Here is a 57,671-nt window from a genome sequence, read left to right as displayed (position 1 = left end):
CGATGTTCAGGACGTAGTGGAGGGCCGTGCCGTCGCTCCACTTCGCGCCCTGCACCTTGTACAGGCCCGCGCATCCGTAGAGGAAGCAGACTTGGGCGGCGATGACGAACATGCCGCAGTTGTGCAGCACGGTCGTCAGGATGATTCGGATGTCGCCGAGATGCTGCCGGAGATCGCCGGCCCGCAGGCCTGTCGTCCTGGCCGCCGACGCCTGGAGCCGGGTCCTGCGGGCATCGAGGGACCAGCGCCGGCCGCACGCGGTGAAGACGAGGTAGACAACCATCAGGACCATGAGGTTGTCCCCGCCGTCGGCCAAGTAGAGCGCCCTGGCGTGGAATGACACCACCACGACCGCGAACAGCACACCTACCGCCCGCGTCCGCCATCCCAGCAGGAACAGCGCACACGTCACCAAAGCCGCGGCGTAGCAGGCCTCGAAGTACACCTGGCTGTCGGACAGCGTGAGGAGACTGACCCACCCGCTCTGGTCGAACATCTGCCTGGCCAGCGTGGGCGTCCACGGAGCATCCGGGCCCCACATGTCGTGGCGGTGGGGAAACTCGCGGAGCAGGAAGACGAGATAGAGAAGCCCGTACCCGATGCGCAGCACCGCCGCCGCGTACAGGGACACCGGTCGCTCGGTCAGGAGGGCAACGAACGCCTGCGGCCGGTCGAGTACGCGCCGCGGCATGCGAACGGTTTGCAGCTCGGACGCCATGGGCGCCGCGGCCGGCCTCTGTTCAGTCCGTTCCATGAGAGGCCACCTTCCACCAGGGCAGCTGCCGCGTTTCCGTCCGTGACGGTGCCGTAGTGGCCGGGAGAGTTCCGCCCGCCGCGCCGGGCGCGGCAACAGGCCTGGATGCCACGCGCAGTTGGATGGCATCAAAGGTGCCGTCTCGTCGTTCGGCGACGCGTTCCGCCGCGATGTTGCGCAGATACTTTTCGATCATCAGAGCCCGCTCCGAGTGCGGCCGGTTGTCGCTGCCGTGCGTCTTCAGATACGCATTCCACGCCTGGCGCAGCATGTTCTGCGTCGTGTGGCTCGGAAAGACGTTGTGCTTGACAGCGGCATCGTCCGCGGCACTCAGGTCGATCCAGCTGCTCACCCGTGTAGAGCCGTCCGGTGCCGTCTCCCTGGTCCTGGCCGAGATCTGCCGGTTGGCGGACTGCGGGTTCGGGGCGAAGAGCCGCCAATTCTGCTCGAATACGGGCCGGACCCATGCGTCGACCTGTCGGCTGTACGTCTGCGAAATGACGTTCGGAGGTGCCACGTACAGAAAGACCAGGAGTACATGGACCAGTGTCACCGCCAGGCACAAGGCCACCGCGATTCCCGTCACGGCACTCAGCGGGCGAGGTAACCCCGGAGTCTCCTGGGAGCCGATCGGTCCCCTGTCACCGTTCTGCGCCACCGATTCGGCATCGGCCTGTTGCGCGTCCTTCACGTCTGTCGAATCAGCACCGTTCAGCACGGCCCCCACCCGGTTCTTTCCATCCTGACTGCTCACACCCGCTGCTCCTGCTTCCGTAAGCGGCACGCGACGGATTCAATGACGATCCGCCGCGCGCCACTCGTCTCACGTTCAGTGCTGGAAAGTCATCTCGGGCACGCTGGAAATCCGGTACTTGCCCGACCCTTCGCCGTGGCCGTGCTTCACCGGCTTGTGGCCGTGGCCGTGCTTCACCGGCTTGTGGCCGTGGCCGTGCTTCCCCGGCTTGTGGCCGTGGCCGTGCTTCCCCGGCTTGTCGCAGCCGCACTCGTGGCCGCCAGTGGCGTCGCCCGTCGCAGCGTCGCCCGTCGCAGCGTCGCCCGTCGCAGCGTCACCGGTCGCAGCATCACCGGTCGCCGCAGCGTCACCCGTCGCAGCATCACCGGTCGCCGCAGCATCACCGGTCGCCGCAGCATCACCCGTCGCAGCAGCGTCACCCGTCGCAGCATCACCGGTCGTCGCAGCATCACCGGTCGTCGCAGCATCACCGGTCGCCGCAGCATCACCCGTCGCAGCAGCGTCACCCGTCGCAGCATCACCGGTCGCCGCAGCATCACCCGTCGCCGCAGCATCACCCGTCGCAGCAGCGTCACCCGTCGCAGCATCACCGGTCGTCGCAGCGTCACCCGTCGCAGCATCACCGGTGGTCGTGGTCGTGGTGTCGCACTCCGGCCTGGTGATCACGTTGTTGTTCAGCGTCACGGCCGCGTTGCGAGCCAGCACCCGGCCCTGGACGGTCGCCCCACTGTTGACGGTGATCTGGGTGAGTGCCATGAGGGTGCCCACGAAGTTGGAGTCCGATCCGAGCGTGGCCGATTCGTCGGTCACCCAGAACACGTTGCACGCCTGGGCACCGTTCTGAAGGATGATGTTGCTCCCGGACGCCGTCGTCAGGCCCGCCGGAACCTTGAACACCCAGACGGCGTCGGGGTCGCCCTGGGCATCGAGGGTCCACGTGCCGGTTACCAGAAGACCGGAGTCGACGGCGTAGGTGCCCGGGATCAGCGTGGGTGACACGGGCGCCGCGGAGAGGGTGAATTCCGTGGGCTGACCGAAAGCGTTGTCGTATGCCGTACCGAGGTCGGCCTGCGCTCCTGCCGCCGCCGCTGCTGTGTAGATCGACCCGTCGTTGACCGTTCCCGGCGGGAATCCGGTGACGGCTGTTCCCGGAGACACACCTACGTCTCCGGTGACCACAGAAGGACCTGTGTTGGTAACCGTCGAACCGGCCAGTACGGCGTAGCTTTCCGCGGTGCCCAGATCGACGAAGGTCGCCGCGTCTGCTCGCGTGGGTGTGATGGCCACAAAGGCGGCGGCAATCAGCAGAGTGAGGGCCCCTGCAATCCAGGCCATCAATGTGCGCCGTTGTGGGAGATCGGACATGTTGAGTGTCATCGATTTTTCAACTCCTGTGGGGGGATCCGGCGTTTGACTTCGATCAGAATCGCCTCTTCCGTCTGCGGCATATTACGCAGGCATCTGATACCGGTGATGGCCCACTCGCGCGGTTTCGCCGAAATAGATCAACATGCACCATGCACCGCACTATGCATGTTGGGCCGAATGACCGTCCCCCATTCGAGCGGAAAGCCACCGCAGAGCTGGCACTTCGCCCGCTGCAGCACGCTCTCTTCAGCGTGGCCACTGACCGGGTGACGGTCGAAGGGTGTGCGACGCACGAAGCCCCCGTGCCTTGAGGAAAGTATTCGGCGTTTCAACACACCGCAGCGGGAGTCTTATGGGAGGCAGTCCTCCCGCTCCTCAACCGCCTTCGCGCTCTGGTCAAGCGGGTCGCCATGCTGATTGCGATCCGCGAGGTGGACCACCGCTGCGAACCAGCCCGCGCCAGCGTGGATGCCTTGGCGTACGTGCGCGAACACGGCACCCTTGCGCAGCCCGCTTCCGGTTTCGGCATCGCCCGCAAACGCATCCGGCCCTACCGGCCGCAGACGAACGGCAAGTTCTCAAGACAGCTAGCCGGCCGGAGTCATGCCGGTTGCTCAGGCCCAAGCTGGGCTACGGCTGCTCAACAACGCGACGGAGCCGGACCCGGGTGGGACGGGCCTCATGCAGAAGGGGTGCCCCTCTCTGAGGGGCACCCCTTCTGGACAACACGGCTCCCACCTGCGGAGACGCTGGGATTCGTACTTACGGTGACGCTCTCACGCCACTACGGTTTTCAAGACCGTTCGCTTATTAATGCGCTCGGACAAACCACCCCGCGTCAACGGTCCGCGAAGACCGCTTCGACGCGGGACGATCCCGTACTCCAGCCGCAGATCGTGATCTTCATCGACGAGCGGATTGCTGTCGTTGGCATCGACGAGCGGATTGCTGTCGTTGGCAGGCGAGTGCACGAGTGCTGACGGCACCGCCTGACTGTCACTCCGTGCAGGTAGCATCACCCGACCCGTGCATGACGTCCGCGTTCGGGGCCGGGCGTCCCCGCCCGGCAAGGAGGCCACATGAGCGAGGCGTACTCGCCCATCCCGGAACTGAACTTGCTCAAGAAGTTCGAGGACCGGATCGGTCCGGTCTCCTACTCGGAAGGTTTCGAGCTGCGCGAGTACGGCTCGGACGCCGGCCTCCACACCTGGTCGGAGCACCCGGAGTTCCTGAGCCGCTTCATCCCCTTCGCGCGGGCCAACCGCACCGGCTCCGACTACGCCCTGTGGCGGTGCGACGATCTGACCGATCTTGCCCTTCTGCCCGTTGTCTTCGTCGGCGATGAAGGGGACCTCTATGTGATCGCGCGGAGCCTGACGGAGTTGCTTCAGCTTCTCGCTATCGACAGTGAGCCCTTCTCTGATTGCGGGTTCCTTGACCCCGAAAGCGTCGAGGAGCACAGCGAGGGCCGGCAGGAGTTTCTGACCTGGTTGGACCAGAACTTCGGTTTGGGACCACCTGAGGACCTGCATGCGCTTTGGGCTGAGCGGCAAGAGGTTGACGATCGGTTCAAGACATGGGCGAGCCAGTTCGTCGAGTCGGGTGATTAATGACGACCCACCGCATTGTGTGAACTCCATGGCTGTGCGCCTTGCCGCCGGTAGGGGCTGGCCTGGGCGCGAGCCCGGTGGCGACGTCGCCGGCCGGACCAGCCGAGCCAGTGGACCGTGTCGTGGATGGACTGGACGACGAGGGTGATGAACGGGTGCTGGATTTCATTGCAGGTGAGCGGTACGAGGGTGCCTGGTGCAGGGTTGCAGCAGCGGCCGTGCGGGATTGCCTCCCCGGCCCACTCGGCGACCGTCCAGCAGTTCTTGCGCGGCAGGTCCGACAGCCCGGGCACCACCCGCCCCGCCCGACGCCGGGGTTCGACCCCAGCGAAGTGGCCCGCGATCCGGCCCATCAAGCCCTTGAACGCATCCCGCCAACGGGTGGGATCCACGCTGTGCCCCGCGGCCACCGTCTCTTCGTCAGTCCACACACATCACGATGATCAACGGTGGCCGCACCCATGCCCGCACCAGACCTCACCAGCAAGATCAGGATCTACCGCTGGAGTACGAGCCGGTCAGCTGTCGCCCTTGCGCTCGCCCAGGGTGACTTCCACCGTCGAGGTCTTGCCGCCGCGCTTGTAGGTCAGTGTGACCTTGTCACCCGGCTGGTGGGTCCAGATTTCGCCGATCAGGGTCGGGCCGCTGTCGACGACGGTGTCGTTGAACTTCGTGATGACGTCGCCCGCCCGGAGGCCGGCCCGCGCCGCGGGGCCGCCCTTCGTGACCGCTTCCGTGCCGCCCGCGCCCTGCTCCGAGATGACCGCGCCGCCGGTCTTCTCGTCCATCGTCACCGTGGCTCCGATGACCGGGTAGACGGGCTGACCGGTCTTGATCAGCTGCTGGGCGACGTTCTTCGCCTGGTTGATCGGGATCGCGAAGCCGAGGCCGATGGAGCCCGCCTGGCTCTGGCCTGTGCTTCCGGTCGACTGGATCGCCGAGTTGATGCCGATGACCGCACCACCGGCACTCAGCAGCGGGCCGCCCGAGTTCCCCGGGTTGATCGAGGCATCGGTCTGCAGCGCGCTCATGTAGGAGTTGCTGCCACCGGAGCCGTCACCGGAGGCGACCGGGCGGTTCTTCGCACTGATGATGCCCGTGGTGACCGTGTTGGACAGGCCGAACGGGGCGCCGATCGCGATCGTGGAATCGCCCACCGCGACCTGGTCCGAGTTACCGAGCGGCAGGGGGGTGAGTCCCTGCGGCGGGTTCTTGAGCTTCAGGACGGCCACGTCGTAGCCCTGGGCCCGGCCGACCACCTCGGCGTCGTACTTCTTGCCGTTGGAGAACGTCGCCGTGAGCTGGCCGCTGTCCGCGGCGGAGGCCACCACGTGGTTGTTCGTGAGGATGTGGCCTTCCTTGTCGTACACGAAGCCGGTGCCGGTGCCGCCCTCGCCGTCACCGCCCTGCGCGTCGATCGTGACCACGCTGGGGAGCGCCTTGGCCGCGACGCCCGCGACCGTGCCCGGGTCGCGCTTGAGGTCCTGGGGCGTGCCCGACGCGGCGACCGTGGTCGAAACGGAGGAGTCGGAGCCGTTGCTGTCCGCGGCCCAGAAGCCGAGGGCTCCGCCGACGCCGCCCGCGACGAGTGCCGCCACGGCCACCGCGGCCACCAGACCGCCCGCGCGGCGCTTGCGCGGCGCGTCGGATGTCTGCGGCTGGCCGGGCGGGCCCCACACCGGGCCGCCGCCCTGCGCCCCGTGCCCATGGGCGTACGCCGGGACCGCCGGCGGGGGCGGGGGCCAGCCGGCGTCGGCCGCTGACTGCGGCGCGGGCGGGGGCGCGTACTGCGGCGCACCCGCCGGGACCGGGGCCATGGGCGTGGTCGCGTGGTCCTGGGCCGGGGCGGCCGGCTGCTGCTGCTGTGGGGCCGTCGCGTCGTGGTGCGGCGGGGCGGCGGGCGCGCTCCCGGGGAGCCCCTGCGGAGCGTCGGCCGGCACGGGAGGTGCGGACGGCACGGACGGGGCGGCCTCGGCCGCGGTTCCCTCGTTGCCCTCGTTCTCTGTGCTCACAGCTCTTTACTCCTCGGTTCCACATCATCATTCGGCAAGAGATCCGCTGTGTACGTGTCTGGAGTCAGCTTTTCCCACGGCACGTCAGGCCACTGTAAGCAGGACCTGTGCATCCGCGCACCGGCCCTTACACCGGACAAAACGGTCTCACGTCACAAGGTGCGCGCACCCGCCGCCTCCCGGTGACACCATGACGCGGTGACCCAAGCACGGCAGCAGCGCCCCAGCCAGCATCCCATCCAGGTCATCGCACACCGGGGCGCGTCCGACGACGCCCCCGAGCACACCCTGGCCGCGTACCGGAAGGCGATCGAGGACGGCGCCGACGCCCTGGAGTGCGATGTACGGCTCACGGCCGACGGCCATCTCGTATGCGTACACGACCGCCGGGTGAACCGCACCTCCAACGGCCGCGGCGCGGTCTCCGCCCTGGAGCTCAGCGAACTCGCGGCCCTCGACTTCGGTTCGTGGAAGGACCACGAGGAGGCGGAGTCCCCGGACTGGGACCCGGTGCCGGGCGAGCTCACCTCCGTACTCACTCTGGAACGGCTCCTCGAGCTCCTCGTCGAGACGAGGGCCACCGGCCGTCCGCTGCAGCTGGCCATCGAGACCAAGCATCCGACGCGCTGGGCGGGGCAGGTCGAGGAGCGGCTGCTGCACCTGCTGAAGCGCTTCGAGCTCGACGCACCGCCGTCCGACGCCCCCTCGCCGGTCCGCATCATGAGCTTCTCGGCCCGCTCGCTGCACCGCATCCAGGACGCCGCGCCCGACCTGCCCACCGTCTACCTGATGCAGTTCGTCTCCCCGCGGCTGCGGGACGGACGGCTGCCGGCCGGTGCCCGGATCGCGGGGCCGGGGATGCGGATCGTACGCAGCCACCCGGGGTACATCGACCGGCTGCACCGCGCCGGTCATCGCGCGCATGTCTGGACGGTCAACGAGCCCGAGGACGTCGAGCTCTGCATCCGGCTCGGGGTCGAGGCCATCATCACGAACCGGCCGAAACAGGTCCTGGCACAGCTGGGGCGCGCGTAAGGGCGCGGTCCGTCCGAACCGGGCCGTCCCGGGGAGCGGCCGGCGGGCGGGCGGCGGGGAGCGCGCCCTTTTCTGCTGGTTACAGGGAGTACACCGGCGCATTCACCCCGTGCCCAATCGTTACGAGTGCGTCACTCGTGGGCCATTGGCCGGTTTCCGGTCCAGTCCAGAGGGGCATCCACTCCCTGGCGTGGGGCAAAGGAGGTCTCGGGGGTGGCGTTGGTGGTGGCACAAGAAGTGCCCACGTCGTCGAGCATGGCCGTACCCCATGGTCCTGCGGGCGTGGGTCAGGCACGGCACCGGATGCGTGAGCAGCTGCGCAGTCACGGGGTGCCGGATTCGGTCGTCGACGATGCTGTGTTGATCCTTTCCGAACTGCTCAGCAACGCCTGCCGGCACGGCAGGCCGCTGGGCCGGCACACCGACGTGGGAGACGGCGACGTGCGCGCCGCCTGGCACGTCGACAGAACGGGCGGGCTGACCGTCGAGGTGACGGACGGAGGCGGCCCGACCCGGCCGGTTCCGGCCACTCCGTCGGTGACCGCTCGCGGCGGCCGGGGGCTCAACATCATCAGCGCCCTTGCCGAGGAGTGGGGGGTACGTGACGACTCGTCCGGCGAAGTCACCGTCTGGGTGCTGCTCCACGAGGGGCACGGCGTCCCCGGCGAAGCGCCCGGCACGCGGGGCAACGGGCGGGCGCCGGGAGTGACGAGGCTGCCGGGCGGCAGTGCGGGAGTGACGGCTGCGACGGGCCTCGACGGGCTGGATTTCGCCGACGCCTTCGACGACGCGGGCTGAACCGGGGCGGCGCGGCCGGCCGCGCCGGGCCGGGCGACAGCGCACCACGGAGCCCCGTTGGCCGACGCCGTGTCCGTCGTGAGCGGGCCGCCGTTACGGTCGGCCGTGCCTGCGGACCGCGCACGGGGGGCTAGGCTCGCGGCCCAGACCGCACTGTCGCAATCGGGAGAAAGCCCACCATGGCGAAGAAGCGCCCTCAGACCAAGGCCGGGAAGCAGCAGCTCACGGACGGCGAGATTCCGGTGGTCGGGGCTCGCGAGCCCTGCCCGTGCGGTTCGGGCCGCCGTTACAAGGCCTGTCACGGCCGCGCCGCCGCCCAGGCCGTGGCCGAACTCGTCCAGCGCCCCTTCGAGGGGCTGGCGGGCGAATGCGACTGGGTCGCGCTGCGCGAGCTGGTCCCCGCCGCCACGGCCGAACTGACGCTGAAGGGCGGACTGCCCGAGGGCGTGCCGTCCGTGACGCTCGCGACCGTTCTCCCGATGGCATGGCCCGCGCTGCGCCGCGACGACGGTTCGGTCCTGCTCGCCCTGCAGAACGACACCTCGTCGGGCGACCTCAGCCGCGACCTCGCCGACACGCTCCAGCGCGCGCTGGAGGCCGAGCCCGGCTCTCCCGTCGCCGCCCGGCGCGTACCGGCCGAGGGACCGCGTCTCCAGGACCTCCTGGACGCCGACGCCCCGTTCACGCCCGTCGTGCACCCGGGCTTCGAGTTCTGGGTGCCGGACGCGGAGAACGCCACCGCCGAGGTGACCGCGTCCCTGGAACGCGCCAACGACGCGGCACTCCCGACCGTCCTGCTGTCGGGCGTGGACGCCGCCTACTGGTGCGAGACCCCGGAGAAGAACCACCTGCGCTGGGTCATGCCGCACCCCGAGGAGCGGCTCCTCGACGCACTCGCCCGGCTGCACGCCGCCGGCACCTCGTCGCTCGGCGAGGGGACCCGGCTGGTCGGTTCCTTCCGCGCGCACGGCCTGATGGTCCCGGTCTGGGACCTGCCGACCTCCATGAGTGCCGAGGAGTGCGAGAAGCCCGCCGTCGCGTTCGCGGAGCGGCTCGCGACCGCGCTCGCGTCGGACGCGCCGCTCACCGCCGAGGAGCGCCGGGCACGTGGCGGGCTCACCAACCGCCAAGTGACCCTCAGCTGACAGTGACCATCATCCCGCCCGTACGGTGACGCCTGTCACAATCCACCGTACTGACAGGTAAATCGCTGTCCGAATACGCGAGATCGAATTTGCGAACGGCAGATCTCTTGTTACCGTTCTAGAAGCCCGGTCGCTGGTGCATCCCCCGTCGCCAGCGATCGGGCATCCTCATGCCCGGGCACGGCGCGCGACGGCGCACCAGCGGGCGCACGAGCCGCGCACAGGCCCTGCACAGCCGCCGGTCGCGCACCGCCGCTCTCCGCTCGCCCCGTCCCGCCCTTGCCGTCCTTCCAGCTTGCCCGGCGACGACTTCGGCGTGAGCCGACGTCAACCCTCCGTCGTGGAAGGCCCGTTGGGCCGGGTGTCGACAACCGCACCGCACGGTCGTCGGACCGCTGGATATCGGACAGATGCCATCGGCCCGGCTCCTTTTCCGATTGCGTGGCGGAAGATCCCCCGAAGAGATCTTCGACGGCCGTTCGAACGGCTTCGGAAAGGGCATCAGAATGCCGGCCCGGGCGGCCTTTGCATCGGCAGACTTTGCATGACCCAAACCGCCTTCACGAAATGACCGGAAAATCCCTCGCCGACCACCTCACCCAGAAGTGATACGCCGGGGATCCGACAGCGCTCGGTAATGAGGACGGGCCGCGAAGGTCAGAATGCGGGTCGAGAACGGAAGCGGCACCGCACGCGCCACGGCAGCACGGAAAGACCGGGCGGCAGCACGGAGACAGCGCGCCCGGCCTCGGCCCGCCGGTCAGTACGCGAGCCGGCTCCCGCCGTCCGGCGCACTGGAGCTCGCCGCGACCAGCGCGTCCAGAACCACCCCCACGTCCGGCAGCCACGGCGACGCCACAGCCCGGACCGGCGCCCCGCCACCGGGGCCGGGCCGGGAGACCTTGTCCGGCGCCCGCTCCCAGCGCACCTGCCCCGTACCGATCTCGGAGGGCGGAAGGACGAGATAGCCGCCCTCGCCGTGGAAACGCAGCGAGGAGGGCACCCAGTCCTGGGCGTGGAGCAGTTCGCCGAGCCGTTCCAGGGTGTACGGGGCGACCAGCAGCGACCACCGGGTCGGCGTCGCCACCACGGGGCCCAGCCGCAGGCCCGTCCGGTCGAGCTCGGCCAGGGCGCGAGCACCGGCCACCGCCGGCAGGCTCAGTGCGCACGGCGCGAGCCCGCCCGTGGCCAGCAGGACCGGCGCGGCGGGCCGGTTCGTCCACCACCAGCGCACCATGCGGGCGTCGGTGGTCGCGGCGAGCAGCCCGGGATCGGAGGGGTGCGCGCCGGGCACCGCGCACTCGGGGTCGGGACAGGCGCAGGCGCGGCCGCGCTCACCACGGCCGCCGGCCGCCTGGAGCCCCACCCCCGGGAGCACGGGCCACTGCCAGGCGGTGGCACAGGTCAGGGCCGCGTCGAGCCGGGCGGTTCCTCCCCTGCGCCCGAACCGGAGCCTGCGTCGCCTTCCGAGGATCTCGCGCATGAGCGCTCGTTCCTTTCCGTTGAACGCCGAGGGTCCACATCACACCACGCGCGCGTCACAACACGTGTGCGGATCGTCACTGTGTGTACAAGCCCGCCGAGCCTGCGGTACGGGTTGTTCTTCGGTACCGAGCCTGAGCTGTGCTGAGCCGAATCGAGCCGGTTCCAGTCGAAAGCGTGTCGAGGTGCAGGGCGCGTCACGCGCCTGCCGTCCGTCGTACTGCCTCGCCACTCGGGGAGGGGGCGTGGCCGTCACAGGTGAGGACGTCCGGGGCCGCCGCCAGGTTCCGGAGGCGGTCCGAACCGCCTCTGGCCATCTACTGATGTACGTACCCAGCGCGCCCGGAATGACGCTCCCCCTGGGATGTGCCCCGGGGAGCAACGCCCGGTCGAGCAGACCCAGTCGACCGTGAATGACTGCCGCAGGGTGCATTTTTTGGCCAAGTTGCTCGCCCCTCGGACACCATAAATCCGGTGGGGACAATGCTGGACATCGCCTTACTTGTGCGTGTACATGTGGATGCACTGGTAGCGGCGCAGAATGACATGGGGGTTTGCGATGCTATTCGACGAAACAAACCAGTCGGAAAGCCGGCAACCATGAGCGCCCCACACCTGCCGAAAGTGGCTGGAATCGATCCACAAGTTCCGGTTTCGGCGCACACTGCCGGGCCCCTCACCGAGGTACCCGCCGCTCCCGGCGCCTTCCTCCAGGACCGTCTGGCGGGCTGGGTATCCGACCTCACCACGCTGCACGAGCTCACCGAACGGCTGGCGAGAACCAACACCCTCGACGACGCCCTGCACGAACTGCTCGACGCCGGAGCCGCGCTCGTCGGCGCCCGTCGCGGACTGATCGCCTTCGAACCCTCCGACCTCCGTGGTCCCGTCAGCACCGTCGGCCTCGGGCTGGCCCACGGGGAGCTCGGCCAGATCGAGACGGTCCCGCGCAGCGCCACCTCCTACGGCCGCATCCTGGAAGGTCTGCCGAACCCCGACGGCGCGTCGGCCACCCCCGATCTGCTCGGCGACACCGGACTGGACCCCCGCAGGCGTGAGGTCGCCGCCCGCCTCGGCTACGCGGCCAGCTACGCACTGCCGATCACCACCGAGCGGACCGGACGTCTCGGCGCCGCGGTCTGGCTCTACGACGAACCCGCCGAGCCGCTGGAACGCCAACGCCATCTCGTCGGGCTGTACGCCGGGTACGCCGCCGAGCACCTGGCCCGGCTGCTGGAACTGGAGCGGGCGAGGACCGACGTCGCCACCATCGCCGAGGAGCTCCTGCCCAGCCGGCTGCCCCGCGTCCCCGGTGTGCAGTTGGCCGTACGCCATCACGCCGCACCGCAGAGCGGCAGCGACTGGTACGACGCGCTGGCGCTGCCGGAGGGCGCGCTCGGTCTCGCCGTGGGTTCGGCAGGCGGCTCCGGACCCAGCGCCCTGGCCGCCATGGGACGACTGCGCGCGGGCCTGCGGGCGTACGCGGTGATGGAGGGCGAGGACCCGGTCGCCGTGCTCTCCGATCTCGAACTCCTGATGCGGCTGACCGAACCGGCCCGTTCCGCGACCGCCCTCTTCGCCTACTGCGAGCCCGCCCGCCGCAAGATCCTGCTGGCCGGCGCCGGGCACACCCCGCCGCTGCTCGTCGGCGACCGTCGCACCGAGTTCATCGAGACCACCCTCTCCGCCCCGCTGGGCATGCTGGCCTGCTGGGAGGCGCCGAGCGTGGAGATCGCACCGGCGCCCGGCGAGACGGTCCTGCTGTACACCGACGGTCTGCTGCGCCGCGCCGGCGACTCGATGGACCGGGCGTTCGCACGGCTCCACTCGGCGGCGGCGAGCGTCCCGAAGGCCCTGCGCCACGACGCCGGATCGGTCGCCGACCATGTGGTGCGCACCGTGCTGCCCGAAGGAATCGACCGGGGCGACCCCACGGAGGACGTGGTCCTGCTCGCCGCACGCTTCGACTGATCCGCCCCGCACCCGCCGGCAGCGGCGGGCCACCCTGTGTAAGAGGCCTTCCGGCCCTGGGCCCCCTTCCGTACGCCCGTACGATGGAGGGGGTCCAGTGTCGTATCAAGGAGAGACAAGCCGTGTCTGAGGAGCCCACCCCGGAGAACCCGGAGACCGAAGAGGCAGAGCCGGTCAAGCAGCGGAAGAACGGCCTGTACCCGGGCGTCTCCGACGAGCTCGCCGCGAACATGAAGTCCGGCTGGGCCGACACCGAGCTGCATGGCCTGGAGCCGATCCCCCAGGCCGCGCACACCGCCGATCGCCGCGCCGCGCTGTCGGCGCGCTTCCCGGGCGAGCGGCTGGTCATCCCGGCCGGCCGGCTGAAGACCCGGTCGAACGACACCGAGTACGGCTTCCGCGCGTCCACCGAGTACGCGTACCTCACCGGCGACCAGACCCAGGACGGCGTCCTGGTCCTGGAGCCGAAGGACGACGGCCACGAGGCGACCGTCTACCTGCTGCCGCGCTCCAACCGGGAGAACGGCGAGTTCTGGCTCGACGGCCAGGGCGAGCTGTGGGTCGGCCGCCGTCACTCGCTGACCGAGGCCGAGCAGTTGCTGGGCATCCCGGCGAAGGACGTCCGCGAGCTGCCCGCCGCACTGGCCGAGGCCACCGGCCCCGTCCGCAACGTCCGCGGTCACGACTCCGGCATCGAGGCCGCGCTCACCGACAAGGTGACCGCGGAGCGCGACGAGGAACTGCGCGTGTTCCTCTCCGAGGCCCGCCTGGTCAAGGACGCCTTCGAGATCGCCGAGCTGGAGAAGGCCTGCGACATCACCGCGCGGGGCTTCGAGGACGTCGTGAAGGTCCTCGACAAGGCCGAGGCGACGAGCGAGCGCTACATCGAGGGGACGTTCTTCCTCCGCGCCCGCATCGAGGGCAACGACATCGGCTACGGCTCGATCTGCGCCGCCGGGCCCCACGCCACCACCCTGCACTGGGTGCGCAACGACGGCGCGGTGCGTTCCGGTGAACTGCTCCTGCTCGACGCCGGCGTGGAGACGAACGACCTCTACACCGCCGACGTGACCCGCACCCTTCCGATCAACGGCACGTTCACGCCGCTGCAGCGGAAGATCTACGACGCGGTGTACGAGGCGCAGGAAGCCGGCATCGCCGCGGTCAAGCCCGGCGCCGACTACCGCGACTTCCACGACGCCGCCCAGCGCGTGCTCACCGAGAAGCTCGTCGAGTGGGGTCTGCTCGGCGACCTGTCCGTGGACAAGGTCCTGGAGCTGGGTCTCCAGCGCCGATGGACGCTGCACGGCACCGGCCACATGCTCGGCATGGACGTCCACGACTGCGCCGCCGCGCGGACCGAGACGTATGTCAACGGGACGCTGGAGCCGGGCGTGTGCCTCACCGTGGAGCCCGGTCTCTACTTCCAGGCCGACGACCTGACCGTTCCCGAGGAGTACCGCGGCATCGGCGTCCGGATCGAGGACGACATCCTCGTCACCGAGGACGGCAACCGAAACCTCTCGGACAAGCTGCCGCGGCAGGCCGACGAGGTCGAGGCGTGGATGGCCGGGCTCAAGGGCTGACCGTCCACCCCGTCGTCGCGTCGGAGGGCGCCCTGCTCAGGACACCATGAGCAGGGCGCCCTCCCGCCATTTCAGGACCTTGTCGAAACTCACCACCGCCCCGCCGCGCCCCGGCCGGTTGCCGAAGTGGACGTGATCGGCGAGCTGCTCGATCAGGCAGAGACCCCGCCCGTCCTCCGCGGTGAGCGACGGGTGCTCGGCGTACGGCTGCCATGTGCCGCCCGACGGGGCCGCTTCCTGGTGCTGCGCTTCGTGGTGCTGCGGTTCATGCTGCTGTGCTTCGTGGTGCTGCGGCTCGTGCTGATGCGCTTCGTGGTGCTGTGCGGCGGTGCGAAGTGCGCGCCTGGCGGGGAACCCCGGTCCGGAATCGGCGACTTCGATACGGCATTTCTCGCCGTCCAGATAGGCGGTGACCCGGTACTGCCCGCAGGCGGCAGCGGATGGTTCCTCCCAGGCATCCCAGCTCTCCGGAGTCCCACCCGGGACACCGTGCGCCCCGCCGTGCTCGACGGCGTTCGCACACGCTTCGCTCAGGGCGAGAGACAGATCGAAGGAGACGTCCGGGTCCACACCCGCGGATTCCATCGTGCCGAGTAGGAACCGACGGGCGAGCGGAACGCTCGCAGCTTCGCGCCGCAAATGGAGTGACCACCAGATGCTCATGCTCCAGCCTCCTGGCTGCGGCTCGACATACCGATACGTATTGCCGCCCGAAGCGGTTCGTAAGCACGACCGGGGTGTGAGACCGCTCATTCGGCGGATACCCGCGCTCGCCACACCTGTGCTTCCCAAGCTCACAGAACCGTCGTGCCCCGTCCGCAACCGGTCCGAACGGCCCGGCTCCCGTCCTTTCGGGCGGAAGACGACCTTCCGGACCTGCCGTACAGAGGCAGGGCGCGCAGTGGGATGATGTCTCGGCCATGACTACGTCGGTGGGACGTGCCGGAGCCGGTATGCGGCTGCTGAGGGCCGCGGTGTTCGCCGCGGTCTGCGTCGCGCTGTCCGCGGCCGGGCACACGCTGGCCGCCTGCGCGGCCGTCCCCTGGTGGACCCTGCTCGCCGGATTCCTCGGGATCCTCGCGGTGGCGGCCCCCCTCGCCGGACGCGAACGTGCGCTGCCCTCCATCGCCGCGGCCTTGGCGGGCGGACAGATCGTCCTGCACACGCTCTTCGGCGTGGGCACCCACACCGCCTCGCCCCGGGTCCCGGCCGGCGAGGACGCGCTGATCCGGTTCGCGGCCGGTCTCGTCTGCGGTGCCGGGCCCGACCGGCTGAACGCCGCCGACGCCCACCGCATCGTCACGACCGCGGGCATCGACCCGGCGTCCGTGACCGGCCAGACCCACCAGCACCTGATGGCCGCCCCCTCCGGCGGCGCAGCCGGTCTCGCCGGGCTGCTGCCCAGCCTTCCGATGGTGCTCGGCCACCTGCTGGCCGCACTGGCCGCCGGCTGGCTGCTGCGGCGGGGCGAAGTCGCCCTGTTCCGCCTCGCCCGGCTGTCGGCCCACGGCGCCCAGCAGGTGGCGGCCGGGGCCCGGCTGCGTGCGCTGCGCGCCGCGCTCGCACTCGTGGCCGCGCTGCGCGCCGGGCTTCCCGGCGGCCCGACGACCGGGCCGCGCATCTCCCGTACCGCCGTGGACGCACCTTCCCCGGTCACCGGGGATCCCTTGCAGCACATGGTGATCAGGCGCGGGCCGCCCCCCGTATTCACCCTCGCAGCCTGACGCGACGCCCTCCACGCGATGCCGCGCGCGATCCCTGCCACGCACCCCCGCGGTGCCGGTACGGGTCCTCGTACGCACGCAGTCGTGGGGATGGGGTGTCGCGATCCCGTCGCGCACCCGCGCGCCGGAGCACCCTTCCTTCGTGCATCTGTGGAGTGATCCCTGTCATGAACGTTTCCCGCATCGCCCTCGCCGGCGGCGTCGCCGCGTCCACCGTGCTGATCCTCGCCGGTACGGCCTCCGCCCACGTCAGCGTCCAGCCGCAGGGCGAGGCCGCCAAGGGCGGTTACGCCGTCATCAACTTCAAGGTCCCCAACGAGCGCGACAACGCCTCGACGACCAAGCTCGAAGTGAATTTCCCGGCCGACCACCCGCTGGCGTCCGTCATGCCGCAGCCCGTGCCGGGCTGGGACGTCGAGGTGACCAAGAGCAAGCTGGCCAAGCCGCTCGACATGCACGGCAAGAAGATCGACGAGGCCGTCTCCAAGGTCACCTGGACCGCGGACGGCGGCAAGATCGAGCCCGGCCGTTTCCAGCAGTTCCCGCTCTCGGTCGGCCAGCTCCCCGAGGACGCCGACCAGTTGGTGTTCAAGGCCGTCCAGACGTACGACAACAAGGAGGTCGTGCGCTGGATCGAGGAGCAGAAGGAAGGCGCGGAGGAGCCCGAGAGCCCCGCCCCGGTCCTCAAGCTGACCGCGGCCGCCGGCGACGCCCACGGCGCCACCGCCGCCTCCGGCTCGGACTCCGCCGACAAGGACGCCACGGCCGGCCACGCGAAGGACGGGCAGACGACGGCCGCGGCCTCCTCCTCCAGTGACACCACGGCCCGTGTGCTCGGCATCGTCGGCATCGTCATCGGCGTCGCGGGCGTCGCCTTCGGCGTCCTGGCCGGCCGTCGCCGTATCGCCTGATCACCGCCCTTCCCGTCCCACCCGCTCCACCGACCCACCAGGAAATGTGCTCCATGGTTAAGAAGTCAGTGCTGGCCGCGGCGCTCGTCGCCGCGGCCGCGCTCACGCTGTCCGCCTGCGGCGGCAGTGACAACGACAGCAAGAAGCCGATCGCCGACGTCTCGGTCGAGGCGAAGACCCAGGCAGCAACGGTGCTCGACCAGCCGTTCACCAAGCCGGATCTCGTCCTGACCGACACCCACGGCAAGAAGTACGACCTGCGCGAGAGGACCAAGGGCAAGCCGACGCTCATCTACTTCGGCTACACCAACTGCCCCGACGTCTGCCCGCTCATCATGAGCAACATCGCCATCGCCAAGAAGGCGCTGCCGAAGGCAGACCAGGAGAATCTCCAGGTCGTCTTCGTCACCACCGACCCGGAGCGGGACACCCCGGCCTCGCTGGGCACCTGGCTCAAGTCCCAGGACCCCTCCTTCATCGGTCTCACCGGCGACTTCCCGACCATCCAGGCGGGCGCCCGGCAGATCGGCATCGGCATCGACGCACCGAAGAAGGAGAAGGACGGGACGGTCGTCTCGATGCACGGCTCCCAGGTCATCGCGTTCTCCCCGAAGACCGACCAGGGTTACGTGCTGTACAGCGAGGACACCACCCCCGAGGACTACACCAAGGACCTTCCCAAGATCGTCAAGGGGGAGAAGCCGTGAACCGCCGCACCACCCTCGCCGGCGTCCTGGCCCTCTCCACGGGCCTGACGCTGGCGGGGTGCTCGTCCTCGGGCGGCGCGCCGGAGCTGAAGGTCATGGGCGGTTTCATGCCGCAGCCCGTCAACGACATGGCGGCGGCGTTCCTCGTCGTGCGGAACGACGGCGGCAGCTCCGACCGGCTCACGTCGGTCACCAGTCCGCTGTCGGACGACGTCACGATCCACGAGACGAAGAATCAGGCCATGCGCATGGTGACGTCCTTCGACGTACCCGCGGGCGGCGAGCTGGATCTGGAACGCGGTGGAAACCACATCATGTTTATGAAACTCAAGCAGCGGCCCAAGCAGGGCGAGACCGTGTCCGTGGAACTGCACTTCGAGAAGGCCGGCCCCATCGAGGTCGACCTTCCCGTGAAGGAGACCACCCACAACCCGAAGAAGCAGTGAGGGACTGACGCCATGACAGCCACCGCCCCGCCCTTCGGGCCCTCCCCGTCCGCCTCCGTCCTGCGCCGGCCGCTCGCCCTCACGGGGGTGCTCGCCGCCCTGGCCGGCGTGGTGTTCGGTCTGCTGCTGGCCGTCGCGGCCCCCGCGTCGGCCCATGCCGCGCTCACCGGGAGCGATCCGCAGGACGGGGCGGTGGTCGCCACCGCCCCCAAGGCAGTCACGCTCACCTTCTCCGAGCAGGTCGCCATGGGGGAGGGCTCCATCCGGGTCCTGGACCCTTCCGGCACACGCGCGGACACCCAGGAGGCTCCGCGCGATCTGCACGGCGGGGCCACCGTGAAGTACGGCGTCTCCTTGCACACCGGACTGCCGGACGGGACGTACACCGTTGCGTGGCAGGCCGTCTCCGCCGACAGCCACCCCGTCTCCGGGGCCTTCACCTTCTCCATCGGCGCACCCTCCGAGACCACCGTCGCCCTCCCGGACACCGAGGCGGGCGGCGGCCTGGTCGGCACGCTCTACGGCATCGCCCGCTACGCCGCGTACGCGGGCTTCATCGTGCTGGCGGGCGGCGCCGCGTTCGTGCTGGCCTGCTGGCAACGCGGGGCGGGCGCCCGCCCGTTGCAACGCCTCGTCGTCCGCGGCTGGATGACCCTCACCGCGGCCACGCTCGTGATGCTGCTGCTGCGCAGCCCCTACACCGGTTCCGGGAAACTCGGCGACGCCTTCGACCTCGACGGCCTGAAGGCGGTCCTGGACACCAAGCCCGGAGCCGCCCTCGTCTCACGGCTGCTGCTGCTCGGCGCCAGCGCGCTGTTCATCGCGGTGCTGTTCGGGGCGTACGCGAAGCGCGAGGACGCACGCGAGAAGAAGGACCTCACCTTCGGCCTCGCCCTCGGCGGCACCGTCGTCGCCGCCGGGATCGCCGGGACCTGGGCCCTCGCCGAGCACGCGTCGACCGGGACCCAGCCGGGCATCGCGATGCCGGTCGACGTGCTCCATCTGCTGGCCGTCGCGGCCTGGCTGGGCGGGCTCACGGCCCTCCTGGTCGCGCTGTACCGCACGCCCGACATCACGGCGGACGCGGTACGCCGCTTCTCCCGGATCGCGTTCATCAGCGTGGTGGTGCTCGCCGTGACGGGGATCTACCAGTCCTGGCGACAGGTCGGCTCCTGGTCGGCGCTGACCGGCACGGGGTACGGGCAGCTGCTGCTCGTGAAGGTGGGGCTCGTCGCCGTCCTCGTCGGAGTCGCCGGGGTCTCTCGCCGGTGGACCGCCCGGCTGGCCACGGGCGGGGGAGCCTCCGCGCCTGCCGCTGCCGGCACGGACGAAGCAGACGACGTGGAAGAAGGGGCCGACACGGCGGCTCCCGTGGCAGTCACCACCGAGCAAGCCGCGCGAGCCGCCCACGAAGAAGAGGCGGACACGGCAGCTCCCGCGGCGGTCACCACCCAGGATCCCGCGCGAGCCACCCAGGATCCCGCGCGAGCCGCCCAGCTCGCGCGCCAGCAGGCCGCCGTGGCAACCGCGGAGAAGAAGCGGATACGTGACGCCGACCCCGACCGGTCCGGCCTGCGCCGCTCGGTACTGGCCGAAGTCGGAGTCGCGATGGCACTCCTCGCGGTGACCACCATTCTGACCTCGACCGAGCCGGGCCGTACGGAGGAGGAGGCGCGCTCCTCCGCACCGGCCGCCGCCCCGGCGGCGAGCGGCCCCGTCAATCTCACCCTGCCCTTCGACACCGGCGGCGAGAGGGGCAAGGGCACGGTCCGCATGGACCTGGATCCCGGACACATCGGAGCCAACGTGGTGCACCTCTGGATCGACGACATCGACGGGAAGGCCATGGACGTCCCCGAGGTGAAGCTCGCCTTCACCCTGAAGTCCAAGGACATCGGGCCCCTTCCCGCCGCCCCCGTCCGGCTGACCGAGGGCCACTGGACCTCCACCGGCGTCCAGATCCCGATCGCCGGCGACTGGAACGTGGCGGTCACCGTGCGCACCTCGGACATCGACCAGACCACGGTCGACAAGAACGTCAAGATCGGCTGAGCAGGACCGTGAGCGGAAACCGGACAGACAGCACAGACATGCCGAGCAGTGCGGGCGGCAGGAACAAGCGCACCGACGGCCGTGGCGCCGCCCCGGCGACCGGCGTGATCTCCCGACGGAGGCTGCTCGGCACCGCGGGAGCCGCCGGTGCCGCCGGCCTCGCCCTCGGGGCGGCCGGCGGCGCCACCGGCTATGCCGCGACCCGGGACGAGGCCCCGACCGCACTGACCTCGGTCGGCTCGACCGAGGTGATGTTTCACGGGAAACATCAACCGGGGATCACCACTCCGCTTCAGGCCCGCGGCCATCTCATCGCCTTCGACCTGGCCCCCGGGGCCGGGCGCAAGGAGGCGGCGGCCCTGATGCGGCGCTGGTCGGCCGCGGCCGAGCGGTTGATGGCCGGTGAACCCGCCGGTGGTGCGGCGGACGGCACCGGACACGACACCGGCATCGCGCTGGACGCCGGACCGTCCTCGCTGACCGTCACCTTCGGCTTCGGCGCCACCTTCTTCGAACGGACGGGCCTGACGGGCCACCGTCCGCCCGGGCTCGACCCACTGCCGCCGTTCTCCGCCGATCACCTCGACGCCCGCCGGTCCAACGGCGACCTCTGGGTGCAGATCGGTGCCGACGACGCACTCGTCGCGTTCCACGCGCTGCGGGCGCTACAGAAGGAAGCCGCCTCGACGGCCACCGTGCGCTGGCAGATGGACGGCTTCAACCGCACCCCCGGCGCCACCGCGAAGCCGATGACCGCCCGCAACCTCATGGGCCAGATCGACGGCACCGGCAACCCGAAGCCCTCCGACCACGACTTCGACCGGCGCGTCTTCGTCGCGGCGGGCGACGGCGACGCCGCGCACGACTGGCTGGCCGGCGGCTCGTACGCCGTCGTCCGCCGGATCCGGATGCTGCTCGACGACTGGGAGAAGCTCCCGGTGGAACATCAGGAACGGGTCATCGGGCGGCGCAAGTCGGACGGCGCTCCCCTCAGCGGCGGCACCGAGACCACCGCGATGGACCTCGACAAGGCGGGCCCCGACGGCAAGCTGCTGATCCCCGACAACGCCCATGCCCGCATCTCCTCCCCCGAGCGCAACGGCGGTGCCGCAATGCTGCGGCGCCCGTTCTCGTACCACGACGGCATCTCCTCGGACGGCACACCGGATGCGGGACTGCTGTTCATCTGCTGGCAGGCGGATCCGCTGCGCGGCTTCGTCACCGTGCAGCGGAAACTCGACCGGGGCGATGCCCTGTCACCGTTCCTCCGTCACGAGGCGAGCGGACTGTTCGCGGTGCCGGGCGGTGCGGCCGAGGGGGAGTACGTGGGGCAGCGGCTCCTGGAGGCGTGAACCACGGAGGGGCGAGGCAGCGCAATGCGGGGATGCCGTGCCACCCCGGCGCATTAGGGTGACGGTATGTCCGCCACGCGCTACGCCTATCTCGGTCCCGAGGGCACCTTCACCGAGGTCGCCCTCCGTACGCTCCCGGAAGCCGCCACCCGCGAACTCGTCCCGATGGTCTCCGTACCGGCGGCACTGGACGCGGTGCGCAACGGCACGGCCGCCGCGGCGCTCGTACCGATCGAGAACTCCGTCGAGGGCGGCATCACCACCACGCTCGACCAGCTGACCAGCGGCGAACCACTGATGATCTACCGCGAAGTGCTGCTCTCCATCACCTTCGCGCTGCTCGTGCGTCCCGGCACCAAACTGTCCGACGTCAAGACGGTCACCGCGCACCCGGCCGCACAGCCGCAGGTGCGCAACTGGATGGCGGCCCATCTCCCCCAGGCGGTCTGGGAGTCGGCGGCGTCCAACGCGGACGGCGCCCGGCTCGTGCAGGAGGGGCGGTACGACGCCGCCTTCGCGGGGGAGTTCGCGGCGGCGACCTACGGGCTCGAACCGCTGGTGACCGAGATCCACGACGCGGAGAACGCGCAGACCCGTTTCGTGCTGGTGGGCCGCCCCGCCCGGCCGGCGGCGCCGACCGGTGCGGACAAGACCTCCGTGGTCATCTGGCTCGGGGACGACCACCCCGGTGCGCTGCTCGAACTGCTCCAGGAGTTCGCGGTGCGCGGGGTGAACCTGATGCTGATCCAGTCCCGGCCGACGGGGGCGGGCATCGGCAACTACTGCTTCGCCCTGGACGCCGAGGGCCACATCTCCGACCGCCGTGTCGGGGAGGCGCTGATGGGTCTGAAGCGGATCTGCCCGAACGTCCGGTTCCTCGGCTCCTATCCGCGGGCCGGTGTGACGCCGTCGGACGTACGGCCCTTGCGAGCGGGTACCTCGGACGCGGAGTTCACCGAGGCCTCCGACTGGCTGGCCCGCAATCAGGACGGCCGGGCCTGACGGCTCGCCCTCCGAATGCCGCTCGCCCTCCGAAAGCAGCTAGGCCGGCCCTGACGGCTCGCGCCCCGGCGGCCCGTGCGGTCGGGCTGAAGACGCGCGCCTCGCCATGGCTCCCCCATGTCCGCATCGCCGGTGCGATCAGCCGATAGTCGCCAGCGGGAAAGTTATCCACAGGGGCTCCTCTCGGCCTGGGGACAAGTCGACACCGCAATGCGACATGGTCGACAAATCGTCCCAGCCCCCTCAGACCGGCCCACAGGCCACCGGGTCCTCTGTTGTCAGCTCAATTCCATTGATCAACTCTTTAGGGCGAGGAATTCCCACCCGAACGAGCGCGCGAAGGAGGTTTGAACCGCGAATCCAGCAGTCGGCATGCGGCTTTCGGAATGATCTCCTCCGTGTCCACAGAACTTCCTCACAGCCTGTGGATAACTTTGCCCGTTCACCCTTTCCTGTGGACAAGTGGCGGCCAACTCCCCGTACGGACAAGGCCGATGCGTCAAGACACATAACCCTTCTGCCCCATTTAGGGGAGTAGAGAGGCTTTCCCGATCCCCTCACTCCGTGACTCCTGCGGATTCCATCCTCAGCATTACCAATACCGGCAATTCGGGCAAAGTGACACGCTCGGCCATATCGGTTCGAAGGACCGAAGCCCGCACCGGTAGCCTGGAGGGGTGATTGACCTTCGCCTGCTTCGTGAGGACCCCGACCGTGTTCGCGCCTCCCAGCGCGCCCGTGGAGAGGACGTCGCCCTCGTCGACGCCCTTCTCTCCGCCGACGAAAGGCGCAGGTCGTCCGGCGTTCGGTTCGACGAACTCCGTTCCGAGCAGAAAGCGCTCGGCAAGCTCATCCCCAAGGCCTCCCCGGAGGAACGCGCCGAGCTCCTGAAGAAGGCCGAACAGCTCAAGGCCGACGTCAAGGCAGCCGACGTGGCACAGGGAGAGGCCGACGAGGAGACCAAGAGCCTGCTCCTGCGACTGGGCAACATCGTCCACACGGACGTGCCGGTCGGCGGCGAGGAGGACTTCGTCGTCCTGGAGACGCACGGCACCATCCGTGACTTCGGCGCCGAGGGGTTCGAGCCCAAGGACCACCTGGAGCTCGGCGAGGCGCTCGGCGCGATCGACATGGAGCGCGGCGCCAAGGTGTCCGGGTCGCGCTTCTACTACCTGACGGGCGTCGGCGCGCTGCTGGAGCTCGCCCTCGTGAACGCGGCGATCGCCCAGGCCACCGAGGCCGGCTTCATCCCGATGCTCACCCCGGCGCTGGTCCGCCCGCGCGCCATGGAGGGCACCGGCTTCCTCGGCCAGGCCGCGGAGAACGTCTACCACCTGGAGAAGGACGACTACTACCTGGTCGGCACCTCCGAGGTACCGCTCGCCGCGTACCACATGGACGAGATCATCGACGCGGAGAAGCTGCCCCTGCGCTATGCGGGCTTCTCGCCGTGCTTCCGCCGCGAGGCGGGCACGTACGGCAAGGACACCCGCGGCATCTTCCGGGTCCACCAGTTCGACAAGGTCGAGATGTTCTCGTACGTCGATCCGGCGGACGCCGAGGCCGAGCACCAGCGTCTCCTGGACTGGGAGAAGCAGTGGCTCACCGCGCTCGGGCTGCCCTTCCAGGTGATCGACGTCGCCACCGGCGACCTGGGCGCCTCGGCCTCCAGGAAGTTCGACTGCGAGGCGTGGATCCCGACGCAGGGCAAGTACCGCGAGCTGACCTCCGCGTCGAACTGCGACGGCTTCCAGGCGCGCCGCCTGTCCGTCCGGATGCGGGACAACCGGGACGGCAAGAAGGTCCTCAAGCCGCTGGCCACGCTGAACGGCACACTCTGCGCCGTACCCCGGACGATCGTGGCGATCCTGGAGAACCACCAGCTCGCCGACGGTTCGGTTCGGGTGCCCGAGGTGCTGCGTCCGTACCTGGGCGGGCGTGAAGTGCTGGAGCCGGTCGCCAAGTGACCTTCCCCTACAAGCTCGTCGCGACCGACCTCGACGGCACGCTCCTGCGTGACGACGACACGGTCTCCGGGCGCACGCGTGAGGCACTGGCCGCGGTCACCGCGGCCGGTGCGGCGCACATCATCGTCACCGGACGTGCCGTTCCGTGGACCCGGCACATCCTGGACGACCTGGGCTACGACGGACTGGCGGTCTGCGGCCAGGGTGCGCAGGTCTACCACGCGGGCGAGCAGAGGCTGCTCACCTCGCTGACGCTCGACCGGCAGCTGGCCGGACTCGCGCTCTCCAAGGTCGAGGCGGAAGTGGGTCCGCTGGCGCTGGCCGCCAGCCGCGACGGGCTCGAGGGCGAGGTGCTGGTCGGCCCCGGCTACCGCGTTCAGGAGGGGCCGCTTCCGTACGTCTTCGTGCAGGACCCGGCCGAGCTGTGGTCCGCCCCGCTGAACAAGGTCTACCTGCAGCACCCCGACCTGGACGACGACACGCTGGCGAAGGCCGCGCGGGCGGCGGTCGGCAATCTGGTGGACGTGGTCATGGCGGGCCCGGGCGTGGTGGAGATCCTGCCCCTGGGGCTCAGCAAGGCCACCGGCCTCTCGCTGGCCGCGCGCCGGCTGGGCGTGAAGGCGGCGGACACGATCGCCTTCGGTGACATGCCGAACGACATCCCGATGTTCGCCTGGGCACGGCACGGCGTCGCCATGGCCAACGCGCACGAGGATCTGAAGGCCGTCGCCCAGGAGATCACCGCGTCGAACGAGAACGACGGCATTGCCGTGGTCCTGGAGCAACTGCTCCCGTGACGTGACCGGCCGTGTCGCCCCTGGGGGCTTGCCGGCCGCGTCCCCGGTGCCCGGCCACACTCGGTCAAGGGCGGCGCCGGGCACCAGGGGTTCGTCAGCGGTTCCGGTTGCGGCGGTTCAGGTCCTTCAGGTTGCGTGCGAGCTCATCCATGCGCCCGTCGAGCCGGACGATGTCCTCGGAGACGTCGCCCAGTCGCACGCTCATCGCACCGACCACTTGATGTGTCACCTCCATCCTGCGGTCGAGGCTGTCGAGGCGGTGGGACATCCGGTTCAGGACCGGCCCGAGCTCCTGCAGGGCGCTGCCGACACCGGCCAGGCAGCTTTCGACCCGGGTGACGCGGTGTTCGAGCGAGGCGTATCCCGCACGCAGGTCCTGCTCGGCGTCGAGGAGGTACGTACGGACGCAGCGGGCGATGTCGCTGTCGCGAAGAAGCATCGCGACGTTGAGGACGGTTCGGCGGGTGTAGAGACGGAGCTGAGTGGCCGCCTGTGGATAACTTTCGGCACCGGCACCACCCCATAGCGACAGCATGTCGCTATGGAAGGCCCTCAGGTCAGACCCTCGGAGCACGCGCATCCCGTTCTGCGAGAGCTCGTCCTGATGGCGGTCGGTCAACCTTCTGACGGCGCCTGTGGATACTTCGAAGTACCGCGCCACGTCCTCGGTGCGGACGTGAAGTCCGTCCGGGAGCATGACAAGGCACTTCACCTTGTCCAGGGCGTCGACGCGCCCCATCTGTTCGACACGCAACGCGCGTGATTCGAGCAAGGCGACTTCCGTGGGCATGAGCATGCCTTCCGATCGTGAGCTGGAGCGGACAGCCCTCTCCCCGGGCCTCAGGGGCGGAGGACGCTCACGGTTGCCACTCACTCAAGGACCGACCGAGGGGGTAATGCCCCGCCGCATCGGCTATCCGGATTTCACGAAAGCTACGACGCCACAGATTCCAGTTGCCTCCACGCACTACGGACAACGAACCGATAACCGTACAGTTACGCGTAAGACTGTCCGAAATACGGCAACCCCCGTTCTCGGAACGGGGGTTGTCACATGTCTCGGGCGCTCGCGTTCACTCCTCGCCGGCGAGCTTCAGCGTGCGCAGCTTCTGCCCGGCGTACCAGGTCGCCACCACCGTGACCGCCGCCAGGAGCACCGTCGCGAGCGGCAGCCCGACGTCGGAGGTGATCGCGCCGCCCCCGGCGGTCTTCTCCGCCACCGCCAGGGACCACTGCTGCACGCTGAGCGTGCGCGCACCCGGCACGAGGCTGCCGAACAGCGCCTCCCACACGAGCGCGTAGACGAGTCCGAGGACCACGGCGTGTCGGCTGACCGTTCCCAGCAGCAGGAACAGCGCGCTGTAGGCGATCGAGGCGACCAGCGCCGCGATCGTGTACGCCACCGCGATCTGCTGGCCGTTGCCGTTGAGGATCACTCCGGCGATCATGGTCGGCACCGCCGAGAACACCATCGTCACCGCGATCGCCACGATCAGCTTGGTGAAGATGATCGTCGGCCGCGTCACCGGCTTGGCCAGCAGGTAGACGATGGAGCCGTCGTCGATCTCCGGCCCGATGGCACCCGTTCCGGCGATCACACCGATCAGCGGCACCATGGTGGCGATGGCGAATCCGCCCAGCACATCCGAGGCCACCTGGTCGTCCGCCCCGGCGAACATCCGTACCGCCACCGCGATGACGATCAGGAGCGCGGGCAGGATGAAGAGGATGGCGGCCCGGCGCCGGCCGAGCAGGGCCCGGTAGGTGAGCCGGGCGACTGTGGGGTCGTACATGACGTCACAGCTCCTTTCAGGCCACTACTCAGGCCGCTACGAGATAGGAAAAGACCGATTCGAGGGACTCGTCGGACGGCGAAACGGTCAGAAGTCGAATGCCCTGTTCACGCGCCACCTTCGGCAGCAGCGTCGTGAACCGGCCGAAGTCGACGGCCTGGATGCGCAACGCGTTCTCGCCGAGGTCGACCTCGATTCCCGCCGTCGAGGGGTCGGCGATGAGCGCGGCGGCGAGGGCCCGGTCGTCGCTGGACCGTACGAGATAGCGGTGCGGGCGGTCCGTCATCAGCCGGCGGATCTTGCGGAAGTCACCGGACGCGGCGTGCCGCCCGGCGACGATCACCTCGATGTGCGAGGCGAGCTGCTCCACCTCTTCGAGGATGTGGGAGGAGAAGAGGACCGTGCGTCCCTGCGCTCCCATCTGGCGCAGCAGCTCCATCAGCTGCATCCGCTGGCGCGGGTCCATTCCGTTGAACGGCTCGTCGAGCAGCAGCACGGACGGGTCGTGGACCAGCGCGGAGGCCATCTTCACGCGCTGGCGCATGCCCTTGCTGTACGTGGAGATCTTGCGGTCCTGCGCGTACTCCATCTGCACGGTGGCCAGTGCGGTGGCCGCCTCGGCGGCGCCGAGACCGTGCAGTTCGGCGTTGGCGACGACGAACTCACGACCGGTGAGGAAGTCGTACATCCCCTCCCGCTCCGGCACGATGCCGATCTGCCGGTAGACGGACTCATTGCGCCAGATCGGCTTGCCGTCGAGCATGACCGTGCCCGTCGACGGGGCGAGGAATCCGGCCATCATGTTGATCAGCGTGGACTTGCCCGCGCCGTTGGGGCCCAGCAGACCGGTGACGCCCGGGCCCACGGTCATGCTCACGTCGTTGACTGCGACCACATTGCCGAACCAGCGGGACGTGTGGTCGATCTCGATGGTGGTCACAGGCCGACCCTCCGGTAGCGGCGCATCAGTACGGCGTACGAGCCGGCGACGAGCGCGAGGACAACGATCAGGTAGACCACACCGGCTCCGGCACCCGGGCCTTCCCCGCCGGGGAAGGCGGAGGTGGCCCCCAGGTACGCGGTCTGCACCCCGTCGATGAGCGTGATCGGGGAGAAGAGCCCCAGCCACGGCACCGCGCCGGATGACCCCGTGGACCAGGCGATGCCCTGGAGCGTGCTGACCGCGCCGTACGTGATCGTCAGCACGGCGATCACCGCGGCGACACCGAAGCCGCGCCGGGGGGTGAGTGCGGCCATCACGAGGCCGAGACCGGCGAAGAGCACGGACAGCAGGGCCACCGAGACCATCCCCTGGGCGAACCACTTGGTCTGGTCGGCGAAGTCGAACTTCCCCAGCAGCGCGCCCACGTACAGGATCACGAGCGGCGCCCCGGTGAGGATGAAGAGCGCGGAGACCATGGCCGCGAACTTCGCGAGGACGTAGTCGCCCCGCTCGATCGGCCGGGAGAAGTAGAGCGGGATGCTCTTGAACCGGAGGTCCCTGGAGACCGACTGCGGTGCCTGGGAGGCCAGGAACAGTCCGATGACGGCCTGGAGATAGACCGCGTACGAGGTGTACTCGATCGGCAGTTTCGTCGAGTTGGGGATGTTGATGGCCACCGCCACGATGATCGCCGCGACCAGGCACATCACGCCGAACAGCAGCATGGGCAGCACCTTGGACTTGGCCGAGCGGCCGAGTCCGAAAGAACCGCGCAGGGACTGCGAGTAGAGCGAGCGGCGGGCGTAGGCACGGCCGAGCCGCGGACCTTCGTAGGCGCGGTAGCCGATGTTGTGGATCCGGGAGGTCTCGCTCCCGGTCGCGGCGCCGGTCTCAGTGCTCATCGCGACCGCTCCCCTTCTGCTGTACGGCTCCGGCGGCCACGGACGCGGTCCGCGCCTCGGGCTGCGCGGCCGGCGCCTCTTCGGTACGGAAGACCTCGGCGATGTGGTGGCGGCGCTGTTCCATCCGCACGAGGCCGAGCCCGAGGCCGGCGACGCTGTCGCGGACGAGGTCGTAGGTCTCCTCGCCGGTCGCCTCGATCAGCAGGATGTGGCCCGCCCCGGGCAGCCCCTCCGCGTCCAGTCCGTCGAGTCCCACCAGCTTGATTCCCGCCCCGGTGAGGACCTTGCGCAGGGCGTCGGTCCCGTCGGGATGGGTGTCGCTGTCGGTGACCTCGACCGCGAGGGTCGTGGTGGTCTGGGTGAAGTCGCTGGTGGAACTGGAGCGCAGCAGTGAGCCGCCGTCGATGACGACGACGTGGTCGCAGGTGCGTTCCAGTTCGCCCAGGAGGTGCGAGGTGACCAGGACCGAGATGCCGAAGTCGGTGTGGATACGCCTGATCAGGCCGAGCATCTCGTCGCGGCCGACCGGGTCCAGTCCGTTGGTCGGCTCGTCCAGAAGGACCAGCTGCGGGTCGTGGACCAGAGCCTGGGCCAGCTTCACCCGCTGCTTCATGCCGGTCGAGTAGCCGCCGATGGGCCGGTAGCGCTCCTCGTACAGCCCGACGTGCCGCAGCGTGTCCGCGGTGCGTTCGCGGGCAGCGGTCGGGGGCAGACCGGACATCCGCGCCATGTGGACGACGAACTCGGTCGCGGAGACGTCCGGCGGCAGGCAGTCGTGCTCGGGCATGTAGCCGACCCGTTCCCGGATGGCGGCGCCGCTGGTCGACACGTCGAGTCCGAGCACCGCGGCCCGGCCCTCGGTCGCGGGGGACAGACCCAGCAGGATCTTGATCAACGTGGACTTGCCGGCTCCGTTGGCGCCCACCAGCCCGGTCACACCGGGGCCGATGTCCAACGAGAGCCGGTCAAGCGCGGTCACCCGGGGGAACCGCTTGCTCAGGCTTTCGGTCGCAATGACAGTCACACCATCGACCGTAGTGGCGCGGACCACAGCGGTCGTCAGACCTGAGGCCCGATTCCCGTCAGACTCCAGATGTACGGACCCGTAGGGGGACCGCATCCGGGGGGACCGCGGGCGGGAGGACCGTGTCCGGGAGGACCGCAGCCGGGAGGACCGCGGGCGGAACGGCTTGTCCGGACCGCCGGGTGGCCGGCGCGGCTTGCGCCGCGGGACACCTGAGCGGGTTCCGCCGGAGGACGGCGCCCGGCGCGATGACCGCCGCACCGGGGGAGTTGTCCACAGGCCCCGCACATCCCTTGACGTAGCCGCCGGACATTGTCACATTCATCAGTGTCACGTTACGGGCACGTACCGCACACGGCAGGGAACGGACGGTGGCATGGCCTCGCGCGTCAAGGACGAAGGGCCCCCGGAGCTCCAGGGGTTCAGGGAAGTGCAACGTCTCGCGTACGCCTGCGCGGAGGCGGTCGCGGACCGCCTGAAACCGGGGGTGACGGAGCGCGAGGCGGCGCGGATGCAGCGCGAGTGGCTGCGCGAGCGCGGGGTGCGCGACTGGTTCCATCTCCCGTTCGCCTGGTTCGGGGACCGCACGGCGTTCACCGGGTTCAAGGTGCCGCTGCAGTTCTTCCCCACCGATCGCCGCCTGGAGCCGGGGATGCCGTTCATCCTCGACATGGCCCCCGTGTACAAGGGATTCACGGCCGACATCGGATATTCGGGCTGCCTCGGGCTCAACCCGCTGCACGACCGCCTGCTGGCCGATCTGGAGGCCCACCGCGAGCTGATCCTGCGCGAGGTGCGCGAGCGTCGGCCGCTGCGTGAGATCTACGAGGACGTCGAGCGCCTCATGGTCGGACAGGGCTATGCCAACCGGCACCGCGCCTACCCGTTCGGGGTCATCGCCCACAAGGTGGACCGGGTCGCCGAACGGCGCTGGTCGCCGCAGGTGTTCGGGTTCGGAACCCAGTCGCTCAAGGGGCTGCTGAGCGACGCGGTACACGGTCACCGGGAGGGATGGTCGCCGCTCTGGAGTCCGTACCGCTTCTCCGACCACCCTCCGCAGCCGGGTCTGTGGGCGGTGGAGCCCCACCTCGGATTCCGGGGCACGGGTGCGAAGTTCGAAGAGATCCTGGTCGTCACCGACTCCCGTGATCCGGCGGAGAGCGCCTTCTGGCTCGATGACGATCTGCCGCATGTGCGGCGCTGGGCCGAGGAAAGGGTGGCGGCATGAGTCTGCGAAACCTGCCGGGGGCGCGCGAGCGCCGGGTGTCCACGGGCGGAATCGACCTGTGCGTCGTCGAACTGGGCGACGCCACGCGGCCCACGATCGTGCTCGTGCACGGCTATCCGGACAGCAAGGAGGTCTGGACCGAGGTCGCCCGGCAGCTCGCCACTCAGTGGCACGTCGTGTTGTACGACGTGCGGGGACACGGCCGGTCGACGGCTCCGGTTCCCCTGCGCGGCGGCTTCACCCTGGAGAAGCTGACCGACGACTTCCTGGCCGTCGCCGACGCGGTGAGCCCGGACCGGCCGGTGCACCTGGTCGGGCACGACTGGGGTTCGGTACAGGCGTGGGAGTTCGCCACGGTCAGCCGTACCGAGGGCCGGATCGCGTCCTTCACCTCGATGTCCGGCCCGTCGCTGGACCATTTCGGACACTGGATCAAGCAGCGGATGTCCCGGCCCACCCCGCGCCGGGTCGCTCAGCTACTGGGCCAGGGCGCCAAGTCCTGGTACGTGTACATGCTGCACACCCCCGTGCTGCCGGAGCTGGCCTGGCGGGGTCCGCTCGGGAAACGGTGGCCCCGCATCCTGGAGCGGCTGGAAAAGGTGCCTCCGGGCGACTACCCGACACCGTCGCTGCCCGACGACGCGGCGCACGGGGCCTGGCTCTACCGGGACAACGTCCGCTCCCGGCTGCTCAGGCCGCGCGCCGACGCGTTCGCGCACGTACCGGTCCAGCTGATCACCCCGACCGGCGACATCTTCCTCTCGGAACAGCTCTACGACGGACTCGACGCCTGGGTACCGCAGTTGACGCGGCGCTCGCTGCCCGCCAAACACTGGGTCCCCCGCACCAGGCCGGACCAACTGGCTGCCTGGATCAGCGAGTTCGCCATGGCTGCCGAGGCAGCCCTGCAAGGCGGTGCACCCGTGCGGGACACCGCGCCGAAGGGGGCGTACGCGGACCGGTTCGGCGGCCGCCTCGTCCTCGTGACGGGAGCGGCAGCCGGGATCGGGCGGGCTACCGCCTTCGCGTTCGCCGAGGCGGGCGCCCGTGTGGTGGCCGTGGACCGGGACGGGCAGGGGGCGGCCCGGACCGCGGAACTGGCCAGGCTGATCGGCGCGCCGGCCGCCTGGGCGGAGACGGTCGACGTGAGCGACGAACAGGCCATGGAGAAGCTCGCCGAAAAGGTGGCCGCCGAGTACGGCATCGTCGATGTCCTGGTCAACAACGCCGGTATCGGGATCTCCGGTTCGTTCCTGGAGACGACCGCCGAGGAGTGGAGACACGTCCTCGACGTGAATCTGTGGGGCGTCATCCATGGCTGCCGGCTCTTCGGCAAGCAGATGGCCGACCGGGGGCAGGGCGGTCACATCGTCAACACCGCCTCGGCGGCCGCGTACCAGCCGTCCCGCGCACTGCCCGCCTACAGCACGTCGAAGGCCGCCGTGCTGATGCTCAGCGAGTGCCTCCGTGCCGAGCTCGCCGGGAAGTCGATCGGGGTCAGCGCGATCTGCCCCGGCATCGTCAACACGAACATCACCACGACCGCGCGCTTCGCCGGGGCGGACGCCGCGGAGGAGACGCGGCTGCGAAGAAGGACGAGCAAGCTGTACGGGATGCGCAACTACCCCCCGGAGAAGGTCGCCGATGCGATCCTCCGGGCCGTCGTCCGCAACCAGGCCGTCGTTCCGGTGACACCGGAGTCGCATGCCGCCCGCTTCCTGGCCCGCCTCAGCCCGGCTGTGCTGCGCGGCATCGCCCGGCTGAAGCCGCCGCTGTGAGCGCCGCCGGGCCGCCGGCGGCCGGCCGGGCAGTCGCCGAGTACCGGATCGAGGACCTCGCGCACGCGAGCGGCGCCACCGTCCGCACCATCCGCGCCTATCAGGACCGGGGGCTTCTGCCGACCCCGGAGCGGAGGGGCCGGGTGAATGTGTACGGGGACACCCACCTCGCCCGGCTCCGCCAGATCGCGGACCTGCTGGACCGCGGCTACACCCTGGCCAGTATCAAGGAGTTGCTCGAGGCATGGGACACGGGCCGCGGCCTCGGCGGCGTCCTGGGGCTCGTCGCCGAGGTGCACGGGCCGTGGACGGATGAGCGGGCCGACCGCATCACCCGGGCGGACTTGGAGGCCAGGTTCGGCGGGCATTCGGACGACGCGGCGATCGCCGAAGCGGTGGAGCTGGGGATTCTGGAACGGATCCCTGGCCGGGACGACGAATTCGTGGTTCCGAGCCCACAGGAGCTGTCGGTGGCAGCCGAGTTGTACGCCGCGGGCGTTCCGCTGACCGCAATCTCCGGCCATCTGAGGGAGCTTCGGGAGCAGGTCGAGCAGATAGCCTCTCGTTTCCTGGAGTTCACGACGGAGCACGTCTTCGTCCGGTACCTGGGCCATCGCCCCCCGTCCGACGCGGACGCCGCCGAGGCGGCCTCGATGGTCCGCAGGCTCCGACCGCTGGCCCAGCAGACCGTCGATGCCGAACTGGCGCGTGCCATGAGGGCGTTCGCCACGCGTCATCTGGAACACCATCTCGCCGCCGAGGAGCCCTACCCCCCGCATCCGACCGGCGGCACACGGAGGCCGGTCGATCTGGCGGCCGATACGGTTCGCGCTGTGGAACGGCTGGTTGGGCGCGAGAACGCCGGGCGCTTCATCTCCGCAGCCGCCGAACGGGAGCTACAGACAAGAACCTTGGACGCACTTGCCGCATCTCGCCAGATAGCGCGTGAAGTTGAGTAAAAGCCGCAATGCGCAGCTCAGTTATCCACAAATTCGCCAATGAGCCTGTGGATAAGTCGAGTTGGCTGTGGATCAAACCCGCTGTCGAAAATTTCCGGGTGAAGCCGAAGCCAAATCCGGATGCGCCGGAGCCGAGCTCACGGGCAGGCTGTCGGGATGGACGAAAGACGCACCGTCAAGGTGTCCAAGTACCTCTCCAAACACCTCCGCCATCAACCCGAACGGATCGGTCTCACGCTGGATGCCCACGGCTGGGTGCCGGTCGACGAGCTGCTCCGGGCCCTTGCCCGCCACCACTTCCCGCTCACCCGCGCCGAACTCGACCATGTGGTCGCGTCCAACGACAAGCAACGGTTCGCCATCGAGGGGGACCGCATCCGGGCAAGCCAGGGGCACACCGTCGACGTGGACCTGGACCTGCCGCCGGCCGAGCCGCCCGCGTACCTCTATCACGGCACGGTCGGCAGCTCCCTGGACGCGATCCGCACCGAGGGACTGCGGCCGATGAACCGGACTCACGTCCACCTCTCGCCCGACCGCGAGACGGCGACCCGCGTCGGAGCCCGGCGCGGCCGGCCCGTCGTCCTGCCGGTGGACGCGGGCGCCATGCACCGGGCGGGACACGTCTTCTACGTCAGTGCCAACGGGGTATGGCTCACCGCCGCCGTACCGCCGGAATTCCTGCGCCTGCCCGGCTGACACGGCGGCCGCCCCCGCCCCGGTTGCGGGCCCTGCCCGGGGTCTGGTCGTCAGCCCGCGAGCTGGCCCAGTCCCTGCGTCACGATCTGCTCGAACAGCTTCTCGTCCGACACCGCCGCGGAGAACTCGGGGCTGCCGTCGGGCACCGGTGCGTGGATCACGAGCTCGGTGAAACCGAGCTCCGCATACCTGCCGGCGAAGTCCACGAAGGCGTCCACGGACGCGAACGGCCCGATCCGGCCACCGGTGAGATCAGGGTTGAACTCCGGCGTGAATCCGGTGAGCAGGATCTTGTCGAGTTCCGCCACGTTCCGGCCGCTCTCCTCGCAGGCCTTGCCCAGCCTCGCCACCTGACCACGGACGGCGTCGAGCGACTCCGCCGCACTGCCCGCCTCGTACAGCTTCGGATCACCCGTGGTCACCCACGCCTGCCCGTACTGAGCGGCAAGCCTGAGCCCGCGCGGTCCCGTCGCGGCGACGGCGAACGGCAGCCTCGGCAGCTGCACACAGCCCGGCAGGTTCCGCGCCTCGGTGGCCGAGTAGAACGCGCCTTCCGCTGTCAGCCCGGCCGGCTCGCGGAGCAGTCCGTCCAGCAGCGGTACGAACTCGCCGAACCGGTCGGCCCGCTCGCGCGGAGTCCACGGCTGTTCGTCCGCCGGCAGCAGCGTCGTCGCGTCGAAGCCATTGCCGCCGGCGCCGATCCCCAGCGTGAGGCGCCCGCCCGAGATGTCGTCGAGCGAGATGAGTTCCTTGGCCAGCGTGACCGGGTGCCGGAAGTTCGGCGAGGTCACCAGCGTCCCGAGCCGCAGGCGCGAGGTCACGCCGGCAGCCGCCGTCAGGGTGGGGAGGGCGCCGAACCACGGCCGGTCCCGGAAGGCGCGCCAGGCCAGGTGGTCGTAGGTGTACGCGGCGTGCAGGCCCAGCTCCTCGGCGCGCTGCCACTGCGAGCGTCCGCCCTCGTGCCAGCGGCGGACGGGCAGAATGACAGTGCTGAGGCGCAGAGGGGTGCTCATGGCTCCAGAGTTTACGGGGGCGCGCCGACCCCACCTTTTGCGACCGGACCGATCGGCCCGGTCGGCCGGGCGACTTCGAGCGGATCTCGCGAACGACTCAAGGGCCCGTGCGGCACCGGGGAACCTCCGACATATGCCAGGGGAATGTTCCCCAGCTCAGAGGCGCGCGTACTCAAATGTGCGCCCCTGCGCACGCCCGTGCGCGCTGGTACGCGAGAATGGAGCGGTGACCTCAGCTACCGAACAGCCCGTTCCTGCCGCTCCACGGCTGATCGCCACCGATCTGGACGGCACCCTCCTGCGGGACGACAAGACCGTCTCCGACCGCACGGTCGCAGCGCTCGCCGCCGCCGAGGAGGCGGGTATCGAGGTCTTCTTCGTCACCGGCCGCCCCGCCCGCTGGATGGGTGTCGTCAGCGATCACGTACACGGCCACGGTCTGGCGATCTGCGCGAACGGAGCCGCCGTCGCCGACCTGCACGCCAACGGCAGGCTGCTGAAGGTGCGGGCCCTGGAGCGGGCGGTGGCCCTGGACGTCGTGCACACCCTGCGCGCAGCCGCCCCCGGCACCTCGTTCGCCGTCGAGCTGGCCACCGGCATCCACTACGAACCCGCCTACCCGCCGTTCTTCCTGGACCCCGGCGCCACGGTGGCCGTCGCCGAGAAGCTGCTCCACGAGGAGACGCCGGGAGCCGGCGCCCCCGTGCTGAAGCTTCTGGCCCACCACGGCGAACTGGCCCCGGACGACTTCCTCACCCTGGCACGCACGGCCGCCGGTGACCGGGCGTCCTTCACCCGGTCCAGCCCCACCGCGCTCCTGGAGGTCAGCGGGCCCGGCGTCTCCAAGGCCAGCACCCTGGAACTGTGCTGCGCCGAACGCGGCATTTCCTCCGAGGAGGTCGTCGCCTTCGGCGACATGCCCAACGACGTGGAGATGCTGAGGTGGGCGGGCACGTCGTACGCGATGGGCAACGCGCACCCGGCGGCTGTCGCCGCGGCCTCCGGCCGCACGGTCACCAACAACGAGGACGGCGTCGCCGTCGTCATCGAGCGGATCATCGCCGAACGTGCCGGCCTCGGCGTGGAGCGCTGAGACCGGCTGCGACGGGAGGCGCACCGAGGCCCGGCTCGCGGGGGTCAGAGCGGAGGCCCGGCTCGCGGGGGTCAGAGCGGAGGCCCGGCTCGCGGGGGTCAGAGCGGAGGCCCGGCTCGCGGGGGTCAGAGCGGGGCCTGCCACACCACCGTCGTACCGGTGCCGCCCTCTCCGATCCCGGGCCCGAACCAACTGGCCCCGCCGAGCGATTCCGCCCGGCGGGCAAGGTTCCGCAGCCCGCTGCGCCGCCCGCCCTCCGGAATGCCCACTCCGTCGTCGGCGACCGACAGCCGCACCGCGTCCTGCCCGTCGGGCAGCGTGGCGGTCGCGTCGACGACCACATCGATGCGCGCCGCGTCGGCGTGCCGGAAGGCGTTGGACAGCGCCTCCCGCAGAGCCGCGATCAGATTCTTGCCGGTCAGCTCGCCCACCAGTGAGTCGACCGGTCCGAGGAAGCGGTGGGACGGTTTGAAACCCAGCGGAACCGCCGCCATGTTGATCTCGCGCAGCACGCGGGTACGCAGTCCGGAGGGCGCCTCGGCCGGCTCCTGCTGCAGCGCGAAGATCGCGGTACGGATCTCCTGAATGGTCACGTCCAGTTCGTCGACCGCCCTGCCGACCCCGGTCTGCACCTCCGGCACGTCCGACCCGCGCTGCGCGCTCTCCAGCATCATCCCGGTGGTGAACAACCGCTGGATGACCAGGTCGTGCAGGTCACGGGCGATGCGATCGCGGTCCTCGTAGACCGCGAGCCGCTCCCGGTCGCGCTGTGCCTCGGCCATCATGAGCGCCAGGGCTGCCTGCGAGGCGAACTGGGTGGCGAGGGTCCGCTCGTTCTCCGTGAACGGCCGGCCGCCCCTGGCGCGCGGAGTGGCGAGCGCGCCGAGGACGCGGCCCCCGCTGTGCAGCGGCAGCATCATGCTCGGGCCGAAGCGGTCCGCCAGCCTGGTGATCATGCGGAAGTCGCTGGCCGAGTCGTCGACGAAGACGGCCTCGCCGTTCAGAAGCTTCGCCACCACCGGGCTGTGCGCCGGAATGATCAGCCCGAGCGAGGTGGGCAGGTCGTCCGCGGAGACGGCGACGATCTCCAGTCCCCCGTCGGCGGCGGGCAACAGCACGATGCCCGCCGCCGATCCTGCGAGACGCCGGGCCTGTTCAGCAACGACGGAGAGCGCGTCGTCGGCGTCCCCGCCGGACAGCAGAGCGGTGGTGACGGCCACCGACCCGTCGATCCAGCGCTCGCGCTGCCTGGCCGCCTCGTACAGCCGCGCATTGCCGATGGCGATGCCGGCCTCGGTGGCCAGCACCCGGACCATGTGCAGGTCGTAGTCGTCGAACTCGCCACCGTCCGTCTTCTCGGACAGGTAGAGGTTGCCGAAGATCTCGCCCTGGACCCGGACCGGGACGCCGAGGAAGGTGCGCATGGACGGGTGGCCGGGCGGGAAGCCGGCGAAGCGCGGGTCGGACGTCAGGTCGGCCAGCCGCAGCGGGCGCGGATCGTCGATCAGGGCGCCGAGCAGCCCCCGGTGCCCCTCCGGCCGACGCCCGATGCCGCGCTCCACGGCGTCGGAGACTCCGTACGTGACGAAATCGGTGAGACCTTCGCCCTCCTCGTCCACGACACCGATGGCCGCGTAGCGGGCGTGGGCCAACTCGGCAGCGGTCTCACAGATCCGGTCGAGCGTGGAGTGGAGTTCGAGACCCGTGCCCACCGACCGCATGGCTTCCAGCAGCCGTGGAACGCGGGCGGTGAGTTCGGTGGACAGACCCCCCAGACTGCGGGTCGCCTCGGTCACGGCGTCGAGCGCGTCCGTCGGCCGTATCGCATCCTTCGCGTCCGCCGCATGCTCCGGGTGGTTCGGGTCCTGCTCAGCCATACCCAGAGCGTAATTAGTCGTTTTTAAGGGGGAAAGTCGAGATTTCCCGTCGTACGGACATCTCAGGCATGCGTGACCACCAGCTCACCTGAATCGGCTGTGGTCTCCCGTTCGCGCTCCAGCATCCGGCGCAGCGGCCCGTCCACCGCTGCGAGGGCCTGGTATGAGCCGCGCTGCACGACGGCGCCCGCCTCCAGCACCATCACCTCGTCGACCGCCTCCAGTCCTTCGAGGCGGTGAGTGATCAGTACGGTGGTCCGCCCCTGGGTGGCTTCCAGCAGATCCGCGGTCAGGGCGTCGGCCGTCGGCAGATCGAGGTGCTCGGCCGGCTCGTCCAGGACGAGCACGGGGAAGTCCGTGAGCAGCGCCCTGGCCAGTGCGAGCCGCCGGCGCTGGCCACCGGAGAGGCGGGCGCCGTGCTCGCCGACGAGCGTGTCCAGACCGTCCGGCAGCTCCTGCACCCAGTCGAGCAGCCGGGCCCTGCCGAGGGCGTCACACAGTTCCCCGTCCGTCGCGCCGGTACGGGCCAGCCGCAGGTTCTCCCGGATGGAGCTGTCGAAGATGTGGGCGTCCTGCGCACAGAGGCCGACGAACCGCCGGACCGTGTCCCCGTCCAGGGCTGACGCCGCGACCCCGCCGATCCGGTACGTCCCCGACCGCGCGTCCAGGAAGCGGAGCAGGACCTGGGCGAGTGTGGTCTTCCCGGAACCCGACGCACCGACGACCGCGATACGCCGGCCCGCTTCCAGGGTGAGGTCGACGGATTCCAGGGCGTCGCGCCCGGCTCCGGCGTAGCGCGCGGACAGGCCCCGGACCTCCAGGGGGAAGGGCGACGCGGGAGCCTCGGCGGGGACGGCGGGCTCCCGCACCGGCACCGGGGCGGCCAGCACCTCGAACACCCGCTCCGCACTCCGCTTCACCCGCTGCCGGTACTGCACGGCGAGCGGCAGACCGTTCACGGCTTCGAAGGCGGCCAGCGGGGTGAGGACGACCACGGCCAGCTCCACTCCGGCCAGCCGGCCGTCGGCCACGGCCGGAAGGGCGACGAGGGCGGCGGCGACCACGGTGAGACCGGCGACCAGCGAGCCGAGGCCGCCGCCGAGCGCGGTGGCGGTCGCCGCCCGGGCGGCGATCCGGGTCAGCGCTCCGTCCGCTTCGCTCGTCCGCGCCAGACGGGCCGGAAGGGCGCCGGCGACGGTCAGCTCGGCGGTACCGCCGAGCAGGTCGGTGATCCGGGTGGCCAGATCGGCCCGCGCGGGCGCCAGGCGGCGCTCCGCGTGCCGGGCACAGGCGCCGCTGACGAGCGGGACCCCGACCCCGGCCAGCAGCAGTCCGGCGGCCAGCGCGAGGCCCGCCTCGGGGAGGAGCCAGCCAGTGAATCCGGCGGCTCCCGTGCCGACGACGACCGCGGTCCCGACGGGCAGCAGCCACCGCAGCCAGTAGTCCTGAAGGGTGTCCACATCGGCGACGAGCCGCGAGAGCAGGTCACCCCGCCGGGTACGGCGCAGGCCCGCGGGTGCGATGCGTTCCAGGCTCCGGTAGACACCGACGCGAAGCTCCGCGAGCATCCGGAGCACGGCGTCGTGCGAGACGAGGCGCTCCGCGTAGCGGAAGACCGCCCGCCCGATGCCGAAGGCGCGGGTCGCGGTCACCGCCACCATGAGGTACAGCACGGGGGGCTGTTCGGAGGCGCGGGAGATCAGCCAGCCGGACACGGCCATGAGACCGACGGCCGAGCCCAGGGCGAGGCTTCCGAGCAGCAGAGCCAGGAGCAGCCGGCTGCGCTGTGCACCCGCGGCATCCCTCACCCGCCTGAGGACGTGCCCGGCCCGCGCCGCGGTGTCCCGCACCTCCCCGGCCTCACCCGACGACCGGGTCACCACAGCCGTCGTCCCCGCGTGCCCCGGCTCCGACAACAGCGCGGCTGTCTGCGCCCCCTCCCGATCGGTCCCCGCAACCGGGAGCCGCTCGCTCACTCCTGCCGGTGCCGGCGGCACCACCCGATCCACCCCCGCAGCCGGCACCCGCCCGCCCGGTCCTCCCGGGACCAGCGTCACGACCCGGTCCGCCACCGACAGCAGCGCCGGCCGGTGGACCACCAGCAGCACGGTCCGGCCCGCCGCCAGCCGCCGTACCGCCTCGACGATGCCCGCCTCCGTCTCCCCGTCGAGATTCGCGGTCGGTTCGTCCAGCAGCAGGACCGGCCGATCGGCGAGGAAGGCACGGGCCAGCGCGAGACGCTGGCGCTGGCCGGCGGAGAGTCCCGCGCCGTCCTCGCCGAGGAGCGTGCGGGAGCCGTCCGGCAACGCGGCCACGAAGTCGTACGCCCCGGCGTCCCGCAGCGCGGCCGTCAACGCGCTGTCGTCCGCGCCGGGCCTGGCCATCCGGACGTTCTCCGCGATCGTGCCCGCGAAGAGGTGCGGGTGCTGCGGCACCCAGGCGATCCGTTCGCGCCAGCGCTCGGGGGACAGGTCCGCCAGATCGGTCCCGCCGACCCGCACCCGGCCCTCATCGGGCTCCACGAATCCCAGCAGCACGTTGAGGAGAGTGGACTTGCCGACGCCGCTCGGGCCGGTCAGCGCGACGGTCTCCCCCTCGTCCACGACCAGCGAGGCCCCCGCGAGCGAGGGCTGGGCACGCCCGGCGTGCCGGACGGTCACTCCTTCCAGCTCCAGCCGCAACGAGCCGGGGACGTCCTGCGTACCACCCGTGCGCGGCTCGGTCTCCAGGACGGCGAAGATCTCGTCCGCGGCCGAGAGCCCCTCGGCCGCCGCGTGGTACTGCGCACCCACCTGCCGGAGCGGCAGGTAGGCCTCGGGCGCGAGAATCAGCACCACCAGACCTGTGGAGAGGTCGAGTTCGCCGTGCACCAGCCGCATGCCGATGGTGACGGCGACAAGGGCCACCGACAGCGTCGCAAGGAGTTCCAGGGCGAACGACGACAGGAACGCGATCCGCAGAGTCCTCAGGGTGGCCTGCCGGTACTGCGAGGTGATGGTGCGGATGGACTCGGCCTGCGCCTTGGCCCGGCCGAAGACCTTCAGCGTCGGCAGCCCCGCGACCACGTCGAGGAAGTGCCCCGAGAGCCGGGAGAGCAGCCGCCACTGCCGGTCCATCCGCGACTGGGTGGCCCAGCCGATGAGAATCATGAAGAGCGGGATGAGGGGGAGTGTGACGACGATGATCGCGGCCGAGATCCAGTCCTCGGTGACGACCCTGGCCAGGACGGCCACCGGCACCACCACGGCGAGCCCGAGCTGCGGAAGGTAGCGCGCGAAGTAGTCGTCGAGCGCGTCGATCCCCCGCGTGGCCAGAGCCACCAGTGAACCGGTGCGCCGGCCGCTCAGCCAGTCGGGCCCCAGCTCCGCCGCGCGGGCGAGAAGACGCTCGCGCAGTTCGGATTTGACGGCCGCCCCGGTCCGGTAGGCGGCCAGTTCGGTGAGCCAGGAGACCAGGGCCCGGCCGAGTGCCACCGCGGCGAGCAGAAGGAGCGGCGTGCGCAGCTCCGTACCAGTGAGGCCGTCCTCGAAACCGCCCACCACCACCTCGGCGACGAGCATGGCCTGGGCGATGACCAGCGCCGCTCCAGCGACTCCGAGTGCCACCACCGCTGCCAGGAACAGCCGGGTGGCACGGGCGTGGCGGAGCAGACGCGGATCGATCGGTTTCACGTGAAACACCCCATGAGGCTCGGCTCGGTCAAGGCACTCTCACTGCGCTCAGTGCGCGTCGGCGATGTGCTGCGTACCGATGCGCTTGCGGAACACCCAGTACGTCCAGCCCTGGTACAGCAGCACGACGGGAGTGGCGATCCCCGCACACCACGTCATGATCTTCAGCGTGTACGGGCTGGACGAGGCGTTGGTGACCGTGAGGCTCCATCCGTCGTTCAGGGAGGACGGCATGACGTTCGGGAAGAGTGTCAGGAACAACATGGCAACCGCGGCCGCGATGGTGACCCCGGAGAAGGCGAAGGACCAGCCCTCACGCCCCGCCGCGACGGCTCCGATTGCTGCCACCAGGGCCACCACGGCGACGAGCATCGCGATCAGGCTCCAGCCGTCCCCGTTGTCCGCCTGGGTCCAGATCAGGAACCCCAGAGCGAGAACCGCGGTGACCACGCCCAGCTTCAGCGCCAGCCGGCGCGCCCGGACCCGGATGTCCCCGACCGTCTTGAGCCCGGCGAAGACCGCTCCGTGGAAGGTGAAGAGGAAGAGCGTGACCAGTCCTCCGAGGATCGCGTACGGGTTGAACAGGTCCCAGAAGCTGCCCACGTACTCCATGTCGGCGTCGATCTTCACCCCGCGGACGATGTTCCCGAAGGCCATGCCCCAGAGCAGGGCCGGGATCAGCGAGGTCCAGAAGATCGCGTGCTCCCAGTTGGTCTGCCACTTCGCCTCGGGACGCTTCGCCCGGTACTCGAAGGCGACGCCCCGCACGATCAGGCAGAGCACGATGATCAGGAGCGGGAGGTAGAAGCCGGAGAACAGCGTGGCGTACCACTCGGGGAACGCGGCGAAGGTCGCTCCGCCGGCGCTGAGCAGCCACACCTCGTTGCCGTCCCAGACGGGCCCGATCGTGTTGATCAGAACCCGTCGTTCCTTGCGGTCCCGCGCCAGCAGCTTGGTCAGGACACCGATCCCGAAGTCGAATCCCTCCAGGAAGAAGTAGCCGGTCCAGAGAACGGCGATGAGCACGAACCAGACGTCGTGGAGTTCCATCTCTCTGCTCCCTGCGCTCTCAGTAGGAGAAGGCCATGGGCCGGTCGGCGTCGTCGTGGTCGCCGCCGATCCTGGTGGGCGGATTGAGGTCGGCTTCGGTGAGCTCCGGCGGCCCGGCCTTGACGTACTTCACGAGCAGCCTGACCTCGATGACGGCGAGCACCGCGTACAGCGTCGTGAAGAGGATCATCGAGGTGAGCACCTCGCCCTGCGAGACACCGGGGGACACCGCGTCACGGGTCTGGAGGACGCCGTAGACGACCCAGGGCTGGCGGCCCATCTCGGTGAAGATCCAGCCCCAGGAGTTGGCGATCAAGGGGAAGAGCAGGGTCCACAGCGCGACGATCCAGTAGCACCGGGTGAGCTTGGGGCTCAGCGCCTTGTTCTTGAACAGGACAAGATGCGGGACCTCGTCCTCACCCGTGCGCATCCCCGGCGGCAGCATGAACTTCTTCCGGGTCAGCCAGAGGCCGAGGATCCCGAGGCCGAAGGACGCCATGCCGAAACCGATCATCCACCGGAAGCTCCAGAAGGCGACGGGGATGTTGGGCCGGTAGTCCCCGGGCCCGAACCGTTCCTGCTCGGCCTTGTTGATGTCGTTGATACCGGGGACGTAGGAGTTGAAGTTGTCGTCGGCGAGGAAGGACAGCACGCCGGGAACCGAGATCTCGACCGAGTTGTGCCCCTTGCTGACATCTCCGTACGCGAAGATCGAGAAGGGTGCGGAGTTCTCCCCGTCCCACAGCGCCTCGGCCGCCGCCATCTTCATCGGCTGCTGCTTGAACATCACCTTGCCGAGCTGGTCCCCGCTGACGGCGGTGAGAAGGCCCGCGATCACGACGGTGATGAGCCCCAGCCGCAGCGAGGTCCGCATCACCGGGATGTGCCGCTTGCGCGCCAGGTGGAAGGCGGCGATACCGACCATGAACGCCCCGCCGACGAGGAAGGCCGCCGTGATGGTGTGGAAGAACTGGGCGAGCGCGGTGTTCTGCGTGAGCACGTGCCAGAAGTCGGTGAGCTCGGCCCGTCCGCGTTCCTTGTTGATGCGGTAGCCGACCGGGTGCTGCATCCAGGAGTTGGCCGCCAGGATGAAGTAGGCGGACAGGATGGTGCCGATCGACACCATCCATATGCAGGCCAGATGGATCTTCTTGGGCAGCTTGTCCCAGCCGAAGATCCACAGGCCGATGAACGTGGACTCGAAGAAGAACGCGATCAGCGCCTCGAACGCGAGCGGAGCGCCGAAGATGTCGCCGACGAACCGCGAGTAGTCGGACCAGTTCATTCCGAACTGGAACTCCTGGACGATGCCCGTGACGACGCCCATGGCGATGTTGATCAGGAAGAGCTTTCCCCAGAACTTGGTGGCCCTGAGGTACTTCTCCTTGTTGGTCCGCACCCAGGCGGTCTGCAGGCCGGCGGTGAGCGCGGCGAGAGAGATCGTCAGGGGAACGAAAAGGAAGTGGTAGACGGTGGTCGTTCCGAATTGCCATCGCGCCAGGGTCTCCGGCGCCAGAGCTAGCTCCACGTCGTCTTCTCCTTACGTCGCCGTCACTGAGCCGGGCTTTTGTCCTTTGAATCCGGCTGATCATGGGAGAAAGCAGGACACGCTTGTGAACGCGTTCACATTCACAAGCAAAAGTATGACGCACAGACTTTCGGGCCATCCGACCGGGGGTCCCCCTCCCCGAGGTCCCACCGGCTCCGCCGTGCCGACACCCCCGCCCCGCGCCCGCCCCACGCGAACGGCCCCGCATCTCACGGACGAGATACGGGGCCGGGCGACCGGTGGACCGGGGCAGCCGAAGAAGCCGGAGATCCGGAGATCCGATGAGGGGAGCCGCTACAGCTCCTTGCGGTACGACTCCGTCACCTTCAGGAACAGGTCGTTCGCCTCGTCCTCACCGATCGAGACCCGCACGCCCTCCCCCGCGAACGGCCTGACCACCACACCGGCCTTCTCACAGGCCGCGGCGAAGTCGACCGTACGGTCCCCGAGGCGCAGCCAGACGAAGTTCGCCTGGGACTCCGGCACCGTCCAGCCCTGCCGCACCAGCGTCTCGTACACCCGCTGCCGCTCGCAGACCAGCGATCCCACCCGGCCCAGGAGTTCGTCCTCGGCCCGCAGCGAGGCCACCGCCGCGTCCTGGGCGAGCTGACTGACGCCGAAGGGCACCGCCGTCTTGCGCAGCGCGGCCGCCACCGGCTCGTGCGCCACGGCGAAGCCGACCCGCAGCCCGGCCAGGCCGTACGCCTTGGAAAACGTCCGCAGCACCGCCACGTTGGGCCGGTCCCGGTAGATCTCGATGCCGTCGGGGACCTCGACGTCGCGGACGAACTCCTTGTACGCCTCGTCGAGCACCACGAGCACATCCCCCGGCACCCGGTCGAGGAACCGCTCCAGCTCCGCCCGGCGCACCGCGGTGCCGGTCGGGTTGTTCGGATTGCAGACGAAGATCATCCGGGTCCGGTCGGTGATCGCGTCCGCCATCGCGTCGAGATCGTGCACGTCACCGTCGGTCAGCGGCACCTTCACCGACGTCGCACCGCTGACCTGCGTGATGATCGGGTACGCCTCGAACGACCGCCAGGCGTAGATGACCTCGTCGCCCGGGCCCGAGGTGGCCTGAAGCAGCTGCTGGGCCACGCCCACCGAACCGGTACCGGTGGCCAGGTGCGAGAGGGGCACGCCGAAGCGGTCCGACAGCTCGTTCATCAGGCCGGTGCAGGCCATGTCCGGGTACCGGTTGAAGTGCGCGGCCGCCGCCAGCGCCGACTCCATCACCCCGGGCAGCGGCGGATAGGGGTTCTCGTTGGAGGACAGCTTGAACGCGACCGGTCCGTCCGCCGCGGCCGGCTTGCCCGGCACATAGGCGGGGACGCCATCCAGTTCGGCGCGCAGCTTGGGGCTCGTCTCGCTCACCGCAGGTCCTCCTCGACCGTCCGTACACATCAATACTGCTCACCTTATGAGGATTGGGCGCCCCTGCGAATGGCGGGACCGCGGATTCGCCGGGTGAGCCCCGGAATGAGGGGGGCGCTCGGCGCCATGGCGCGCGCCAGTGGCTCACTCCGTGGCGCGCGTCCCCCGAAGAGGTGAGTTGAGACCTCTTCGAGACCTCCCCCTTTCGGCAGGCCCAGCCGGCCCCATGGGTGACACATGATGGTCCGATCTGACAACTACCTTCATTCACAAGGCGATTGACCGTTGATGACCATGCAGAAACGTGCCTGTCACTGGGTGAATATGCGACCGGACCAAGTGTCCGTCCGAGCCCTACTATCGGCTCGCCATGACAGCAGCAGGGAAGCACCAGGTGAGCCGGACGGAGACCCCCCGGCGCGGCGGCCGACAGGGTCGAGCAGGTATCCGTGACGTAGCCGCCGCCGCCGGGGTCTCCATCACGACCGTCTCCGACGCGCTCAACGGCAAGGGCAGGCTCCCGGACGCCACCCGCAGCCATGTCCGCGAGGTCGCCGAGCGCCTGGGCTACCGCCCTTCCGCCGCGGCCCGCACGCTCCGTACCGGCAAGTCCGGCCTCATCGGCCTGACCGTGACGACCTACGGGGATGAACCTTTCACCTTCACCGAGTTCGCCTACTTCGCCGAAATGGCCAGAGCCGCCACCTCGGCCGCGCTGGCCCGCGGCTACGCCCTCGTCATCCTCCCCGCCACCTCACGCCACGACGTCTGGTCGAACGTCGCACTCGACGGCACCGTCGTCATCGACCCCTCCGACCAGGACCCTGTCGTCACCGAACTCGTGCGCCAGGGGCTCCCCGTCGTCTCCGACGGCCGCCCGGCCGGGACCCTCCCGGTCACCGCATGGGTGGACAACGACCACCGGGCCGCCGTCCTCGACCTCCTGGACCATCTCGCCGCCGCCGGGGCCCGGCGCATCGGCCTGCTCACCGGCACCACCACCGACACGTACACCCGGCTCTCCACCACCGCGTACCTCCACTGGTGCGAGCGCGTCGGCCAGGACCCGGTCTACGAGTCCTACCCCGCGCACGACCCGTGCGCGGGCGCGGTGGCAGCCGACCGCCTGCTGGCCCGCCCGGACCGCCCGGACGCCGTCTACGGCCTCTTCGACCCCAACGGCACGGATCTGCTGGCGGCCGCCCGCCGCTACGGCCTGCGCGTCCCGGAGGACCTGCTGCTCGTCTGCTGCAGCGAGTCCACCGTCTACGCGACGACCGAGCCGCCCATCACCACGCTCTCGCTCAAGCCGAGGCGGATCGGTACGGCGGTCGTCCAGCTGCTCATCGACGCCATCGAAGGCGTCGACCACGACGGGCCGGTGGAACAGGTCATACCGACGGAGCTCATCGTCCGGACGTCCTCGCAACGCCGTCCACCCCGCACCACGGTCAGCGCGCCGCGTTCCCCAGCGGGGGATTGATCAGGCCAATTAGGACCAATCGACCGACGAACCTGGTGTGCGCGCGGATTCACCACCCCTGGTGCGTCACAGAGGACGATCCTCATTCCTATGATGGGCGCACGACACCGCGGACCACCCCGACCAGCAGGGCCCGTCAGGTGTACGGCGGCGCGACGGTGGTGGAGGGGTCGATGACACAGGGGGCCGGTCAGGAACCCGTGGTGCGGACGGCGACGTTGCGCGACTTCCGCGTACCGCCCTATGCGCAGTCGCCTGCGCCGCCCGCCCCGCCGCACCCGGGCAACGCCTTCCCGGAGGGCGAACCGCCGGAGGGGTACACCCCGACCGCGCGCGACCTCCCCGTGATCAGCCGCGAGGACACGGTCCAGGTGCACACCGTGCCCGACCCCCGGCCCGCCCGCGAACCGGGGCTCGGCCCGCTCTACGTCGTCGGTGACGTCCACGGCTATCTGGACGAGCTCCTCGCCGCCCTCACCGAACAGGGACTGGTCGACTCCGAGGGCAACTGGTCCGCGGGCAACGCGCGCCTCTGGTTCCTCGGCGACTTCACCGACCGGGGACCCGACGGAATCGGCGTCATCGATCTCGTGATGCGGCTCTCCGCCGAGGCCGCCGCCGCCGGCGGCTACTGCAAGGCCCTGATGGGCAACCACGAACTCCTGCTCATCGGCGCCAAGCGGTTCGGTGACACGCCCGTCAACTCCGGAGCGGGAACCGCCACCTTCCAGGCCGCCTGGCTGCTCAACGGCGGCCAGAAGACGGACATGGAGCGGCTCCAGGACGTCCACCTCCAGTGGATGTCCCGCCTCGACGCCGTCGTCGAGGAGGACGGGCACCTCCTGATGCACTCGGACACGACGGCGTACCTCGACTACGGATCCACCATCGAGGACGTCAACGACACGGTGCACGCCATTCTCACGCGGAACGACGCCGATGAGTGCTGGGACCTCTTCCGCAAACTGACGAAGCGGTTCGCCTTCCGCGACGAGTCGGGCCCCCAGGCCGTTCAGGAGCTCATGGCGGCCTACGGCGGCCGGCGCGTCGTCCATGGTCACAGCCCCATTCCCTACCTTCTCGGCGAGGTCGGCTCCGAGGACGGCGAAGACAGGTCGGGGCCGCTCGTGGACGGTCCGCACGTGTACGCCGACGGCCTCGCCATCGCCATGGACGGCGGAGTGACCATGGCCGGAAAGCTACTGGTCGTCCAACTCCCGCTGCATGACTGACGCTCGTCGGGGAAGACGCATCCCGACCTGAATACGCCGCGCACTGGGCCTATTTCCGGAAACCCCCTGTCACCCCGTGCCGTGGGCGCTCTACCATCGGCGTACCAGTAGCAGGCTCTCCTCCGTTTCCGCCCGACTGCCCGGTTCGAGCGGGCACACAGGCCCTACGGAGCATCGGGGGATGCACATGAACAGCGCTCCGCACCTGCTGACCGAGGACCGGCCCGAGTACGAGCGGATCCTCGACGACGCACTGCGTCACGCCCATGAACGACCGGATCTGGCCGCTGTCGGTGAACGGCTCAATCCGGTGCAACTGCGCACCATGGCGATGGCGGCCACAGCTCTGATCACCGCGGCGGCCGCTACCGAGTACGAGCATTACGTGAAGGCCCGCGAGGAGATCCGCGCCGCGGCCGCCGGCCCGGACGAGGACGGAGCCCTCGACGCAGGGATCAGCGCCCCGCAGTCGGGCGCCGGCATAGGTGTCGTCATCACCGTCCTGGCCCCGGTGCTGGCGGGCACCGCCTCGGTGATCTTCCTGCTCATCGGCTATGTCCTGAAGGCGCTCGACCCGCCCCCGTCGTTCGCGCGCACCATGGTCGGCGCGGGCTGGTTCTTCGCAGCGGCGACGGCGGCCGCCATCCTCGTGGCCGGCGTGGGCCTCCTCGTGACGGCTCTGCGCAACGGCTCCACGTCCGTGGCGGCCGACGAGCACGGCGAGGAACTGCCGGAGGACGTGGCCCGCGCCAGAGAGGCCTGGCGCCACGCCCTGCTCGAACGGGGCATCCTGCCGTTCCTGCGGGACGCCCTCGCCGACCCGGGAGCCGCCCCGGCAGCGCGCACTCCCTACCGCTCCGCCAACCGCATCCCGAAGATCGGCTACAGCAGGCCGGACTTCTCCAGCCCGGACGACGGCCCGGCCGCGGCGCCCCGTCCGACGTTCACCAGCCCGGACTTCACCAGCCCCGACTTCGGCGGCCCCGAGCACGAGCTGGACTGACCGGGGCCGAACCGGGAGGCCGGCACCGGGCCTCCCGGGCTCGGGAGCGGCAGGGCGCGGACCTCGCGCATGCCGCTCCCCGCCGGACCTACTCCGCGATCGGCAGATAGACCCGGTTGCCCGCCGCCGCGAACTCCTTGGACTTCTCCGCCATGCCGGCCTCGATCTCCGACTGAGAGCCTCCGTGCTCACGCCGGATGTCCTGGGAGATCTTCATCGAGCAGAACTTCGGGCCGCACATCGAGCAGAAGTGCGCCGTCTTCGCCGGCTCGGCCGGCAGCGTCTCGTCGTGGAACTCCCGTGCGGTGTCCGGGTCGAGGGCCAGGTTGAACTGGTCCTCCCAGCGGAATTCGAACCGGGCGTCCGACAACGCGTCGTCCCAGTCCTGTGCTCCCGGGTGCCCCTTGGCGAGGTCCGCCGCATGGGCCGCGATCTTGTAGGTGATGACCCCGGTCTTCACGTCGTCCCGGTTGGGCAGACCGAGGTGCTCCTTGGGCGTCACGTAGCAGAGCATCGCCGTCCCCCACCAGGCGATCATCGCGGCGCCGATGCCCGAGGTGATGTGGTCGTACGCCGGTGCCACATCGGTCGTCAGCGGGCCGAGCGTGTAGAACGGCGCCTCCTCGCAGATCTCCTGCTGGAGGTCGATGTTCTCCTTGATCTTGTGCATCGGGACATGGCCCGGGCCCTCGATCATGGTCTGGACGCCGAAGCGCTTGGCGACGGTGTTCAGTTCGCCGAGCGTGCGCAGCTCCGCGAACTGGGCCTCGTCGTTGGCGTCCGCGATCGAGCCGGGGCGCAGCCCGTCGCCCAGGGAGTACGTGACGTCGTACGAGGCGAGGATCTCGCAGAGCTCCTCGAAGTTCTCGTAGAGGAACGACTCCTTGTGATGCGCGAGGCACCACGCCGCCATGATCGATCCGCCCCGGGAGACGATGCCGGTCTTGCGGCGGGCGGTCAGCGGCACGTACGGCAGGCGCACGCCGGCGTGGACCGTCATGTAGTCGACGCCCTGCTCGGCCTGCTCGATGACGGTGTCCTTGTAGATCTCCCAGGTCAGCTCCTCCGCCCTGCCGTCGACCTTTTCCAGTGCCTGGTAGAGCGGCACGGTGCCGATCGGCACGGGGGAGTTGCGAAGTACCCACTCACGGGTGGTGTGAATGTTGCGGCCGGTGGACAGATCCATGACCGTGTCGGCGCCCCACTTGGTCGCCCAGGTCATCTTGTCCACCTCCTCCTCGATGGAGGACGAGACCGCGGAGTTGCCGATGTTGGCGTTCACCTTCACCAGGAACCGCTTGCCGATGATCATCGGCTCGATCTCCGGGTGGTTGACGTTGGCCGGCAGTACCGCCCGGCCTGCGGCGATCTCCTCGCGCACCACCTCGGGCTCGACGTTCTCCCGGATCGCGACGTACTCCATCTCCGGGGTGATCTCGCCCCGGCGGGCGTACGCGAGCTGGGTGACGGGACGGCCGTCCCGGCTGCGCCGCGGCTGGCGGGGGCGGCCGGGGAAGACGGCGTCCAGATTGCGCAGCCCACCGCGCGGTGAGGTGTGCTTGAGTCCGTCGTCCTCGGGGCGTGCGGGACGTCCCGTGTACTCCTCGGTGTCCCCGCGGGCGATGATCCAGTTCTCCCGCAGCGGTGCCAGGCCGCGGCGGACGTCGGTCTCGGCCGATGGATCGGTGTACGGCCCCGACGTGTCGTACAGGGTCACGTCCTTGCCGTTGGTGAGGTGCACCTGACGGACCGGCACCCGGAGGTCAGGGCGCGAGCCCTGGATGTACCCCTTGTGCCAGCCGATGGACTTCCCGGCCTCGTCGTTCTGCTTCGAGGCAGGCGTGCGTGCGTCCGCTGTGGTCATGAGACCTACTCCCTACGCCGGCATTACCCGGTAACAGGTTCGGCGGTCGGCGCAGCCTGTCCCGTACGGACGTACGGAGATCAGCGCCCTCTCAGCCCGGTGCTCCGAGCTCCCGCGTGTGCAAAGGTGCCACCACGCTAGCGCCCTTGTCGGTGAGCTGGCCAGAGGGCCCCTGGCTTCTTGCGATGATCGGCCGGTGACGTCCCCTCATAACGACCTTCAACCGCAGGGTCATCAGCACGCGCACTCCCACAGCCACGGCCCCGCCGCTCCTGTCTCCAGCCATCTGCGCAAAGTGATCGCCGCCGTGCTGATCCCGGTCGCGGCCGCGGTCGTCGTAGGGCTCGTGGTGCTCTGGCCCGGCGGTGCGCCGGCACACGAACGAACCGGTGTCGGATTCGACCGGCAGACCCACCAGGGGAAGGTGGTGAACATCGACAAGGTGGACTGCAAGGACCTGAACGCCTCTCAGCTGCCCGTCAGCGGCGAGCCCGCGCCACCGGCGCGCGGCGGGACCACCGGCGACGGCGGGGCGGCCCTCTGCAAGAAGGCCACCGTCGAGGTCACGAGCGGCCAGGACAAGGGCCGCACCTTCATCGAGGTCGTCCAGCCGAACGCACCCCGGCAACTGCGGAAGGGTCAGGGGGTGGTCGTCGCATACGCCCCTGACGCGCCCCATGACCTCCAGTACTCCGTGACCGATATCAACCGGAGGTTCCCGCTGCTGCTGCTTGCCGGAGTGTTCGCGCTGGTGGTGGTCGCCGTGGGCAGAATGCGGGGGATCATGGCGCTGGTGGCGCTCGCCCTGTCGTTCGCGGTCCTGACCCTGTTCATCCTTCCGGCCATCCTGCAGGGTTCGAACCCGCTGATCGTGGCCGTGGTCGGGGCCGGGGCCATCATGCTGATCGCGCTCTACATCTGCCATGGCCTGACGGCCCGCACCTCGGTCGCCGTCATCGGCACCTTGATCTCACTGCTGCTGATCGGGCTGCTCGGCTCGCTCTTCATCGGCTGGGCGAGTCTGAGCGGGAACACCGACGACAACACCGGCCTCATCCACGGCCTCTATCCGCACATCGACATGAGCGGACTGCTGCTGGCCGGCGTCATCATCGGTTCCCTGGGGGTGCTCGACGACGTGACGGTCACCCAGACGTCAGCCGTCTGGGAACTGCACCAGGCGGACCCGACGATGGGTGCGAGGAAGCTATATCAGGCGGGGATCAGGATCGGGCGCGACCACATCGCCTCGGTGGTCAACACCCTGGTGCTCGCCTATGCGGGCGCCGCGCTTCCGTTGCTGCTGCTGTTCTCGATCGCCCAGAGCGGCGTGGGGACGGTGGCGAACAGCGAACTGGTGGCGGAGGAGATCGTGCGCACCCTGATCGGCTCGATCGGGCTGGTCGCCTCGGTGCCGGTGACCACCGCGCTCGCGGCCCTGGTCGTCTCCGCGGACCGCACGGGGCCGGCTGGGGATTCCGTAGCTCCGGCACTCGTGCGGAGCGGCAGGGGACGTCGTCGCCGGGCGAAGTCCTGAGTATTCGGACACGGAGAGTGATTCACTCTTTCGGCAGGTGTGCTGTTCGACCCGTATGCAGGCCAGGGACACGGGCTTCGTCAACCAGCGTTCTGTTCCTCGGCCAGAATCCGCCCCAGTGCCTCTTCCAGATTGCCCTCGAAGTCACCCAGCGTGCACTCCTGCCCGAGCGGAACGAGCTTGTCCGTCCGGTCGAGAAAGGCCACGAGAGGTGCCGTGCCGGCCCGGAAGAGTGCACGGTCGGCCCCCACCTGGAGCCGGATGTGGACGTCGGAAAGCCCTTCGGGTTCGGTCGGCCCGATGTGTACATCGCCGTCACCGCTGGGGCTGTTGAGACCGTCGAGCAGCAGCTCACGGCCGAAAGCCCAGGTGACGGGGGCGTCGCCGGGCAGATGGAAGGTCATCCGGATCGCGTACGGATCGCACACTTCGTACCGGAGCTCCACCGGGATACGGAAAGAGAGCTCCTCGGAGACGAGGAAGCTCATCATGACCTCAGCTTGAACCGACTCGCGCATCGTTCAACCCCGCAGTAGATGAATCTGGCCAGGAATGATCCCCCGTGGCCCATTGACGCCATCGTGGTGCACGCGATAGCAGATCACAAGGAGTGATTTTTCAGATACTGATAGAGAACACGAACGAACGCAAGAGGCTGGCCACTTCAGCGCGTAGTCGTTCGACTGCGGGGAGCAACCGTTCTGACTGGTCGAAAGGGACAGAAATGGCCACCGCGGCGGCGGTGAATCCTGCCGCGATCGGGATGGCCGCGCAGACCGTGCCGAGGGCGTACTCCTGTCGCTCGACGACGGGTTCCGTACGCTCCCTCGACCGCAGCCGCTCAAGGAGTTCCGGACGGTCCCGCGCGGAGTAGCGGGTCAGCGGGCGCACCGGGTGCCGGTCCAGGTGGTCCTCGCGTGCCCGCTCGTCGAGCTGGCTCAGCAGGCACTGGCCGATCGCATGGGCATGCCCGGTCTCGCCGAAGGCCGCCCACTCCTCCACCGCGGGTGCCTGCGGGGTGTCCGCGACCGCGACGAGCTCGATCTCGCCCTCACGGTAGACGGCGCAGTACACAGGGGCGCCGATGAGGTCCCTCCACCGCCCCAGGGACTGGGTCATCCGGCTGCGGCGGTTGTGCAGCGCTCCGTCGTCCGCCAGCCGCTCCGCGGCGGCGCCTAAGAGGAAGACACCGTTCTCCCGGCGCAGATATCCCTCGTGGGTCAGTGTGCGCAGCAGGTGGTAGGCGGTGGGGAGGGGAAGCCCCGCTTCCCGCGCGAGCTGCTTGGCCGGGGCCCCGTCGCGATGAGTGCCCACCGCCTCCAGCAGCCTCAGCGCCCGCTGCACCGATCCGATGAGCGTCGGAGCAGAGGTACTCGATGCCGTGGTCAACGGTCACCCCCAGGCATGGTGACGGGCAGTCAACCCGCCTGTGGGGGCCGCCCCCACAGATCTGCCGCAGGCCTGGGGTCCAGAAGGCCGGATGCCGTACAAGCCACTGTTCAGGGTGGCAACTGGCGGTGTTTTCCCAGGTAGTGGCAGCGAGCTGCCACTGTATCGGGAGCATCCGGACAGGGCGCCGTTTCGCCCTCCGCTTAGCTCAGCTGGGCTAATCGCCCGGCCGGTCGTCGTTACCAGTCGCTTCGCGAGGAAGAGGATGACATGAACTTCCGTACGACGAACACGACGCCGCCGACCAGGATCACGAAGAGCAGGACCTTGAACAGCAGTCCGATCACGAAGCCGACGACGCTGGCGATCAGACCGCCGAACACGACGATCGCGATGACGGGCACCGCGATCCATTTCACCCACCAGGGCATTCCCGCGAATATCTCCCGCACGGCCATCGTCCTACCTCGTCTCTGTGAGTTCCTGCTTCGATGCTAGAGGCGTCCGGACGGGCTGCGGGGCCCGCGATCCCTTGAACTCCCCTGATCGAACCCTGAGGGATCCCCGAGACGCGCCCCGCCCTCCACGCGACGCGGCTCAGCCCTCGGGCGGCGAGAAGACCACCATCACGCGCAGGTCCTCGGTGATGTGGTGGAACTTGTGGGCGGCGCCGGCCGGTACGTACACGACACTTCCTCTGGCCACCTGGGTCGTCTCCATGCCGACGGTGATCGAGGCGCGTCCGCTGACGACGAGGTAGACCTCGTCCTGGTTGTGCGGCTGCTGCGGGTCGAGTTCACCGGCGTCCAGGGCGTACAGACCGACCGACATGTTCCGTTCGCGGACGAACTGGAGGTAAGCGCCGTCGTTGGCGGCCCGTTCCGCCTCCAGTTCGTCCAGCCTGAATGCCTTCATGGCCCGTCCGTCCCTTGCCTCTGTCCAGCCGGTGTCCGCCACCGATCATGTCTGCCACGATCAGACACATGAAGAATTTCCTAGTCAAGACGATCGCCAACGCGGGTGCGCTGGCCGTGGCCATCTGGCTCCTCCACGACATCACGCTGACCGGCGGCAGCACCGGGCGCAAGGCACTGACCCTGATCCTGGTCGCGCTGATCTTCGGCTTGGTCAATTTCCTGGTCAAGCCGGTGGTGAAGCTGCTCACGCTGCCGCTCTTCATCCTGACGCTGGGGCTGATCACCCTGGTGGTGAACGCCCTGATGCTGTTGCTGACCTCGTGGCTGGCCGATGTGGTGAACCTGAGCTTCCACGTCGACGGCTTCTGGACCGCCGTCCTCGGTGGTCTGATCATTTCGATCGTGTCCTGGGCCCTGAACGTCGTCCTGCCCGACGAGGACTGAGCCCCGGGCACCTGAAACAGTGACGCTAAGGCCGGCGAGAGACCGGGGAGAGAAGCGAGGACACACATGAGCACCATGGGCGACGGAACACGGGCAGTCCGTGCGGGCCTCCCGGAACCGCAGCAATACGAGCCCACTCTCCCCGGCCCGGTCTTCGCCGCGCACTACCACCTGTCGGGCGAGCCGACCGGGCCCTACACCTACGGCCGCGACACCAACCCGACCTGGACCCACCTGGAGCGGGCCATCGGCGAACTCGAAGCTCCGGGCGAGGACGTCGAGACGACCGTCTTCGCCTCCGGCATGGCGGCGATCTCGGCGGTCCTGCTGTCCCAGGTACGCACCGGCGATGTCGTCGTGCTGCCCGATGACGGCTACCAGGCACTTCCCCTGGTCCGGGCCCAGCTGGATGCCTACGGCGTGAGGGTGCGCACCGCCCCGACCGGGGGCGACGCCCAGCTGGCTCTGCTCGAGGGGGCGCGGCTCCTGTGGCTCGAGACCCCGTCCAACCCCGGCCTCGATGTCTGTGACGTGCGCCGGCTCGTCGACGCGGCGCACGCGGGCGGCACCTTGGTGGCCGTCGACAACACCCTCGCCACCCCGCTCGGCCAGCGCCCGCTGGAGCTCGGCGCCGACTTCTCGGTGGCCAGCGACACCAAGGGCATGACCGGTCACGGTGACGTCCTGCTCGGCCATGTGACGTGCAGGGATCCCGAGCTGGCGGCGGGCGTGCGCCGCTGGCGCAAGGTGGTGGGAGCGATTCCCGGGCCCATGGAAGCCTGGCTCGCTCATCGCTCCCTGGCCACGCTGGAACTTCGGATCGAGCGGCAGTGCGCGAACGCCCTCGTGCTGGCCGAGGCCCTCGCCGAGCGCCCGGAGGTGAGCGGGCTGCGTTACCCCGGCCTGCCCACCGACCCCTCGTACCCCACCGCCGTGCGGCAGATGCGGCGCTTCGGTTCCGTCGTGTCGTTCGTGCTGGCGGACCGCGGGACCGCCGAGCGCTTCCTGTCGGCGCTGCGTCTCGCCGAGGACGCCACCAGCTTCGGAGGCGTACGTTCCACTGCCGAGCGCCGGGCCCGCTGGGGCGGCGACGCCGTGCCGGAAGGCTTCATCCGCTTCTCCGTCGGAGCCGAGAACGCAGCGGACCTGGTAGGCGACGTGGCACGGGCGCTGGACGAGGCCGGCACCGGGAGCTGAGTACCCGCACCGGTGGTACGGGCGGTCCGAGCCTCCCCCCTCGTGGCTCGGACCGCCCCGGTTCTCCGCCTTCTCCACGCGAAGCACCGCCACGACAAGGCTAGTTGACTCAGCGTCAGTGTCCAATCACAGTAGCGACAGCGACCTATCGACATATTTATCGTTGTCCGGGTCCGAAG

At 69.7% G+C, this 57,671-nt stretch carries 49 protein-coding genes, 1 pseudogene and 1 riboswitch (1 of these 51 running past the window's edge); of the genes and pseudogenes, 26 read left to right on the top strand and 24 right to left on the bottom strand.

Annotated elements, in window-relative coordinates:
* The 4 genes from E6R60_RS29040 to E6R60_RS29025 form a co-directional block, all read right to left on the bottom strand.
* Positions 1-691, bottom strand: partial view of an HTTM domain-containing protein gene (locus tag E6R60_RS29040; protein WP_240802713.1) — the 5' portion only. It extends 362 nt beyond the left edge of the window; the window shows 691 of its 1,053 coding nt (coding positions 1-691); it begins with the start codon at positions 689-691; its stop codon lies off the left edge, out of view.
* 49 nt (positions 692-740) lie between these two features.
* Positions 741-1,508 (bottom strand): DUF5819 family protein, encoded by a 768-nt coding sequence (locus E6R60_RS29035; RefSeq protein ID WP_240802712.1) that lies wholly within the window; start codon positions 1,506-1,508, stop codon positions 741-743.
* A 75-nt stretch (positions 1,509-1,583) separates the two neighbouring features.
* The gene (locus E6R60_RS37050; RefSeq protein WP_206309545.1) at positions 1,584-2,843 is read right to left on the bottom strand and encodes an ice-binding family protein; all 1,260 of its coding nucleotides are present in this window, start codon (positions 2,841-2,843) and stop codon (positions 1,584-1,586) included.
* A gap of 809 nt (positions 2,844-3,652) precedes the next feature.
* Entirely contained in the window at positions 3,653-3,862 is a 210-nt protein-coding gene (locus tag E6R60_RS29025) for a hypothetical protein (protein ID WP_136329662.1), read from the bottom strand.
* A gap of 93 nt (positions 3,863-3,955) precedes the next feature.
* Here E6R60_RS29025 and E6R60_RS29020 point away from each other — a divergent pair, with 93 nt between their 5' ends.
* Positions 3,956-4,486, top strand: a complete 531-nt coding sequence (locus E6R60_RS29020; RefSeq protein WP_136329661.1) for a hypothetical protein — start codon at positions 3,956-3,958, stop codon at positions 4,484-4,486.
* Here the strand turns inward: E6R60_RS29020 and E6R60_RS37575 are convergent.
* Positions 4,483-4,692 (bottom strand): annotated as a pseudogene (locus tag E6R60_RS37575) (hypothetical protein); the annotation flags it as partial. The gene E6R60_RS29020 and the pseudogene E6R60_RS37575 overlap by 4 nt on opposite strands.
* 312 nt (positions 4,693-5,004) lie before the next feature.
* On the bottom strand, positions 5,005-6,498 hold the full coding sequence (locus E6R60_RS29010) for a trypsin-like peptidase domain-containing protein (protein WP_136329660.1): 1,494 nt from the start codon (positions 6,496-6,498) through the stop codon (positions 5,005-5,007).
* A 198-nt stretch (positions 6,499-6,696) separates the two neighbouring features.
* Here E6R60_RS29010 and E6R60_RS29005 point away from each other — a divergent pair, with 198 nt between their 5' ends.
* The 3 genes from E6R60_RS29005 (at position 6,697) to E6R60_RS28995 (ending at position 9,476) form a co-directional block, all read left to right on the top strand.
* Entirely contained in the window at positions 6,697-7,533 is an 837-nt protein-coding gene (locus E6R60_RS29005; RefSeq protein WP_136329659.1) for a glycerophosphodiester phosphodiesterase, read from the top strand.
* A 126-nt stretch (positions 7,534-7,659) separates the two neighbouring features.
* Entirely contained in the window at positions 7,660-8,331 is a 672-nt protein-coding gene (locus E6R60_RS29000) for an ATP-binding protein (protein WP_136329658.1), read from the top strand.
* Between the two features lie 179 nt (positions 8,332-8,510).
* Positions 8,511-9,476, top strand: coding sequence for a DUF5926 family protein (locus E6R60_RS28995; protein WP_136329657.1), 966 nt, complete (start codon positions 8,511-8,513; stop codon positions 9,474-9,476).
* A gap of 760 nt (positions 9,477-10,236) precedes the next feature.
* On the opposite strand, the gene E6R60_RS28990 is transcribed toward E6R60_RS28995, so the two are convergent.
* Positions 10,237-10,959, bottom strand: a complete 723-nt coding sequence (locus E6R60_RS28990; protein WP_136329656.1) for a bifunctional DNA primase/polymerase — start codon at positions 10,957-10,959, stop codon at positions 10,237-10,239.
* A 599-nt stretch (positions 10,960-11,558) separates the two neighbouring features.
* On the opposite strand from E6R60_RS28990, the gene E6R60_RS28985 reads away from it, so the two are divergent.
* Positions 11,559-12,929 carry a PP2C family protein-serine/threonine phosphatase gene (locus tag E6R60_RS28985; RefSeq protein ID WP_240802711.1) on the top strand — a complete coding sequence of 457 codons (1,371 nt, stop codon included), beginning with the start codon at positions 11,559-11,561 and terminating at the stop codon, positions 12,927-12,929.
* Between the two features lie 122 nt (positions 12,930-13,051).
* Positions 13,052-14,515 carry an aminopeptidase P family protein gene (locus E6R60_RS28980; RefSeq protein WP_136329655.1) on the top strand — a complete coding sequence of 488 codons (1,464 nt, stop codon included), beginning with the start codon at positions 13,052-13,054 and terminating at the stop codon, positions 14,513-14,515.
* Positions 14,516-14,551: 36 nt separating this feature from the next.
* On the opposite strand, the gene E6R60_RS28975 is transcribed toward E6R60_RS28980, so the two are convergent.
* Positions 14,552-15,178, bottom strand: coding sequence for an ATP-binding protein (locus E6R60_RS28975; protein ID WP_136329654.1), 627 nt, complete (start codon positions 15,176-15,178; stop codon positions 14,552-14,554).
* A gap of 257 nt (positions 15,179-15,435) precedes the next feature.
* On the opposite strand from E6R60_RS28975, the gene E6R60_RS28970 reads away from it, so the two are divergent.
* The 9 genes from E6R60_RS28970 to E6R60_RS28930 all read left to right on the top strand — a co-directional run bounded on the left by E6R60_RS28970 (position 15,436) and on the right by E6R60_RS28930 (position 25,473).
* Complete coding sequence (locus E6R60_RS28970) at positions 15,436-16,239, top strand: hypothetical protein (protein WP_206309543.1); 804 nt, start codon at positions 15,436-15,438, stop codon at positions 16,237-16,239.
* 167 nt (positions 16,240-16,406) lie between these two features.
* Positions 16,407-17,150 carry a YcnI family protein gene (locus E6R60_RS28965; protein ID WP_136329653.1) on the top strand — a complete coding sequence of 248 codons (744 nt, stop codon included), beginning with the start codon at positions 16,407-16,409 and terminating at the stop codon, positions 17,148-17,150.
* A gap of 53 nt (positions 17,151-17,203) precedes the next feature.
* The gene (locus E6R60_RS28960; RefSeq protein ID WP_136329652.1) at positions 17,204-17,857 is read left to right on the top strand and encodes an SCO family protein; all 654 of its coding nucleotides are present in this window, start codon (positions 17,204-17,206) and stop codon (positions 17,855-17,857) included.
* On the top strand, positions 17,854-18,303 hold the full coding sequence (locus E6R60_RS28955) for a copper chaperone PCu(A)C (RefSeq protein ID WP_136329651.1): 450 nt from the start codon (positions 17,854-17,856) through the stop codon (positions 18,301-18,303). The genes E6R60_RS28960 and E6R60_RS28955 overlap by 4 nt, the downstream gene beginning before the upstream one ends.
* A 12-nt stretch (positions 18,304-18,315) precedes the next feature.
* Positions 18,316-20,355: a copper resistance protein CopC gene (locus E6R60_RS28950; protein ID WP_136329650.1), complete on the top strand. Its 2,040-nt coding sequence runs from the start codon at positions 18,316-18,318 to the stop codon at positions 20,353-20,355.
* A gap of 38 nt (positions 20,356-20,393) precedes the next feature.
* The gene (gene efeB, locus E6R60_RS28945) at positions 20,394-21,707 is read left to right on the top strand and encodes an iron uptake transporter deferrochelatase/peroxidase subunit (protein WP_136329649.1); all 1,314 of its coding nucleotides are present in this window, start codon (positions 20,394-20,396) and stop codon (positions 21,705-21,707) included.
* 66 nt (positions 21,708-21,773) lie between these two features.
* Positions 21,774-22,709 carry a prephenate dehydratase gene (gene pheA, locus E6R60_RS28940; RefSeq protein ID WP_136329648.1) on the top strand — a complete coding sequence of 312 codons (936 nt, stop codon included), beginning with the start codon at positions 21,774-21,776 and terminating at the stop codon, positions 22,707-22,709.
* A 677-nt stretch (positions 22,710-23,386) separates the two neighbouring features.
* Positions 23,387-24,676, top strand: a complete 1,290-nt coding sequence (serS, locus tag E6R60_RS28935) for a serine--tRNA ligase (RefSeq protein ID WP_136329647.1) — start codon at positions 23,387-23,389, stop codon at positions 24,674-24,676.
* The gene (locus E6R60_RS28930) at positions 24,673-25,473 is read left to right on the top strand and encodes an HAD family hydrolase (RefSeq protein ID WP_136329646.1); all 801 of its coding nucleotides are present in this window, start codon (positions 24,673-24,675) and stop codon (positions 25,471-25,473) included. Before serS ends, E6R60_RS28930 begins: the two co-directional genes overlap by 4 nt.
* Before the next feature lie 94 nt (positions 25,474-25,567).
* On the opposite strand, the gene E6R60_RS28925 is transcribed toward E6R60_RS28930, so the two are convergent.
* The 5 genes from E6R60_RS28925 to E6R60_RS28905 form a co-directional block, all read right to left on the bottom strand.
* Positions 25,568-26,263: a hypothetical protein gene (locus E6R60_RS28925; RefSeq protein WP_136329710.1), complete on the bottom strand. Its 696-nt coding sequence runs from the start codon at positions 26,261-26,263 to the stop codon at positions 25,568-25,570.
* Between the two features lie 283 nt (positions 26,264-26,546).
* Positions 26,547-27,266: an ABC transporter permease subunit gene (locus tag E6R60_RS28920; RefSeq protein WP_136329645.1), complete on the bottom strand. Its 720-nt coding sequence runs from the start codon at positions 27,264-27,266 to the stop codon at positions 26,547-26,549.
* Positions 27,267-27,294: 28 nt separating this feature from the next.
* Complete coding sequence (locus tag E6R60_RS28915; RefSeq protein WP_136329644.1) at positions 27,295-28,206, bottom strand: ABC transporter ATP-binding protein; 912 nt, start codon at positions 28,204-28,206, stop codon at positions 27,295-27,297.
* Entirely contained in the window at positions 28,203-29,111 is a 909-nt protein-coding gene (locus tag E6R60_RS28910; protein ID WP_136329643.1) for an ABC transporter permease subunit, read from the bottom strand. Before E6R60_RS28910 ends, E6R60_RS28915 begins: the two co-directional genes overlap by 4 nt.
* Positions 29,101-30,090, bottom strand: coding sequence for an ABC transporter ATP-binding protein (locus E6R60_RS28905; RefSeq protein WP_136329709.1), 990 nt, complete (start codon positions 30,088-30,090; stop codon positions 29,101-29,103). The genes E6R60_RS28910 and E6R60_RS28905 overlap by 11 nt, the downstream gene beginning before the upstream one ends.
* Before the next feature lie 421 nt (positions 30,091-30,511).
* On the opposite strand from E6R60_RS28905, the gene E6R60_RS28900 reads away from it, so the two are divergent.
* From E6R60_RS28900 to E6R60_RS28885, 4 genes are all read left to right on the top strand, one after another.
* Positions 30,512-31,363, top strand: a complete 852-nt coding sequence (locus E6R60_RS28900) for a M24 family metallopeptidase (protein WP_136329642.1) — start codon at positions 30,512-30,514, stop codon at positions 31,361-31,363.
* Complete coding sequence (locus tag E6R60_RS28895) at positions 31,360-33,141, top strand: SDR family oxidoreductase (protein ID WP_136329641.1); 1,782 nt, start codon at positions 31,360-31,362, stop codon at positions 33,139-33,141. The genes E6R60_RS28900 and E6R60_RS28895 overlap by 4 nt, the downstream gene beginning before the upstream one ends.
* Positions 33,138-34,100, top strand: a complete 963-nt coding sequence (locus E6R60_RS28890) for a MerR family transcriptional regulator (RefSeq protein ID WP_136329640.1) — start codon at positions 33,138-33,140, stop codon at positions 34,098-34,100. The genes E6R60_RS28895 and E6R60_RS28890 overlap by 4 nt, the downstream gene beginning before the upstream one ends.
* 156 nt (positions 34,101-34,256) lie before the next feature.
* A complete protein-coding gene (locus E6R60_RS28885) occupies positions 34,257-34,799 on the top strand; it encodes an RNA 2'-phosphotransferase (RefSeq protein ID WP_136329639.1) in 543 nt (180 codons plus the stop codon).
* A gap of 50 nt (positions 34,800-34,849) precedes the next feature.
* Here E6R60_RS28885 and E6R60_RS28880 read toward each other — a convergent pair whose 3' ends face one another.
* On the bottom strand, positions 34,850-35,812 hold the full coding sequence (locus E6R60_RS28880; RefSeq protein ID WP_136329638.1) for an LLM class flavin-dependent oxidoreductase: 963 nt from the start codon (positions 35,810-35,812) through the stop codon (positions 34,850-34,852).
* 226 nt (positions 35,813-36,038) lie between these two features.
* Between E6R60_RS28880 and E6R60_RS28875 the strand changes: the two genes are divergently transcribed.
* The gene (locus E6R60_RS28875; RefSeq protein ID WP_136329637.1) at positions 36,039-36,905 is read left to right on the top strand and encodes a Cof-type HAD-IIB family hydrolase; all 867 of its coding nucleotides are present in this window, start codon (positions 36,039-36,041) and stop codon (positions 36,903-36,905) included.
* Positions 36,906-37,030: 125 nt separating this feature from the next.
* On the opposite strand, the gene E6R60_RS28870 is transcribed toward E6R60_RS28875, so the two are convergent.
* The 5 genes from E6R60_RS28870 to hisC all read right to left on the bottom strand — a co-directional run bounded on the left by E6R60_RS28870 (position 37,031) and on the right by hisC (position 46,426).
* Positions 37,031-38,782 carry a GAF domain-containing protein gene (locus tag E6R60_RS28870; RefSeq protein WP_240802710.1) on the bottom strand — a complete coding sequence of 584 codons (1,752 nt, stop codon included), beginning with the start codon at positions 38,780-38,782 and terminating at the stop codon, positions 37,031-37,033.
* Positions 38,783-38,844: 62 nt separating this feature from the next.
* Positions 38,845-42,453, bottom strand: a complete 3,609-nt coding sequence (gene cydD, locus E6R60_RS28865; protein ID WP_136329636.1) for a thiol reductant ABC exporter subunit CydD — start codon at positions 42,451-42,453, stop codon at positions 38,845-38,847.
* Between the two features lie 48 nt (positions 42,454-42,501).
* The gene (cydB, locus tag E6R60_RS28860) at positions 42,502-43,503 is read right to left on the bottom strand and encodes a cytochrome d ubiquinol oxidase subunit II (RefSeq protein ID WP_136329635.1); all 1,002 of its coding nucleotides are present in this window, start codon (positions 43,501-43,503) and stop codon (positions 42,502-42,504) included.
* 19 nt (positions 43,504-43,522) lie between these two features.
* On the bottom strand, positions 43,523-45,031 hold the full coding sequence (locus tag E6R60_RS28855) for a cytochrome ubiquinol oxidase subunit I (RefSeq protein ID WP_136329634.1): 1,509 nt from the start codon (positions 45,029-45,031) through the stop codon (positions 43,523-43,525).
* A gap of 315 nt (positions 45,032-45,346) precedes the next feature.
* A complete protein-coding gene (gene hisC, locus E6R60_RS28850; RefSeq protein WP_136329633.1) occupies positions 45,347-46,426 on the bottom strand; it encodes a histidinol-phosphate transaminase in 1,080 nt (359 codons plus the stop codon).
* A 370-nt stretch (positions 46,427-46,796) separates the two neighbouring features.
* Here hisC and E6R60_RS28845 point away from each other — a divergent pair, with 370 nt between their 5' ends.
* The 3 genes from E6R60_RS28845 to E6R60_RS28835 all read left to right on the top strand — a co-directional run bounded on the left by E6R60_RS28845 (position 46,797) and on the right by E6R60_RS28835 (position 50,144).
* Positions 46,797-47,909: a LacI family DNA-binding transcriptional regulator gene (locus E6R60_RS28845; RefSeq protein ID WP_136329632.1), complete on the top strand. Its 1,113-nt coding sequence runs from the start codon at positions 46,797-46,799 to the stop codon at positions 47,907-47,909.
* Positions 47,910-48,082: 173 nt separating this feature from the next.
* The gene (locus E6R60_RS28840) at positions 48,083-49,141 is read left to right on the top strand and encodes a metallophosphoesterase (RefSeq protein ID WP_136329631.1); all 1,059 of its coding nucleotides are present in this window, start codon (positions 48,083-48,085) and stop codon (positions 49,139-49,141) included.
* 181 nt (positions 49,142-49,322) lie between these two features.
* Entirely contained in the window at positions 49,323-50,144 is an 822-nt protein-coding gene (locus E6R60_RS28835) for a hypothetical protein (RefSeq protein WP_136329630.1), read from the top strand.
* Positions 50,145-50,232: 88 nt separating this feature from the next.
* On the opposite strand, the gene thiC is transcribed toward E6R60_RS28835, so the two are convergent.
* Positions 50,233-52,008: a phosphomethylpyrimidine synthase ThiC gene (gene thiC / locus E6R60_RS28830; protein WP_136329629.1), complete on the bottom strand. Its 1,776-nt coding sequence runs from the start codon at positions 52,006-52,008 to the stop codon at positions 50,233-50,235.
* A riboswitch (TPP riboswitch) is annotated at positions 52,001-52,134 on the bottom strand. It overlaps the preceding gene by 8 nt.
* A gap of 70 nt (positions 52,135-52,204) precedes the next feature.
* On the opposite strand from thiC, the gene E6R60_RS28825 reads away from it, so the two are divergent.
* Entirely contained in the window at positions 52,205-53,545 is a 1,341-nt protein-coding gene (locus E6R60_RS28825; protein WP_136329628.1) for a YibE/F family protein, read from the top strand.
* A gap of 80 nt (positions 53,546-53,625) precedes the next feature.
* Here the strand turns inward: E6R60_RS28825 and E6R60_RS28820 are convergent, their stop codons facing one another.
* The 4 genes from E6R60_RS28820 to E6R60_RS28805 all read right to left on the bottom strand — a co-directional run bounded on the left by E6R60_RS28820 (position 53,626) and on the right by E6R60_RS28805 (position 55,849).
* A complete protein-coding gene (locus E6R60_RS28820; protein ID WP_114245561.1) occupies positions 53,626-54,063 on the bottom strand; it encodes an SsgA family sporulation/cell division regulator in 438 nt (145 codons plus the stop codon).
* Positions 54,064-54,163: 100 nt separating this feature from the next.
* Positions 54,164-54,934 carry a helix-turn-helix domain-containing protein gene (locus E6R60_RS28815; RefSeq protein WP_136329627.1) on the bottom strand — a complete coding sequence of 257 codons (771 nt, stop codon included), beginning with the start codon at positions 54,932-54,934 and terminating at the stop codon, positions 54,164-54,166.
* A gap of 239 nt (positions 54,935-55,173) precedes the next feature.
* Positions 55,174-55,386, bottom strand: a complete 213-nt coding sequence (locus tag E6R60_RS28810) for a DUF5326 family protein (RefSeq protein ID WP_136329626.1) — start codon at positions 55,384-55,386, stop codon at positions 55,174-55,176.
* Between the two features lie 145 nt (positions 55,387-55,531).
* The gene (locus E6R60_RS28805) at positions 55,532-55,849 is read right to left on the bottom strand and encodes a cupin domain-containing protein (protein WP_136329625.1); all 318 of its coding nucleotides are present in this window, start codon (positions 55,847-55,849) and stop codon (positions 55,532-55,534) included.
* Between the two features lie 68 nt (positions 55,850-55,917).
* Between E6R60_RS28805 and E6R60_RS28800 the strand changes: the two genes are divergently transcribed.
* On the top strand, positions 55,918-56,295 hold the full coding sequence (locus tag E6R60_RS28800) for a phage holin family protein (protein WP_136329624.1): 378 nt from the start codon (positions 55,918-55,920) through the stop codon (positions 56,293-56,295).
* A 66-nt stretch (positions 56,296-56,361) separates the two neighbouring features.
* Positions 56,362-57,492 (top strand): cystathionine gamma-lyase, encoded by a 1,131-nt coding sequence (locus tag E6R60_RS28795; RefSeq protein ID WP_136329623.1) that lies wholly within the window; start codon positions 56,362-56,364, stop codon positions 57,490-57,492.
* Positions 57,493-57,671 lie beyond the last annotated feature (179 nt).

It is taken from the genome of Streptomyces sp. A0642 (assembly GCF_004795105.1).
Taxonomy (GTDB): domain Bacteria; phylum Actinomycetota; class Actinomycetes; order Streptomycetales; family Streptomycetaceae; genus Streptomyces.
The sequence above is the reverse complement of the archived record's forward strand: the minus strand, read 5'-3'. Positions and strand labels throughout refer to the sequence as shown.

Bases quoted from the DNA above. Each gene is read 5' to 3' on its own strand.
- E6R60_RS37050 (WP_206309545.1), bottom strand. From the start codon at position 2,843: ATGGCCTGGATTGCAGGGGCCCTCACTCTGCTGATTGCCGCCGCCTTT.
- E6R60_RS29020 (WP_136329661.1), top strand. From the start codon at position 3,956: ATGAGCGAGGCGTACTCGCCCATCCCGGAACTGAACTTGCTCAAGAAG.
- E6R60_RS28995 (WP_136329657.1), top strand. From the start codon at position 8,511: ATGGCGAAGAAGCGCCCTCAGACCAAGGCCGGGAAGCAGCAGCTCACG.
- E6R60_RS28990 (WP_136329656.1), bottom strand. From the start codon at position 10,959: ATGCGCGAGATCCTCGGAAGGCGACGCAGGCTCCGGTTCGGGCGCAGG.
- E6R60_RS28985 (WP_240802711.1), top strand. From the start codon at position 11,559: ATGAGCGCCCCACACCTGCCGAAAGTGGCTGGAATCGATCCACAAGTT.
- E6R60_RS28975 (WP_136329654.1), bottom strand. From the start codon at position 15,178: ATGAGCATCTGGTGGTCACTCCATTTGCGGCGCGAAGCTGCGAGCGTT.
- E6R60_RS28970 (WP_206309543.1), top strand. From the start codon at position 15,436: ATGACTACGTCGGTGGGACGTGCCGGAGCCGGTATGCGGCTGCTGAGG.
- E6R60_RS28965 (WP_136329653.1), top strand. From the start codon at position 16,407: ATGAACGTTTCCCGCATCGCCCTCGCCGGCGGCGTCGCCGCGTCCACC.
- E6R60_RS28960 (WP_136329652.1), top strand. From the start codon at position 17,204: ATGGTTAAGAAGTCAGTGCTGGCCGCGGCGCTCGTCGCCGCGGCCGCG.
- E6R60_RS28950 (WP_136329650.1), top strand. From the start codon at position 18,316: ATGACAGCCACCGCCCCGCCCTTCGGGCCCTCCCCGTCCGCCTCCGTC.
- efeB (WP_136329649.1), top strand. From the start codon at position 20,394: ATGCCGAGCAGTGCGGGCGGCAGGAACAAGCGCACCGACGGCCGTGGC.
- pheA (WP_136329648.1), top strand. From the start codon at position 21,774: ATGTCCGCCACGCGCTACGCCTATCTCGGTCCCGAGGGCACCTTCACC.
- E6R60_RS28925 (WP_136329710.1), bottom strand. From the start codon at position 26,263: ATGCCCACGGAAGTCGCCTTGCTCGAATCACGCGCGTTGCGTGTCGAA.
- E6R60_RS28920 (WP_136329645.1), bottom strand. From the start codon at position 27,266: ATGTACGACCCCACAGTCGCCCGGCTCACCTACCGGGCCCTGCTCGGC.
- E6R60_RS28910 (WP_136329643.1), bottom strand. From the start codon at position 29,111: ATGAGCACTGAGACCGGCGCCGCGACCGGGAGCGAGACCTCCCGGATC.
- E6R60_RS28900 (WP_136329642.1), top strand. From the start codon at position 30,512: ATGGCCTCGCGCGTCAAGGACGAAGGGCCCCCGGAGCTCCAGGGGTTC.
- E6R60_RS28895 (WP_136329641.1), top strand. From the start codon at position 31,360: ATGAGTCTGCGAAACCTGCCGGGGGCGCGCGAGCGCCGGGTGTCCACG.
- E6R60_RS28885 (WP_136329639.1), top strand. From the start codon at position 34,257: ATGGACGAAAGACGCACCGTCAAGGTGTCCAAGTACCTCTCCAAACAC.
- E6R60_RS28880 (WP_136329638.1), bottom strand. From the start codon at position 35,812: ATGAGCACCCCTCTGCGCCTCAGCACTGTCATTCTGCCCGTCCGCCGC.
- E6R60_RS28870 (WP_240802710.1), bottom strand. From the start codon at position 38,782: ATGGCTGAGCAGGACCCGAACCACCCGGAGCATGCGGCGGACGCGAAG.
- cydB (WP_136329635.1), bottom strand. From the start codon at position 43,503: ATGGAACTCCACGACGTCTGGTTCGTGCTCATCGCCGTTCTCTGGACC.
- E6R60_RS28845 (WP_136329632.1), top strand. From the start codon at position 46,797: ATGACAGCAGCAGGGAAGCACCAGGTGAGCCGGACGGAGACCCCCCGG.
- E6R60_RS28840 (WP_136329631.1), top strand. From the start codon at position 48,083: ATGACACAGGGGGCCGGTCAGGAACCCGTGGTGCGGACGGCGACGTTG.
- E6R60_RS28835 (WP_136329630.1), top strand. From the start codon at position 49,323: ATGCACATGAACAGCGCTCCGCACCTGCTGACCGAGGACCGGCCCGAG.
- thiC (WP_136329629.1), bottom strand. From the start codon at position 52,008: ATGACCACAGCGGACGCACGCACGCCTGCCTCGAAGCAGAACGACGAG.
- E6R60_RS28820 (WP_114245561.1), bottom strand. From the start codon at position 54,063: ATGCGCGAGTCGGTTCAAGCTGAGGTCATGATGAGCTTCCTCGTCTCC.
- E6R60_RS28805 (WP_136329625.1), bottom strand. From the start codon at position 55,849: ATGAAGGCATTCAGGCTGGACGAACTGGAGGCGGAACGGGCCGCCAAC.
- E6R60_RS28800 (WP_136329624.1), top strand. From the start codon at position 55,918: ATGAAGAATTTCCTAGTCAAGACGATCGCCAACGCGGGTGCGCTGGCC.
- E6R60_RS28795 (WP_136329623.1), top strand. From the start codon at position 56,362: ATGAGCACCATGGGCGACGGAACACGGGCAGTCCGTGCGGGCCTCCCG.